Here is a 57,671-nt window from a genome sequence, read left to right as displayed (position 1 = left end):
TGACTTCAATCAGCAGTTAGAGATTCCTGTGCCCAATAAGTCGCGTCAACACCTAAGCGATTTGCTGACTCAAAACCCTTCTGGCGATGTTATCGCTATTGCTGACCATTGTTATGGTTGCACAGCAGGACAGGGGAGTAGTTGCGGTGGCGCGCTAGAAGAAGAGACAGCAGACCAGACGATAGAAAACACCTCATCGATTTAAACGGAGTCACTTATGAATATTTTTGATAACATCAGTCAGAGCACAAGCAGTTTTTCAAGCAGTCGTTTAATGATCAAAACGGCAGTGGCCACTTCTATATTATTGGCCAGTGTCGCCAGTTATGCTGATTTCAATCATAGCACTTGGGACAGCTTACTCAATAAAAACGTCACTATGACCAATGGTGGTAAAGCCTCTGTCGTTAATTATAATGGCATGAAAGCGGATAAGAGCAAGCTTGATAGCTATATGGCGGCCACTAGCAAAGTCAGCCAGTCAGAATTCAACCGCTGGAGCAAAGACGAGCAATTGGCCTTTTTGATCAATGTCTATAACGCAGGTACGGTAGAGCTAGTGTTGACCAAGTATCCTAGCATTAAGTCGATTAAAGATATCGGTGGGATATTTGGCTCGCCATGGAAACAAGATTTTGTCACGCTACTAGGCAAAAAGCGCTCACTCGATGACATCGAACACAATCTAATCCGTGGCTCCAAACGCTACAATGAACCACGTATTCACTTTGCGGTGAACTGTGCTAGCATTGGCTGTCCAGCCTTGTTAGATGATGCTTTTACAGGCAGCAAATTGGATAAGCAATTAGAGCAAGTAACCAGTAAGTTCTTAGCCGATAGCAGCCGCAATCGTCTCAAAGGAGGCACACTTGAGGTATCGCCAATTTTTAAATGGTATAAAGAAGACTTTGAGTCTAATTGGCGCGGCACCAAAGATTTAGAAGGATTTTTAGCTCGCTATAGCTCGTCTTTAAGTCTTGATAAATCGCAAACGGCTGATCTAAAAGCAGGTAAAACGAAGATTGGCTATACCGATTACAATTGGAATTTGAATAAAAAGTAAGAATACGGCCAACTATGACAGCGACGGTCTCTATCATTATTCCAGTACTCAATGAGGCAGATAATTTGCCTCATTTGTTTGCAAATATAGACAGCCTAAATCCCAAACCGAAACAAGCTATCTTGGTCGATGGTGGCTCAAGCGATGACTCTATCGGCATAATTCAAAGCTTTATTAAAGAGTCAATGCTCGATAATTACCGTAAAATTGATTGGCAAATGATTGAGTCCAGAGCAGGGCGTGCGCAGCAAATGAATGCAGGTGCAGCATTAGCAACTGGTGATGTCTTGCTGTTTTTGCATGCCGATACGCAATTGCCAACCCAAGCTATTGCAGAAGTAACGACTGCTATAAATTCCTCAGAATGGGGTCGTTTTGATGTGCAGCTTAATAGCCGTCAGCCGATGCTGCGATTGGTCAGTCAAATGATCAATTGGCGCTCACGATTGAGCGGAATCGCTACGGGCGACCAAGCTATTTTTATTAGGCAACCTTTATTCGAGAAAGTCGGTAATTATCCTAATCAGGCATTAATGGAAGATGTTGAGCTTTGCAAACAACTAAAAGGTATTGCCAAACCTGCTTGCTTGAAAAGTAAAGTCATCACCTCGGCCAGACGCTGGCAACAATATGGCACTTGGCGGACGATTGTCTTAATGTGGCATTTACGTTTTGATTGTTGGCGTGGCGTGTCGGCTGATAATATTAAAGCGCGCTATTATAAATAAAAGAATAAACGCTTACCATGAATCAAAAATCACAAACTTGCATCATTATTTTTGCCAAATTTCCCGCACAGGGTATGGCAAAGACCCGTCTGCAACCAGCGCTTGGTATTGAAGGTGCCGCGCAAATGGCACGGCAACTGCTGTTGCATAGCATAGAACAGGCCGTTGCTACTGGCTTTACGGTTGAGCTATGTGTTAGTCCTGCGCCAAGTGATCCTTGCTGGCAAGCGCTTGATTTGCCTGACTCACTGCAATGGTCAGCGCAAGTGGAGGGTGACTTGGGCTTTCGTATGCTGGGAGCCAGTCAGCGAGTATTGCAACGTTTTGAAAAGGTTTTATTAATTGGTACGGATTGTCCTAGCCTCATGGCAGCGCGTATTCAACTAGCAGCACAGCAGCTAGATCAGCATGATGCAGTCATGATTCCTGCATCAGATGGTGGTTATGTGTTGCTCGGATTTAAACAAGCGGATAAAAGTCTTTTTTCAAATATCAGCTGGAGTACGGCTAGCGTGGCTGCGGTGACTAGGCAGCGCTTTGCAACATTAGATTGGACACTCGCACTATTATCACCTTTACATGATATTGATGAGCCTGAAGATTTGCAGTATTTGCCAAATGGCTGGCTGGATTCTCACGTCAATATCAAGGTCGATGACAGCTGATAAGCGTTTTAATAAATTGGCTAAAATAGTGCGGCTATATTTATCAAAGTCATCACTAAGACTTTTAACTGGATTGTACATTCAATAAGGATATTGTTATGCAGGACGTGGTTCAGGATTATTATGGTAAACAGCTACAAAGCACTGCTGATTTAAAGACCTCGGCGTGTTGCGATATTAGTAATATGCCTGAATGGCTCAAACCGCTGCTGGCTAATATTCATGATGACGTCTTGAGTCGTTATTATGGTTGCGGATTGGTTTGTCCGGCGTTACTTGAAGGCTGCCGCATTTTAGACTTAGGAAGTGGTTCGGGCCGCGATGTCTATGCACTAGCGCAATTAGTTGGCGAGACGGGGCATGTGGTCGGTGTCGATATGACCGATGAGCAATTGGCAATCGCAAAACAGCATCAAGACTATCATGTCGACAAGTTTGGCTATGATAATGTGACTTTTATAAAAGGCTATCTTGAAAAGTTAGATGAGCTAGCGTTAGCAGATAATAGCTTTGATATTATCGTCTCAAATTGCGTCATCAATTTATCCACTGATAAAGCTGCAGTGATGGCCAGTGTGCAGCGTTTACTTAAGCCTGGTGGAGAGTTTTATTTTTCTGACGTCTATGCTGATCGCCGTATTCCGCAACATCTAATCGAAGATCCTGTCCTTTATGGAGAGTGTTTGAGTGGTGCCTTGTACTGGAAGGACTTTACCCGTTTGGCAAGAGGCGCAGGATTTTTAGACCCGCGTCTGGTCGAGGATCGCCCACTTGAGATTACTGATCCCGCACTGGCGGCTAAAATCGGTGACATTCAGTTTTTCTCTGCTACTTATCGTTTGTTTAAGATTGCCGCGCTTGAAGACGCCTGCGAAGATCATGGACAAGCAGTGATATACAAAGGATCTATTGAACAGTCACCTCATCGTTTTGATCTGGATAAGCACCATGCTATTGAGGCGGGTCGAGTGTTCCCTGTCTGTGGCAATACGTTTCGAATGCTACAAGAATCTCGCTTTGCACCGCATTTTGAATTTATCGGTGATGACAGTCGCCACTACGGTATTTTTGCAGGTTGCGGCGAACTGATGCCATTTAATCAGTCTGTAACGCTAGCACCTGAGCTGGGCGGCTGTTGTTAGTGTCAAAGCTGTGTATAGTCAGTGAAAAGTAATATCGACACATGACGTACTGCTGATATCAATTTTTCTTGCTTACTGTGCCTGCGCAGACAGAGGCTACAAAAAATTGATATCAGCAATACCGTAGCGTTTTTAGGATACTTTGACTATAGTTAGCGTACGTTGCAAATATACGAGCTAAAATCCTAAAAAAGGCCATTAATTCAAGTTAATGGCCTTTTTGTATGTGCATGTTTGTATGTGTATGGAAATTTAACACTTTGCTGTCTGTCATTATTTCAGACAAGCATCTATCGATACACTTTTAAATATTTAGTACAGTAATGCAGCAAGTCTGGTTTTGGTCTGCTCGTCCATCACGTTCACAGGCGTTACCAGTGCTTGGGCTAAGGCATTATGTGCGATTGAATCTGGCAGTTCAGCGGCAATCAGAGCGACCGCTTCCTTAATCACTTTCTGAGCATTTTCAGCATTTTTCATCAGGTTTTTTATGGCGTAATCTGCACTGACTGCTTCTTCGGTAGGATGCCAACAATCAAAATCTGTCACCAAGGCCAACGTAGCATAAGCAATGCTGGCTTCACGTGCCAGTTTGGCTTCTGGCATATTGGTCATGCCGATAATACCTGCCTGCATTTGCCGATACCACTGGGACTCTGCACGAGTTGAGAACTGTGGCCCTTCGATACAGACATAAGTTGCCTGTGAGTGACATGCTCCCTCAAAAATATCTGCTTTGTCGTAAGCTCGCTTTAGGATATCTGCTAGGGCAGGACATAGTGGATCTGCCATCGATACATGAGCGACTGCGCCTTCACCAAAAAACGTACTGACTCGCTGCTTGGTCATATCAATCATTTGATCGGGTACGACCATATCTAGCGGCTCAATATGCTCTTGCAAAGAACCGACTGCGGATACTGACAAGATATAGCGCACGCCTAATGTCTTTAGTGCATAAATATTGGCGCGATAAGGGACTTCAGACGGGATGAGTTTATGACCTTGACCATGGCGTGTCAAAAAAGCAACCGTCACACCCTCTAATTCACCAAGGACAATATCATCAGAAGGGCTACCATAAGGCGTCTGTATGGTGATATTGCGTTTATTGGCGAGTGATTGCATTTGATAGAGACCACTGCCGCCAATGATAGCAATGTCGGCAGAGTGTTTTTGCGTGTTTTCTACTGCAATTGAAGTCATATCAGGTTCCAAATGATAGCTAGTAAAAGTCGTAAAAGCTGGTGTTACTCGCTTTTTCCTCAAAATATAGGCAATAACAAAGGTCTTGGTAAATGTGTTCTGAGAAAGGGTTTTACATTCTAAATATAGCCACTAACGTTTAGGGCGTGTTGAACATTCACAAATAGGCACTGCTGATTGCGAAAACTGTTCTAGACAAGGCGTAAAACGACGGTAATGCTCATGCCTTAACTAGGTTTACAACGCAGCATAGGACAGTTTTCGCATCAGCTCTAATATCAACAGAGGGAGACAGGACTATTTTTTGCCATTTCATGGTTAAAAGTAGACGCTTAGAATGACTAAACTTACTGTTTTTAACGTCGAACTGTCTAAAAAATAGTCTCTGTCAGTGCCATGGTCGAATGTTCAACACGCCCTAGTGACTCTCTTATACATACCTTGAGCAAGCGCCTTAACTGTCATCGCCTGACTTTGTACAAAGCCATTGCACTTAGGCAGGTCATCATCCATATCTTGGACTCGGCGATTATAAAATAGATGCATGCTAGGTTCAGGTAGCGCGGCGACATTAGGGAGATTTGTCGTGGGTATTAATATGAGGTTTCCGCCCACTGCTGTTTCTATACTGGGTTTATTGCAGCGCGTACACAGCCCGCGGCTAATATTCGGCGGAAGTTTCCAACGGCGGAATTTGGTTCTAATCAGGTTTAACTTACTCACATCCGATTTGAGTAAAATCGTTACATCATTATACGCTTGGCCAGTGAATTCTTGGCAAATAGTACAGTGGCAGATAAAGCGGCCGATGGGCTTATTATTGATAGTATAGGTGTTGCTAGAACAGGAGCAAGAGCCTTCCTGTGGTATAAATTCGCTGCTCATTGGTCAATCCTTATCAACAAAGTTGTTATTATTTATCATACTCAAAACATAGCACTATCTTAGCTTACTATAGTCGGTTCAAGATGATTTAGATACAATAAAGGCGTGTGACAGTACTACAGATAGTAGACTGAGCAAGCCTGACCCCTTGTCCAATTTGTATAGGATTGACTGCTCTATAAGTATTATTGAAGGTAATCACAAATACCCTTATTTCTGTTTGGGTAATGATAAAGGTTTACACTCGGTCTAATTTTTGTTTAAATAGTTTAACTAATGAAACTTTGTTCCGCATGGCAGAACATGCTAAATGCCCATCAATTAGACAAATTACTATTTTTGACTCAAAACGCTTTATTTGTAAGGTTTTGAGAGAAGGTAGGCTACGGTTTATTTATGACAGAAATTACTATACTATTACAGGTCTGTAACGCATTAACATTTAAATGTTGATGCCGTTAGATGTATTAAACTGATTATTTCAAGGATGAATGCAATGCTCAAATTCACAAAATCTCCGTTATTTTTATCAGCGATGTTAAGTGCCACTCTAGGCCTAACCGCGTGCTCATCGCCAAGCTCAGAAAGCACTGACAGTACGGAAACAGACAGTGCTGCCACCGAGGCCACTGCTGCCGATAAGCTGGATACCAAATTTCTTACCATCGCTACAGGCGGGGCATCTGGTCCTTATAACATCATTGGGACGTCATTGTCCGAAATCTATGTCAAAACTTTTGGGGTCAACTCAAAGACACAAACCACGGGCGCATCAGTCGAAAACGTCAATCTATTGACCCAAGGTAAAGTCGATATGGTATTGGCGCTCAGTGATGTGGTCACGGACGCAGTCGAAGGTAAAAATAACTTTGATAAGCCGATCGCTAACATTCAACAGATTGCTGTCTTGTATCCTAATGTGGTGCAAATCGTCACCACCAAAAAATCCGGCATCAAAAGTATTGAAGACTTACGTGGCAAGCGCATCGCTGTAGGCGATCAAGGCTCTGGAACGGAAGTAAATGCGCGAACTTTATTAGAAGGGTTTGGCATCACGTATGATGATGTCACGGTCGATTATTTGGGCTTTTCTGAAGCGGCTGATGGTATGAAAGCAGGTAAAATTGAAGCGGCTTTCTTTAGCAGTGGTCTACCAAACTCTTCATTGATGGAGCTAGAGCAGGGCTTAGACTTGCAATTGATTACCATCAACCAAGACAAGCTAAAAGAAATCATTGCGACCAAGCCTTACTTCAAAACCTTTGAGATTCCTGCTGGCACGTATGGCAACGAAACTGCCATTCCAACCGCAGCAATCATGAATGCTTTGTTGGTTAGCTCTGATCTATCTGAAGCTGATGGTTATAAGTTAACCAAAACATTATTTGAGAACTTGGAAGGTCTAAAAACAGCGCACCAAGCGGCAAATGATATCAGCTTAGAGACTGCCCGTGAAGGCATGGTCGCCCCAATCCATCCTGGCGCTAAAAAGTACTATGACGAACAAGCAGCCAAATAATTCATTATGGCTATCAACTGGCGCAGCATTTATTGCCGCGCTGGTTTTTTTTACGCTATGGATGGGGCTTATTCTCCAGCCTGTGGTCGAAGTGAGGATCAAAGGATTAGAGGGATCTGACGATAAGGTGTGTTATTTCGTCGAGCCTGATTTTCAGCTACGCTGGATACATTCTGTAGAAAAGCAATGGTGGGAGGAGCAATACCAACGTGAGAGCGATGGCCTGCTGCTGACCACCACGTATTTTGAAGCCTTTGGCGCAGGTACACCCTCAACCGAAGCGCTTGCTCCCATACAAAAACCTGGCTATCTGGGTTATCAAATCAATGAAAAGCTCCCTAACTTAAATTGGATCGTATCCAGACTGACCAAAGGCGAGATTGATTATGGCGACCACCGTGTTTTGATTCACCAGATGGTGCCGGACTATTCTGAAGTGGTGATCATGCCTAAGACGTATGGTTTAATTGATAGATTTAAAAAGGACTTGTGTCATGAACTCCCAAGTGACGGATCACGGTAGCGTAACTACCATGCCAGACGCTGATGTTGATAAAGATGCTGAGGCAGATGCGATCAACAAAGCGGTATTGGAAAAATATGACCGAGAGTCAATCACGCGTCATATCACCCAAGGACCAGTGAAGTATCTCATCGCTGGAATTTGTATACTCTATTCCCTTTTTCACTTATATATTACTTTTAATCCGATGCCAGCATTGCTACAACGCTCTGTACACGTGGGCGTTGGTTTTGCATTAATATTCTTGATTTTCCCTGCTAGCAAAAAAAGTAGCCGAAAAAGTGTGGCATGGTATGACTGGATTTGGTTTGCACTGTCTTTATCTGGCATGGGCTATCTGATTTATGAGTATCAAGACATTGTGACCTCGCGTGGCGGTATGGCAAATCAGGTTGATGTGATATTTTCACTGATTACCGTGGTCTGTGTACTAGAAGGCAGTCGCCGAATCACTGGTTGGATTTTGCCGATATTAGCAGGGATATTCTTAGCGTATCCATTTGTCAGTCATTTGGATTTTATGCCCGATCGGCTACTGACTCGCCCTTATGATATGGGTGATATTTTTGGTCAACTATTCTTAAAAACGGAAGGCTTGTATTCGGTTGCGATTGGTGCATCAGTCACGTTCATTTTCTTGTTCATTCTCTTTGGTGCGTTCTTAGCACGCTCAGGAATGGGACAGTTATTTAATGATTTGGCACTGGCAATCGCTGGTCATAAAAAGGGTGGGCCTGCAAAAGTAGCAGTCATCTCTAGTGGTTTTATGGGCAGTATTAATGGCTCTGCGTTATCGAACGTGGTCAGTACCGGTGCCTTTACAATTCCGTTAATGAAAAAGGTCGGCTATCATAAAGATTTTGCGGGTGCCGTTGAGGCAAGTGCTTCTGTAGGCGGGCAGATATTGCCACCGATTATGGGCGCGAGTGCGTTTATTATGGCGGAGACAACAGGACTGCCGTATAGCACGATTGCGTTGGCCGCATTACTACCAGCGATTTTGTATTACTTGGGCGTCATTGCGCAGGTGCATTTTCGCGCTGGACGTCGTGATTTAAAAGGCATCGCTAAAGAGAACTTGCCAGCAGTAAAAGAGGTGCTAAAAGCGCGCGGTCATATGCTATTACCGATCGTCTTTTTGGTTTTCTTATTAATCAGAAATGTCCCTGTCGGCTATGCAGCGGCTTATACCATTGGTTTTACAGTCGTGGTTAGTATGCTGCGAAAAGAGACTAGAATGGGCTTTTCCGACATTTTGGGGGCATTAGAAGATGGCGCTCGCCAGTCGCTCGCCGTGATGGCTGCTTGTGCGGTCGTCGGTATTATCATCGGGGTCGTGAGTCTGACCAGCTTCGGGACAGTGATGACCTCCTCTATCGTAACATTAGGCGCAGGGTCGTTATTCTTTACGCTTATTTTAACGATGCTTGCCTCAATGGTCTTAGGCATGGGGCTACCGTCTATTCCTGCCTATATCATTACTGCAACGATGGCAGCGCCTGCATTAGCAGGTTTTGATATTCCGATTTTGTCAGCGCACATGTTTGTTTTCTATTTTGGTATCTTTGCCAATATCACACCGCCTGTATGTCTGGCAGCCTTTGCTGGTGCGGGTATATCCGGTGGCGATCCGATGAAAACAGGATTCTTGTCGCTGAAATTAGCTTTGGCTGGATTCATCGTACCGTTTATGTTTATCTACAATCCAACGATGCTGATGATAGATCCAACGGGTCTGGCAGTTACGGCGAAAGATTTCCCACTGCCGCCTATTATCGATATCATCACGGTGGTAGTGACTTCAGTGACGGGTGTCATCGCGTTAAGCTCGGCACTCGAAGGATACTTCAGAGGCGGTATGAATACACTGACTCGTATCATCTTGGCTATTGGTGCTTTACTATTGATTTATCCTGAGATTACCACTGGTATCGCAGGTGGGATTATTGTCCTTGGTATTGCTGTGTTGAATATAAAAACGAACGGAAAGCCAACACCAACTTTAACTGTTTGAAGCGTTGGCCTTGAAGGCTTTACAAGTTTATTAAAGTCACAAAAAAAGGGTGAATAACAAATCTGTTATTCACCCTTTTTCTATTCTTAGGAGATGTCTTAGCAATTATCTTAGCAACTATTCTCACATTACTTTATTGCTAAATTAGCAGCCAAGTTTGCCTTCAGCTTCTAATGCTTTTTTGCTGCGAATTGGTGCAGGGCAATCTTCGCCATAGTATTGACGATCTGCGAAGTAGCTTGAGCGTACCATTGGGCCTGCCCAAATGCTAAAGAAGCCAATTTTTTTGCCGTAGTCCATATAGCGTTGGAACTCATCTGGATGGACATAACGATCAACGGGCGCATGATTTTTACTAGGCTGTAGATACTGACCAACCGTAATCATGTCTACATCATGGGCTTTTAGATCATCAAGTAGTGCATAAATCTCTTCTTCGGTCTCACCAAGGCCGACCATAAAGCCACATTTGGTAGCGATATCTGGACGACGCTCTTTATACAGCTTGAGCAAATCAAGTGAGTGCTGATAATCAGAACCCGGACGGAACGCTTTATATAGGCGTGGCACGGTTTCGATATTGTGGTTAAAGACATCTGGCGGCGTTTCAGTTAGCAAGTCTAATGCTACTTCCATACGACCACGGAAATCAGGAACCAATATCTCGATCAGGCAATTTGGGCTGAGCGCTCTGGCTTCATTAAGCACTTCAACAAAATGAGCGGCACCGCCATCTTTTAAATCATCGCGATCGACTGAGGTAATAACCGCATACTTCAGTTTTAGACCTAAGATCGTCTCAGCCGTATGACGAGGTTCGTCGGCATCGAGATTGTTAGGGCGACCATGTCCGACATCACAGAATGGACAGCGACGGGTACAGATATCACCCATAATCATAAAGGTGGCCGTACCATCAGCGAAGCACTGTGGTAAGTTTGGACAAGCCGCTTCTTCACAGACGGTATAGAGCTTTTGCTCACGTAGCGTTGCTTTGATGCGAGCCACTTCAGCAGGTGATGACATTTTGACCCGAATCCAATCTGGCTTTTTCTTCGCCTCGATGGTCGGGATCACTTTAATTGGGATACGTGCAACTTTATCGTAGCCACGTAGTTTTTCTCCCTGAACTGCTTTTTTGGGTTTAGCTTTGGCAGCAGGAACGTGTGTTTGTACGGCTAATGAGCTCATAGTCTTATCCTAAACCCTGATAATCCTAAACCTTTGTAGGATAAGGGTTTTGTTTATTATTTTCTAAGAATAGGTCGTAAAATTCGTATAGGGATTATAGCAAATCTCAGTCTAAATTTCATCCAACCGTTTTATAATACTGTTATTGATTTTTCAGCATTGAAACAGGCCAAGTAACCGTATAAAAATACCTTATATTTTTTTAATAAATATTGACTATGGAGGCGGGAAAGCGCTTTGCTGGTTAACATTTTGCCCATTTTAAGCTATATTAGCGGGGATAATTATTCCATTTGGTACATAGGCGCAGGCTGTCATGCTGACTACCCACGTATTGTGCTAATCCCCAACTGACGAGGACGACTATTGTGTTAGAAGCTTATCGTAAACATGTCGAAGAACGTGCTGAGCTAGGAACGGTTCCGCTACCACTGAACGAAAAACAAGTAGCAGAGTTGGTTGAACTTTTAAAAACGCCACCTGCAGGCGAAGATGCGTTCTTGATGAACTTGCTAGAAAACCGTATTCCTGCTGGTGTTGACCAAGCTGCTTACGTTAAAGCGGCGTTTTTAGCGGCTATCCTTAAGGGTGAAACATCTTCACCACTTATCAGCAAGCAAAAAGCTGTTGAAATTCTAGGCACCATGCAAGGTGGCTACAACGTTCAGCCGTTGGTTGCTGCATTAGATGATAAAGAAGTTGCACAAGACGCAGCTGAAGCACTGAAAAAAACGTTGCTCGTATTTGATGCGTTCAATGACGTGACTGAAAAATCGGAAGCTGGCAATACCATCGCAAAAGAAGTTGTTCAATCTTGGGCTGATGCAGAATGGTTCTTGAACCGTGCTGAAGTACCACAAAAATCAACTTATACGACGTTTAAAGTCACTGGCGAAACCAACACTGATGACTTGTCACCTGCGCAAGATGCGTGGAGCCGTCCTGATATCCCATTGCACTCATTAGCCATGCACAAAAACTCTCGTGACGGTATCGTCGCTGACGAAGAGGGTGTTGTTGGTTCTATGAAGCAGATCGAAGAGCTGAAGAAAAAAGGCCATCAATTGGCTTATGTTGGTGATGTCGTCGGTACAGGTTCTAGCCGTAAGTCTGCGACCAACTCAGTACTTTGGTTAATGGGTGATGATATCCCTAACGTGCCAAACAAACGTGGCGGCGGTCTAGTACTTGGTAACAACATCGCGCCTATCTTCTTTAACACTATGGAAGATTCTGGCGCATTGCCAATCGAAAAAGTGAATGTTGATAACCTAAACATGGGTGATGTATTTGACATCTATCCGTATGAAGGCAAAATCACTAAGCATGACTCTGATGAAGTATTGTCTACGTTCAAGCTAAACTCGCCAACTTTGCTTGATGAAGTTCGCGCTGGTGGCCGTATTCCATTGATCGTTGGTCGTGGTTTGACCAACCGTGCTCGTGAATACATGGGTCTTGGTCATTCAGACATTTTCGCTAAGCCAGAAGAGCCAGTTGATACTGGTAAAGGCTTTACTCTAGCGCAAAAAATGGTTGGTAAAGCTTGTGGTCTAGAGGGCGTACGTCCTGGCATGTACTGTGAGCCTAAAATGACTACCGTAGGAAGTCAGGATACGACTGGTCCGATGACGCGTGATGAGCTAAAAGATTTGGCTTGCCTAGGTTTCCAAGCAGATCTAGTAATGCAGTCATTCTGTCACACTGCTGCTTATCCAAAGCCAGTTGACGTTGAGACTCAGCACACACTACCTGACTTCATCATGAACCGTGGCGGCGTAAGCTTACGTCCGGGCGATGGTATTATCCACTCATGGTTGAACCGTATGCTACTTCCAGATACCGTTGGTACTGGTGGTGACTCGCATACTCGTTTCCCAATGGGTATCTCGTTCCCAGCGGGTTCTGGTCTGGTTGCATTCGCAGCAGCGACTGGTGTTATGCCACTTGATATGCCTGAGTCTGTCCGTGTACGCTTCGTTGGCGAACGTCAGCCTGGTATCACGCTACGTGACTTAGTCCATGCGATTCCTTATCAAGCCATCAAAGAAGGTCTATTGACTGTCGATAAGAAAGGCAAAATCAACGAGTTCAACGGTCGTATCTTAGAGATCGAAGGTCTAGAAGACTTGACTGCTGAGCAGGCGTTTGAGCTATCTGATGCCTCAGCTGAGCGTAGTGCTGCTGGTTGTACGATTACTCTATCTGAAGCGTCAGTGACTGAGTACCTAAACTCAAACATCACGCTACTTAAGTGGATGATCTCAGAAGGCTATGGCGATGCGCGTACTATCAGCCGCCGTGTTGAGCAGATGCAAGAATGGTTGGCTAACCCAAGCCTGATGCGTGCTGATGACGATGCTGAATACACGATCGATATGACTATCGATATGAGCACGATTAAAGAGCCGATTCTTTGCTGCCCGAATGATCCAGATGATGCTAAGACACTAGCTGACGTCGCTGGTGATACCATTGATGAAGTATTCATTGGTTCATGTATGACCAACATTGGTCATTTCCGCGCCGCTGGTAAACTGCTACAAGATGTACCAGCAGGTAGCTTAAAAACTCGTCTATGGATTGCGCCACCAACTAAGATGGATGCGCGTCAATTGATGGAAGAAGGGTACTACAACATCTACGCTCAAGCCGGCGCTCGTACTGAGATGCCAGGTTGTTCACTATGTATGGGTAACCAAGCACGTATCGCACCGAAGTCTACTGCGGTATCGACCTCAACTCGTAACTTCCCGAACCGTCTAGGTCAAGGCGCTAACGTATACCTTGCTTCTGCAGAGCTTGCAGCGGTAGCAGCGGTACTTGGTAAATTGCCGACTAACGACGAATATCAGCAGTATGCTGGCATGCTTGATAGCATGGGTGAGGAAGTGTATCAGTACATGAACTTCGACCGTATGACTGATTATACTGAAGAAGCAGATAAAATTAACGTTGCTCAGTTGACCTAATTTTGGTTAAATCTTAAGTTAAACGTTTTTAAGTTTTACAATTCTTATTTAAACAGAAACCCCGTATCGTGATGATGCGGGGTTTTTTAACTATTAACTACGGTGATTTTTAAGTAACTAGAAAACAATTCCTTGTTCTTGAATTAACAAATTTAAAGCATTATCAGCTTCATTTGAAAGCTTCTTACTTTCTTGTAGCATGCTGACAAACTCCTGTTCATCTTCTAGTTTTGGGTTGCGTAACTCTAAAGACTTTTGACTAACATCTATCTTGATATCGAGTGCCTTGACTATCTTATCACGGATACTAATTAACTTGTCTGAGGTTAGTGGTAATGATTGCAATTGTGACCGCTGCGAGGTAAACATATCCATACTCATTTGCGTGACGACGTCATCATCAGCACGACTGCTGGCTTGCTGCAGCTTTTCGTTAATTTGCTGTTGTTCTTCAATATTGGTGTTAAAGGTGGTATGCAGGGCTTTTATAAATAATATTGTTTCAGACTCTAGGGTATTAGCGTTGTCTTTATTATATTGAACTGCAGTTGAAGATTTGTTATCTTTTTCTAAACTCACATCCGAATTAGATTGTTGCTCAATAGTCCTAGAATTTGGGTTTTCAGCTGCCTCGTTTGTTTGGTTAATATGACTTTGTGTTTGTAATGCTGATTTATCTTGAGCATTGTCATTACTTGGCTCACTACAAGCTGATAAGGCAAATAGCATAATAATAAAGATAAGATACGATTGATTCATAGAATTTCCTAAATAACCCCAGTTTAAAATAATATACTCTATTTTAGACTAAAAACACCGTGTAAGAACCTTAAAATTTAAAAACTTATGTTTATAAAAATCCTTTGAGTTAAAATAAAAAGTAGGTAGTTTTAAATTATGTAGGGACTTTGCTTATAGTATAGGCTTTTCAGTAGTGATATCTTCTGTATAATATAAATGCAGGCGGAAACCGTGGCTCTGCACTCAATCTATCTTTTTTTTCTCGGGACGGACCGATACTTTGATAGGCACTTTTTGTTTACGCTCAAGTGCTTTGGAGTCTTGGTTGATTACTTTATCCCCACTCAAACGTCGTATCGTCTACGTGATTGTGTTTGAGATTATCGCAATTATTTCCTCTACCTTTGTATTAATGAAGCTAAGCAATAGCGATGCAGCAGACTCTCTACCCGTCGCGATGATGGTATCTTTGGCTGCAATCATTTGGAACTTTGTATACAACACCGCTTTTGAGACTTGGGAGGAGCGCAGGCAGATAGCAGAGCGCACGCTGCTGATTCGTAGTGTCCATGCATTGATATTTGAAATCGGTTTGGTTTTGATCTGTTTGCCGTTATATATGTTTTGGTATCAGGTTGGTTTGCTCCAAGCATTTATAATGGAAGCCGCTTTACTCGTATTTTTCTTGATTTATAATTTTGTGTTTACCTTTATTTTTGACAAGGTATTTACCTTACCTTATCACTATAAGTCAGCATCTGCTTCTTAACCACAGACATAAACGAAAAAAGGGCTACCATATTGGCAGCCCTTTTTTTGATGCTATGAATAGTGAATTATCTGGTTAAGAATAGGTTCAGCCGCCAAATTGAACAGCCTATTACCCAGTTATTTTCCCTGATAAACTGGCTTGCGCTTTTCCATAAAAGCGGTAATGCCTTCTTTAAAGTCATCCGTGACTGCCATCATGTTTTGTTGTTCAACTTCCATATCAAGCGCTTCATTGAGACCAGAAAAAGCGTGAACATTAATCATATGCTTCATTGACGCCAATGCTTTACCCGGTAATTGACTCAAACGAGTGGCAAGAGCCTGCACGCTTGCGTCTAATTCACCTGCGCTGACGACACTATTTACTAAGTCTAAACGTGCCACATCGTCTGCTTTGAGCTTATCACCTAGCATCACCAGCTCAGTGGTCTTGGCAGCACCAATCAATTGATTTAGTAGATAAATACCACCAGCATCTGGAATCAAACCGATATTGACAAAGGCTTGGACGAATTTTGCATTGTCAGCGGCGATACGGAAATCGCAAGTCAGTGCCAGATTCATGCCCGCACCAGCGACCGCACCTTCCAATTTAGCAATAATTGGCTTGTGAATATTACGCAGCTTTAAACTCACTTCAGCGACTTCACGTAGCATAAAATCAAGCTTTGCGACCAATGCCTCAGACTCCATACCGTTCTCTAGCATTTCACCGATATGACCACCACTAGAAAAATTATTATTTGACCCTTGTAGCACAATCACGCGTACGTCTGCGTCTTTATCCGCTTTATCAAGCGCATCTATCATTGCGTTTTTTAATGGCGTGCTAAAGGCATTCAGGGTCTTAGGATCGTTCATGGTGATGGTAGCGATATGATTTTCGCTTTGATACTCGACTAGAGATGGTGACATCTTGGCTTTCCTTAGTTAAATTAGCTGGGTAATAGAGGGTTTAAAATAGAAGCTGAGCAGGTTTTGTAACAAATAATTCACTATTGATTACTATAGCAGCTTGCTATGATTATAAAAGCAGGTTTTGTGGGCGCTTAGGACAAATCGACAGTGTGGTTTAATTTATCTCGCTGTGCTAATTCCTTAGGAGGCCCCGATAAAAACGGCCCATTCAGAAATAAGACTATTAACTGAGTGGCTGGTGAATTATGCTAAAAGAACAGTGGAAAAAGTAAAGTGTTAGAAAGACAGGGCTAAAAAGAAAAGACAGTCATATGCTTAGGGTCTGTTGAACATTAATTTTTTAATCGATTACACAAGGAAGTTGTTATGCCAAAGATAAAAATCAATAACGCCAATATCTATTACGAAGATAGCGCCCCAAACGATACGCAAAAACCAGTCATGGTCTTTGCTCACGGGCTACTTTGGAACACTAGAATCTATGACAAACAAGTTGAGCATTTTCAGGACAGCTATCGCTGCATCGCTTTTGACTTTCGCGGACAAGGTCAGTCGCAAATTACCAAAGACGGCTACGACATGGACACCTTGGCAGATGATGCTATTGGTCTACTAGCAGCGCTCGATATAGACAGCTGTCATTATGTCGGTCTATCGATGGGCGGCTTCGTTGGACAACGCATTGCTATCAAAAAACCAGAGCTGCTAAACTCATTAACCCTAATAGATACTTCGGCTGATGCTGAAGACCCTGATAATATTCCTGGCTACAAAAAGCTCATTACGGCTATTCGTTGGTTGGGTATGAAAAGGGTGAGTAAAAAAGTCATGCCTATTATGTTTGGCAGCACTTTTTTGACAGACAAAGCCCGTAAAACCGATCAAAAAGAATGGTTGGCGATGCTCAACGGTAATCGCAAAGGTGGCGTCGTCAAAGCCACGATGGGAGTCATCGAACGTGACGCTGTCTATGATCAGCTTGATAGCATCACGACGCCTACTTTAATCATCGTTGGTGATGAGGATGTCGCTACTCCTTACGACAAAGCTGAGCGTATGCACTTCGCCATCGATGGCTCTAAGCTTGCGATAATAAAAGGCTCTGGACATACTTCAACGGTAGAAGAGCCTGAACAGGTCAATAAAGTGCTCAGTCATTTTTTGACGAGCTGTGTATGATAAATACTGCTAACTCATAATAATAAAGACGCCGTTATCATTGATTTGATAACGGTGTCTTTGGTTTTAATGCTAACTAAGCTAGAGCTCTAGGCGTGATGTGTAGCTAAAGCTACAGTCGCGATGCATAGTCACTATGACCATCATTGATGGTGCCGAATACGTCGGCACGATTGACGATTTCGGTTGCCCATGCACGATGCGTGGCAGGCTCTAGCATGGTGTTGTTGTATTTAAACACCGCTTTGGCTTCGCTATGCAATATGGCTTGTGCCTCATCTAACGTGCTCATCGGCACACAGTAGGCCTGTTGGACTAAAGCGATTTGGCTAGGATGGATGACTGTTTTACCGACTAAGCCCAAGCTGACATCTCGGGTCAGCTCTTGCATAAACAGCGTTGGCTGATCTAAATACTCAAAGACCGGCGCAGTGAGGTAAAAGCCATGCGGCACAAAGCAGCCAAGCAGCTGATAAACAAGAGTACCGATAGGGGTGTCATAGACAATACTGTTTTTCGGACGGCGCAAGCGCAGCGCGGCAAACAAGTCATTGCCGCCGATACGTAGAGCAAAGACTGGCTGGCTAAAGGCTTCTTTAAAACCAATGGCCAGTTCTTGATTGTGATGCGGGTTAAATAGCGCAGCGGTCTCAAGCGTGGGCATGAGCAACTGATCGATGCTGAGATTCTGACAGGCCATCCGCCAGTCGGATAAGCTATACATATCGACTTTGGGCATGACGAAGCCGTCGATAAGATCTATATGAGTATAGTCTGCCAGTTGTTGCAACATCATCGGATTGCGCGGACGTATAAAGACCAGTGGACGCGTCGGATGCTGGTTTTTTTGCTCTGATTGCTGATCTGACTGCTGCTCTGATTGAATGCCAGATTCTCTTGATGGATCATTGATACTATCGACGTGTATCGCCCAAGTATTGAGCAGGGTTTGCAGTCGTGTCAGTGCCAGCTCGACATCGCTGTGACTAACGGCATCTTCTAGGCAGATAATAATACTATTAATCGTTGGTAATTTATCACGCTTAATAACTTGCCAAATATCTTGGCGAGTAGCAGGCATATAAAGGCTTGCACCTAGCTGATACGGATGATGAGTACTGGGCTTGACCATCACATGCCGTTCAGTGATGAGATGCGCATAAGACTGAGTATAGTTATAAAGGTTTGATTCGTTGTTTGACATAATTGGCATCGTAAATAGTGATAAATGAGTGGTTATACATGGTCATAACAGACAGCTTATATCGTTGATTCAACTGTCTTTGCTACGCTGCTTGATAAGAGTGATGGCTTGATAGGGTAGTATTTTATCACCTAATACACTGATATTGATATTTCGCTGCGCACATAAATGTCGCAACAATACAGTATCAGGATGCTCAGCAGTGGCTAATAGGATGCGCTCAGGGTCACGGCGCAATATCGCCCGTGTTGCCTCCGCAATCGTTGGCTTAATACGGTTACGATTGGTGATAGCGTAGTCCGCTGCCAGCTTATTGATTAATTCAGCAGTTTGGTAGCGCGGCTGCTGGTAGGTTGGCAAGCACTGTGGGGGTGTGCTCAATGAACGCCGTGCCGCATCAATATGATTGATAAATGCTAAGCTATGATCTACCGCGACCAAATTATCATAAAAGACGCTGCGATGGAGACCTGATTGCGGCTCGGTATATAAGCTACGCGAAATCAAACCCGAGACGGTACTGTTTAGCAGTCCCGATGGTATCAACCAATCTTCTTCACTAGCCGACAGCCAAGCAACACCAGCGGGATCAGCGAGTGTTAAGAGGGGTATGACGGTAGTGTTATTGACAGTACCTTGATCAGAAGTGCTTTGATCAAAAGTATCTTGACCAAAAGTGCTTTGATGAAAAATATTGGCAAAATGTGCATGACTAGGGTCGCTAAAGGCTTCAAGACTCCGCGCCAATTCTTGATAAATGGCACCTTTTCCTGTCCAGCCATCGACGAATACTATCGGACTGTTTGGATAAGCATCCAGCAGCATTTGCAAAGCGACTGGATCAAGCCCGCGATCTCGAATGATGCTGATGCCATAATGCACACATGGCAATGTGTAGCTGCTATCGATATCTGTTAAAGCACGCTGCAATAATACCCCAATCGGCAAACCAGCTCGCACCAAGCTGACCAATACTAATGGGCGTTCAGCGTTAACCGCTTGCTCAAAAGTATTGTGCAATGTGTAAGCCAAGTTGGCAATATCAGTCGCAGTCCTCGTTGTGCCTTGCTTTAGCGCCTGAGAATATAGCTGCTCATGCATCGCAGTTGGCGCGACCTCTAAGGTCAGCATATCTGAATAGTGCCGTTGCCCACTTTGGATCAGCGCTTCTTTTTGGCTAACAGGTACATCAGCGACCGCGTCTTTATCGACAATATCGAGCAGCACGGTCACATCGCTGGCAAGATAGCTGCCTGAGCCGTATTTCTCTAGTTTTTGAATATAAAGGTTAGTCATAGAAGGTCTTTTACTCGTATAAGCTACTGTTGTTATAATTGTTGAGAACTAAGATGGTCATGTAGCTGACCATGGTTGGGCATACCGTACCAGTCCAATAGCTGTAGAAAAGGCAAGTCGGCTAAGCTATCACCAAAACCAAAACTGGGGCGCTGGCTGTCTAAATGATTCTCTAATAAAAACTGTACTGCATGGCGCTTGTGAACCGCATGCGGCAGTATCGCTAAGTTATTGGCATTCACATGGACATAAAAATCTTGATCAAAATTTGGTATGAGTGTGGGTAGCTGCTTGGCTAAATCGGCTAATGCTTGATGATCTTTTTGCGCGTGTTTAATCGCCAAATAAATAGTGAGTTCATTGTCAATAAAAACATCGCTATGTGAGGTAAGTTTTAAGCCATTATTAGCCCCAACGTCTTCTTGGTTATGATTACCAATCAAGTCAGTCAACTGCTTTAGTTTGCCTTGTAATGGTGCAAGCTGCTCATGCATATACTGCTGCCACGCGCTTAACAACTCACCCTCAGCCGTTAAAATAATCGCGCCATGGGTTAAGACTTGCCAACTGTAAAAAGGCAATTTAACACGTTTGATTTCATCACGGTCACGTGCCGTCACTACTATCAATTCGGTACTAGCCAATAGCCAATTAAAGAGTGAGGCTTGGCGCTGACTCATAAAGCTTAACGGTTCGCCTTGTTTATTGACCGTGGCGCAGACCAAATTTTCAGGTTCAGTAGTAGGCAAATTCCATGCGTCGATTTTACGCTGGGTTTGAAACAAGGTATCGTCCAAATCCATAAGTGTGTAAGGTTTAATAATGTCGGGGTTGGCTTGGAAAAATGGCGTAGTCATAGAAATGTCCGTAAATCATGGGTTTGAAAATCATTGAATAACTTACAGCGTAGGACTCACCACCAGTACATTATCTAAATTTTGCCACAGGTCATCAACACTATCGCTTGAGGTTTCTACACACAATACGATCAAGTCCCAATCACTAGGCTCAACATTGTAAGCAAAGTTGGTCATACCAAGCCCATAATTATCGCCAAAGCTCAGCATCATCGTAATCGCACCACCAAGCGCAATCGGTGAGCGGGTCAACGCACTAAATTTAACGATAGCATCTGTGTCTGAATCTGGCTTCTGAGCCGCTGCCTCAAGCCATTCCGCCAATAAAAACGGTAACCAAACAAACTCATTGCTGCCCAATACCAAGATTCTTTTTGGCAACTGAGTAACCTCAAAGATTTTTTGATCATTAAAGCTTTCTTGGTCATTAAAGCGTGCAAATGCAGCCTGAAAACTTGAAAGATACTTATCAAACCCCTCTGTACTGTCTAGTGTTGGAAAACGCCCCCAGTTGCCCGTATGACCAAGCGCTTGACTACCAGCTGCGGTGGTATCGACCGATGGCATCGTGATGGGTTCAGGGTTAGGTGCATCTGTCCATTGCCATGCGCCAGACAGTAAGTGATGACGATGAAACTCAATACCCGTCAAACGATCCGCCATACGCGCAGGCTTGGCACCCTCTGTCTGCTTGTTTGTGTTTTCTTGATCTAATGACCAATCCACCAAAGTGGTGAGATGTACTTGCTTTAATTGTGTCAGCCCTGCATTGCGTAGGGCAGTGACGACATTGACGCATGTATTACCCGTTGAAGCCTCATCATCAACCATAATCAGCGTTTTACTAGCAAGTAACTGCTCTTGAGCGACACTATCAGAGCTTTGATAAATTAAATGCTGGCTGGCATGACTGTGGTCTTCACAAAAAGTCGTCAGTAAAGAGTCGGCACCATTAGGATCACTATTTTCATCATGTTGCGCATGACGAGTAGAGTTCAATAAGAAGGCATCAGGATAGCGCGTTTGTAATGCTTGATGGACACCAGCAGATAGACCGACAGCGGTCTCTGCCATACCAATGACCAAAATTGGCGTTGGCAATTCATTAGGCACTAGGTTTGCCAAATCCGTAAAAGCATGTCGCATGGTACTGGGCGCAACTGGAATATGGCGACCTAGCACTTTTGAGACAAATAAAAATGCACGTTTGGGATTAATGCGCTGAGCAAAGCCAAGCAAGTCTTCTAATTGATAGCTGTCGTCTTTTTCTGAATCACGGTTACTCACGACCATATTCGTTTGATAAGTGAGATCAAGCGTACCGCGTGGTAGCGTGATGGTGGTACTTTGTTGCTTGTTTGACATTCATATTCCTTAACACACTCTGTTGAAGTGGCTATTTTTATATTAACTTGATTTTTTTAGATATTTTAACCTTGACAGCCCACCAGCCAAAGCGCCCCGCGACTTTGTTTACTGAGTTGCGGGGTAGTCAGTGGAGCAGTTGTGGCGTTAGATCCATGAGCAGCGCTATCCAAACTGATACCAGCGCTCGCGAGTAGGGCAGATAATAACTGAAATTTTACCGCATAGTTCATATTTTGTGCATGTTCATGGACGAGGCTGGCAGTTACCATGCCGATGACCTCGCCTGTTGGCAGTAATAGTGGACTGCCACTAGAGCCGGGCTGAATTGGTGCGGTAAATTGCATGTAACGAATGTCATCGCTTAAGCCTGTCAGTCCTGAAATACAGCCCTGCGTGACTTGTAGTTGACTACTAAGTCCTGATAGCGGGAAGCCCAAAGTGGTGATAGTCTCGCCCAAAATATCCGAACACTGCTGCGCCAATGGCAGGTGGCAAGGTAAAGGGTCGCTCACTCTAATAATGGCTGAATCGCTACCGATATCACTGAGTACCACTTGCGCCTCACGGTCAGGCTGACCTTGCTGGCGTACACCAATCATCGCCGCCGATTCAATGACATGATAACAAGTCAGCAGGTGATATTCATCAATCGCAAAAGCCGTACCTGTCCATGTTTCACCAGCTTGAACTTGGCGAGGCGTGCGAGTGTCACTATTGGGAGAACCACGCTGCTGCTGCTGCGCCTCTTGAATGAGCGCATGAGTATCTGGCGGACGAATATCTAGACTGACTTGTACTCGTTGCTCAAGGCTTGCCAGTCCTTGGGTCGAGCTTTCACCGAGCGCTCGACATTTAAATTGCCCATTGCGTTTGTAAATCTCGAGCACGATTGCGGCTTTGACATGGCGCTCGCTTGCTAGGAAGTCATAGTGAATAGCGCCACCGTTTAACGTCAAACTTACCTTGTGTAATTCGACAGCGGGTAAATTAAGTGTTGGCTCTTGATAAGTATAAGCGATTAGTTGTAAGAAGCTAACCCCTTGCATATCAAATAAGTCAGGTAAATCAAGCTGCCATTCGCGTGGCGTATCGCTATTGTCCAGCTTTGCCCAGTCTTTAGGCTCGTGCAAATAGGCGGGACTACAGACCGCTTTGCGCTGCTCATTTAGAGGTAGCCATAATAGTCCAAGTTGCTGCCCAAACCTAAGCGAATCTGAGGTCGTAAATTCAACAGTACAGCGTTCTTGAGTGATCACTGTGTTTGCGCCTAACACTAATGTGGTCTGTGCTGTCATCGTATGTATCCTAATTGATATTTTCGTGTAGTCGTACTTGTGCGGAGGCTTTATTCGTATGACTGCGATAGAAACCATATTTAGCTATGCTAAGAATTTAACTCAGATGTTATATCAGTGATTTTAGAAAAATGACTATATTATGTGGTAAAGAAAAATGAATATGCTATGAGGTAAATAGTAAGTGAAAAGCATAGCGTCAGTTTAAAGTAAAAAACGTGTACTCGTCACAATGTTTTACTGACAATTTTTCGCTATTAATAAGAATGATAGAAGCTAAAGAAAATCTGTTAATAACGTCACATGGTTTTAATATGATTCGATAGAAACTTTATTGAGTTAAGTAAAACCTTATCTAAATCATGGCTTTAAAGAAATGAGATATCTATAAATTAGTAAACTTATATTCTGTATTATGCCTTGAGCCATCTATCGGATAATGTCACCACCTATCGGACAATGGCTTGTGAAGTATTGCTAGACCATAAGAATATCGTGATAATGCGATAAAAATTCATTACTGTTTAGAAACTTTACTGTAGCCTGCTGCTCGTAAAGAGATTTCAAAAGTAACCCCGTATCTGAGACCACCGTTCCTGTCTTATTTTAGCGCTCACCTTTTATTTTTAAATATACAAAAAGCTAAGAATTGCATAGCTGCGAGTAATGCTGTGTTTGATAACTATGCTTATAAATCTATCAGTTATTACAAGTAAGACGGTTTAGTCACTCTATGTTTAATCGCATAGTTAGAAAAGAATTTTACATATTGCCTTCCCATCATATTTATACGACATAACAGTTAACGAGATAGAAGCTCGCTGTCTGATTTATACAAATGGTTTGGTATAAAAGCTTAGCAGTATTTTAGAAAAGGAATGACTTTTGAAATTTTCTTGTGCATTAGAGACGTCTTCTGAACGCATTCGTTTGGTTAATGTTATTTCACCACTTATCAAAGCAGGTTATCAGCTCGTCTCCCAGAGACAAGAATCATCAGGCAGTGGTGGCAACATCATTCATGTGATTGCGAGAAGTATAGGCGCTAAGACGCAAGCGGATTTGATCGACGACTTGTCCTCTATTGATGGTTGTACCTTGTTTAAACTCGAAATTGATGAAGAAGATATCTCCTCATCAGCACCTGTGCAAACAGGCGAGGATGAAAAAACGACGTTAGCCGCTATTGGTGCTCAATACCCCAAAATAACAGATATTGTCAGCCAATACGAGGCCAGCTTGCCTAGCGATCAGCGTGCTACTGCACTGCATCAGTTAGGACGAAAGGTTGGCGGTGGTATTTATCAACGTGATTATTCACTTGGTAGTCCACTAAAAATGCCAACGACAATCAGCCGAGAACTCGTACCAGCCTTGAAAGGGTTTTGTAAGGTCAAAGCGAAGAATAACGTGGTTTCTTTAATTAAATGTCCATTCTGTAAGTCATCAGACAGCAATCATTCAGGATGTCATTTTGTCATCGGTTATATCGAAGGATTTTTGGCGAGTAATCCTGCTATAGAGACAGTCCAAGTTGAGGAAACCAGCTGCGGTGCTGGTAGTACCAATATTTGTGAATTTACCATCGGGTAAACAAAATTAATCATAGACGACTAAATGTCTATATAAAACAAATAGTGAGCGCATAGCGTATAAGGGCTTATTCAAGTCTACGCTAAAAGGCTCAGTTCTTATTAAATACAAAAGGCGAAAAAATGATTGAAGTTGAATATAACCTGCTTTTGGTGTTGGTTTCATATGCCATCGCAGTGTTCGGCTCTTATGTGGGTCTAAATCTTGCCATTCGAGTGCCATCTGCTAAGCCAGGATCAGACCTATATTTTTGGGTCGCGCTATCTTCGATTGCCATTGGTGGTGCTATTTGGTCAATGCATTATATTGGTATGATGGCAGTCGATATGAAAATGCCAGTTACCTATAATCTGGGCATGACAATTGTTTCGATGCTGCTTGCGGTTGGTTTTGTGGCTATTGGTATCATGATCGTAGGGCGCGGTGCGTCTAGCATGAGTAAATTGATTGGCGGTGGTGTCTTGACTGGACTTGGCGTTGCAGCCATGCACTATACTGGTATGGCTTCAATGCAGATGGAAGCTACGATGTCATACAATATTCCACTTCTGATCACCTCAGTGGTTATTGCCATTGTAGCTGCTATCGCAGCATTATGGTTGGCGTTTAACCTACGCGGTACCTTACAGCGTTTCGGTAGTGCGTTCATTATGGGTCTTGCAGTTTGTGGTATGCACTATACTGGTATGGCGGCTATGGAGATGGATGCTACTAACCATATGATGTCTATGAGTTATACGCATGATAGTGCAATCTCTTCAGCGATCATTATTTTTATCGGCTCAGCGATCGTATTGAGCTTGTTGTGGGTTCTTGCATCTAAGAATGCCCCTAAGAAAGCAACGCTAGTATTTGGCGAGTAACTCTAAGTAGTTGTTTTTAAACGTTAATGTATGATACAAACAGTAAAAAAGGTTTTTAGATTGCTATCTAAAAACCTTTTTTGTGCTTGACGATCTTGACTATCAATTAGGATTATAGTCAATGAGGCTTATAGTCGATTCAATTTAAAAGTAGTACAAGGCAACCGAGTGTAGATGTATATGTGATACTTCAAGCGAGGTTAACGCTGTAATACTTTTATAGTGGAATGACTATATCCTCACTTAGTAAGTTACTCAGCGTCTGTCTCTTCAATTTTGACGCTCATCATCAGCGAGCGCACCTGGCAAGGCTTAATTTTTTGAGCAATGTCCTCTAACTGTGGCTTTGCCGTTAATCCTAGCCAATAAGCAAATCCGACTTGTGTGAGATCGATACCGCTATGCACTGTATAACCGATGCCGCCAGAAGGACGACTGTTAATCTCAAGGACACGGTGTTGACCGTCATCATCTGCCTTGGTCTGTACGCTGACGATACCATCGCAACCAAAGGCTTTAATTAATGGAATCACCACCTCCATAACGTCCTGCTCGTAGCCGACATGCTGGATTTTGCCTGTTTTATGACGAGTAACGGCTGCCAATACTTCACCATATTCACAGACAACATCGATAGAGTACTCTTGCCCTGATAAGTAAGGCATCAGCAGCATCGGAATAGGGCGCTCACGTATCATTTGGCTATGAGTATAGGCATTCACAAACTGCGCGGTATTGATTTTTTTCTCTTCGGTAAAGTATAAATGCTCAAAGCTATCGTAATGCTCGCCATCGTCTTTGGCCAGATCTAGCCGCCAAAAGCCTTGTGCAAAAATACCAGTGACAGGTTTGACGCATAAAGGCTGATGACCATGCTCGCTAAGTAAAGCCTCAAGCTCAGCAGTATTGTCAAAGCGCCAAGCGTCTGCCACCGGAATGTTATGGGCATGGCACTGCTGCATAAAGGCAAATTTATCATCGATACACTCTAGCGCTGCGATGCTGGTTGCTCCTGTTAATAATCGAATACCAGCGGCACTAAATGCCTCACGCTGCGCTTCATAGTCGATACCATTACGACCAGTCAGCAATACTTTTACGTTGTGTTGTTTGGCTTGCTCTAAGACAAATTGCCAGCGCGGTGTGACGGGTTCAGGTATGATTTGCTCATCACTGTCGAGTAGGGTTTTGGATGGCTCAATATATGTGCTGTCGGCAAACTCGAAAATTTCAGGTCTGTCATGGCGGTGTGACGCTATAACATTAAAGGGCGAGTGCGCTTGTGTTTTTAGGGCTTGCAGGCTGGCTAACATATCACGCTGGCTAGACTGACCTTCTGCCAACCAAGCGGCAACGGGGGTCATAGAAAGGCTATCGTTAGCAAGGTTACTCATAATTCTCTCAGCATTATTATCAATGTTATAGGTAAGTGTTATAGGTATTGGATAACTGGGTGTGATTGTCGCACGTTTCTTGTCAAGATGGTCAATACTCATCCGTTGCCAAAAAAACCACGCTGCACCGTCATTTATAGCAAAGTCTATTATATAGAAATGCTACGCTCTAGGGCGTGTCCTCATTTAAAAAATGGCAATAAAAATGAGATAGGTTGCAGTCAGGCAAGGAAAATAACGCAGATGATATCGAGATATTAGTCAGCTATAGTCAGAGCACTTTTAAACCGCTACGGTGTTATCCGTCCTAGATGTACTCAGTGTACTATCTGCGGTCGGTCGCCTTGTAGCGATTCTAAAATTGTTTGACATTGTTTGGCATTGTTTGGCAAGATTTAGCCATTTTTAGCCCATTTCGATGACCATCGATTGAATTGAGAGCACGCCTTAGTGTGCTGATTAAAAATCTGACATTATCCATGCTACTATACGACGATAGTGAACATAAAAAACATTAGGGCGTGTTGAACATTCACAAATAGGCACTGCTGATCGCTAAAACTGCTCCAAACAAGGCGTAAAACGACGGTAATGCTAGTGCCTTAACTAGGTTTACAACGCAGTATGGGGAAGTTTTAGCATCAGCTCTAATATCAACAGAGGGAGACAGGACTCTTTTTTGCCACTTCATTGTTAAAAAAAGACGCTTAGAATAACTAAACTTACTGTTTTTAACGTCGAACTGTCTAAAAAATAGTCTCTGTCAGTGCCATGGTTGAATGTTCAACACGCCCTAATATAATAAATAACTCAAAGGACATATGATGAGCCAGAACCAACCTCAAAAACTGATTGCTGGTGCCAATGCGCCACTACCGACGGACAATATTAGTATTCGCATTTTAAGTCAAAATGCCATCGATTGTGCTGCTTATCGTTTGACCACTGACGGTAAAGTGCGCGGTGATGGCGATATGATATTTTATGGGCAGACGCGTAGTGATGACGGCAATGTCAGCTTCCGAGGTCACGATAGTGACGGATTTTTTGATATTAATTTAGCAGCGCAACCGACGAATATTGATAAAATTGCCTTGGCATTTTCTAGCGCGCAAGCCTTGGCGCAAATCGGTGATGTTGATATCCAAGTATTGCAAGGCAGTCAAGTACTGATGACTTGTCAGCTTAGTAGTGCTGGGCGTAATGAAAAAGCCATTATCCTTGCAGAATGCTATCGTCGGCAGGGCAGCTGGAAGTTTAGATTTATTGCCCAAGGTTTTGAAGGTGGTCTGAAGCCGTTGTCTGAGCATTTCGGTGTTGAAATCGCCGACGAAGCACCAGCTCAGCCCCCATCTCAAAACAACAATCAGGCTCAAAATCAAAACCAGTTACAGGGTCAGTCTCAACCTATCAATACGCAAAGACCTATCAATACGCAAAGACCTATTAATACGCAAAAGGCGGGCAGTGACTCTCAAGCAAGTACGCCGCCACCAATTCCAGCCAGTCCTTCGATCAATTTAAGCAAAATCACCTTAACCAAAAACCAATCCAGTATCAATCTTAAGAAGCGCGATGACTTTGGCAAAATCTCGGTCAACCTAAACTGGAACCAACGTCCAGATATGGATAAGCAAGCACCGAAAAAAGGCTTGTTGGGTGATCTGTTCAAGCAGCATAAAGCGGGCGGTATTGACCTTGACGTAGGGGCTATGATTCATCTAAAAAATGGCGAAAAAACCCTGATTCAGGCCTTAGGCAATCGCTTTGGTAGTTTGCAATCAGCACCTTACGTCTGTCTGCGTGCTGATGATAGGACAGGACAAGTGAGTGGCGGTGAGTGGCTCGATATCAATGGTCAGCAGTGGTCGCAAATTGAGGAAGTATTTATCTTTGCCTTCATCTATGAAGGCGCGCCGAACTGGGCAAAAACGGATGGGGTAGTGACCATTCATGTGCCCGATCAGTCGCCGATTGAGACGCGCTTAACAGAAGGCACAGGCAACTTGCCAATGTGTGCCATTGCGCGTTTGGTCAACCAACAAGGCAGTATCAATGTTGAACGTATTAACCAATACTTTAAAGGCCATCAAGAAATGGATAAAGCCTTTAATTGGGGCTTTAGCTGGAAACGTGGTAGTAAGTAAGTGCTTGAATAGCACCCCTTAATACAAAAAATCAGCCCGTCTATTATAAATAGACGGGCTGATTGCTTTTGAGCGTTAACGTTTTAAAATGCTGATTTTCAAGCGTTACGAGCAAAAACTATTTAGACTTTATAAGTTATTAAGCATGTGGCGTAATAGCAGGCATCAAATCATGGAAAGTACGACCTGAGGCAGTTTCGCCAATGGCATGCATTTTCCATTCGTTATTATGACGATAGACTTTTGCCATTACCATCGCTGTATGACTGCCTTGCGCTGATAGGTTATAGCGCGCGACTTCTTGGTTATTATTGGCGTTCACGATACGGCAAAAGGCGTTTTCTACCGTTTCAAACGTCTGTCCGGTAAAGCTATTGACGGTAAATACCAGCGAGACGACATTAGCAGGGATTCTTGAAAGATCGACGTTGATAACTTCGTCATCGCCATCGCCGTCGCCAGTACGGTTGTCGCCTGTGTGTACGATACTGCCATCTTTTGATTTAAGCTGGCTGAACCAAATGGCATCGACTGCCTGCTTGTTGCTATCGAACATGATGCACGAAGCATCCAAATCGATAGAATCGCCGCCGCTACCGCCGCCAAATAATTTGCCTAAGAAGCCACCTTTTTTCTCTTGCGGTCCTTGTGCTACGTCCCAACCTAGACCCAATTTTACTTGAGTCAGATCGCCGCCGGCTTCTTTGCTTAGGGATATTTTTTGTCCCTTTTGTAAACTAACTGCCATGATAAAATCCTTATATCAATTTCAAAAGTACGATTAGCTGTGTCGAACTCGCTTAGTCTACAAGGCGTAGTACTTGCACTTGTTTTCCTTACTAATCAAATTTTTGTACATGATATTATAATAATTGTGGGTGATAAATTGTGAGTAAAATTGTCTTGAAAAATTAAGTTATAAAATATTATCTAAAAAACCACCACTGCCACCACGACCTCCGGAGCTACTGCCCAAGATGCTTTGTAGCCAGCCTTGATAGCTGTCACGATTGCGTGAGCAGATAATGACTTTACCATTGCCTGAGAAGTTCAACACCATGCCTTCGCCACTAGTGACTGAATTTATGATGCTGCTCATGATACCTTTTTTCTTGCTGGTTGAGACCGACAGCTTGTACTCAAGATTCGAGTCCCAACAGACCACATGACCATTATCGATGATAACGTCTTTTTCTGGGGTGACATCAATCTCAAACAACGAGCCAAAGCCAGATACCACGACCTGACCTTGACCTTGCGTCTGCATAACCATAAAGCCACCAGTATCACCAAACACTGCGCCGCCAAGGTTACGTTGAATATTGGCTCTGATATCGACACCCGTTTGTGCAGCGACGAAAGCGCCATCGCTCAAGGTATATTGCTGATTACCGACATCAATGATTTGCATATCACCATCCAAGGTTGGCGCAAGCAAACAATCGCCTTCACCATTCACCGCTTCAATTTGCTGCTGAAACAATGATTCATCGTTCGCAAAACGGCGCATCAATGATTGCATGAGGCCACCTTGCAGCTTACCTTTAAGCTCAAGATTGGATTCCATCATGACCATCGCATTGGCTTCACAATAGATCGAGTCGCCTTTTTTGAGATTGCAATGTAAAAAAGGCTCAATGGTACCGATTAAGCTAAACGTTGCGGCCATGGGGTGCAAATCCTTATTCTAATACAGTTGAAATATGCTTTTTTAATATGATATCTGTGATTCTAAATCATTAACTTGATTGATTTTAGAGACGCTATTAAATTTAAAGCCATCAAATGCTTTAAAAGGGCACACTTGATGGCTTATGTAGATAGCCGACAATCAGGTGTCTGACTGCCGCTATTAACTGTTTGAGTGATTAACGTTGCTATTAATAAACGTCTAAACGTTGACGCCATAAGAGCCGGCTAATGGTCCAAGACCACCGCTGAAGCCTTGACCAACGGCGCGGAATTTCCAATCACCGCTGTGACGATACAACTCGCCAAAGATCATCGCAGTTTCAGTGCTACCGTCTTCTGATAGGTCATAACGAGCGATTTCAGTATCGCCATTGTCGTTTACGACACGGATATAGGCTTCGCCTACTTGACCGAAGTTTTGGTTACGGCTTTGACCTTCATAAATGATGGCACAAATAGCAACTTTGCTGACATCAGCAGGGATACTAGCAAGGTTGATTTTGATTTTTTCATCATCGCCATCGCCTTCACCAGTGCGGTTATCACCAGTATGCTCAACCGCGCCGTTGTCTGATTTTAAGTTATTGAAAAAGATAAAATCTTGGTCGTTACGAACCTTACCTGCTTCATTGACCAAGAAGCCAATCGCATCCAAGTCAAATTCTTGACCGTCAGTGGCGCGTGGATCCCAGCCAAGACCGACCGTGATATTGGTCAAACCTGGTGCTTCTTTTGATAAGTTTACGTTGCCGCCTTTTGTTAAGCTAATAGCCATATAGATATCCTTTAGATTAATAATTAAGTGGATTGGGTTGTGAAATAAATGAACTAAAATTATGCAGTGACTGATATATGTGGGTAAATCATAAAAAAACTACCTGTATGCCATACCCTGCATATCATTACGTTTTACTATACTAAGCGTTTGCTCACTAAGCAAGGCGTATTTTGTGCGCTTACCAGATGGTTACTAAGGGACATATCAGTGCTGCAACTCTGATACTTTTTAACAAACCTAGTAACAGTGGTTAAGATATTGTTATCGCAAAGTATTTTATGAGTCTTCAGAAGTTGGCTAAAGGCTCAGATAATAAGCAGCTGAAAAACTTTGTAAAAGTTGCATGCCGTAAATAAAAAATGCTCATAAACGAAAACAGGTTATACCAACATCTTGGTATAACCTGTCATTAAAACGTATTATGCTAAACAAAACGTATTATGTTTGATGCTTACTACGCTTCAAACTCACTATTTATCAGTTAAGAGATTTTGCTTCTTGTTTGCGATAATTGAGTGAGGCCACAAACGCCCAACCAATAAAGGCAATACCGATAAGACCAGTGATAATTTCTGGTACATGAAACTTCACCGATAACAGCATGATAATGGCTAAAGCACCGATGGCGTAATGCGCACCATGCTCAAGATAGACAAACTCATCAAGCGTGCCTTTATCGACTAAGAAAATCGTCATCGAACGCACGAACATTGCACCGATTGCAAGACCGAGCATAATAACAATAACGTCATTGGTAATTGCAAATGCGCCAATCACGCCATCGAAACTGAAAGAAGCATCAAGAACTTCTAAGTACAAGAAGCCAATAATACCGCCTTTCATAATCGCGCTGGTCGCCGCAGCGCCCGAGCCATTTTCTCCGTTTTCTAGATCTTCTTCCAGATCACCTTCAAGCATACCAGAGACTACCTGTACACCTAGATAAACTAAGATACCCCAAACACCCGCAATCAAAACGGCAGAAGCTTGTTCAGCGGTGGCCCAAGATACTGAAATCATCAAGACAATAAGCGCAACGAAGACGCTCATGGCATCCACTTTGCCTAGTTTCGCAAGACGGCTCTCAAGCCAGTCAAACCAATGCACTTCTTTTTCATCGAATATAAAGTTTAAGAAGACCAGTAGTAAGAAAATACCACCAAATGCTGAAATTTCAGCATGATGTGCCATTAGTCTTGCTGAGTATTCTTTAGGATCGTTCAATGCCAAATCTATAACTTGCATCATACCAAGGTCAGCGGTAACCGCGACGATGACAATGGGGAACACCAAGCGCATACCAAATACGGCGATTAAAATACCAACCGTTAAAAATATCTTTTTCCAAAATTCGTCCCAGCCCTTTAGGACTGAGGCATTGACCACTGCGTTATCAAAAGACAACGAGATTTCCATAACGGCCAAAATAGCAGTAATCGAGAGAGTGGAAATCATACCACCCATACCGCCATGTGAATATCCCCACCATGCCGCGACCGCTAAGGCAATGGCCGTGAAGATAAAGTCTAAATAAAAATGTCTCATGACACATCCTGTCTAGTTGCGTAAAGCTAAGGTTGTCTATTATAGACACAGCACAAAAAAGCGGTTATCGCTAACCACTTTTTTATGCATAATTCTAAACGAAACATAAAGCATTATTGGTCGTTTAGCTATCAATAATTGTGGCTATTTTGCAACTAAAAGTACGTTATTCATTAGCTTATTCAGAACTCTACAAAGCTACTTAGCATAGCTAACTAATAAAGGTGCTTTGAACGCTAGTTTTAGCAGTGCTTATCACCCCAATTGTGATAATGATATCATCTAAACACGGGTTTAGATATCAACGCCGTATTGCTGGCACATGGCTTGCAAGCCGCCAGAATAGCCCTGACCAACGGCGCGGAATTTCCATTCGCCGTTATGACGATAGACTTCACCAAATACCATTGCGGTCTCAACAGAGTAGTCTTCTGCCAAATCAAAACGTACTACTTCGGTGCCAGTATCTTCATTGACGACACGGATGAAAGCATTGGCTACTTGCCCAAAGTTTTGGCTGCGAGCTGCTGCATCGTGAATGGTGACAGTGACGACGATTTTATCGACATCGGCAGGTACTTGGGTTAGGTTTACTTTGACGACTTCATCATCACCGTCACCTTCGCCAGTACGGTTGTCACCAGTATGCTCAACCGCGCCATTGTCAGATTTGAGTTGGTTGTAAAAGATAAAGTCATGATCGCCGCGTACTTTGCCAGCGGTGTTTAATAAAAATACGCTGGCATCAAGGTCGAACTCGGCACCAGAAGTAGCACGCTCATCCCAGCCAAGACCGATAAGTAGCTTGGTTAAATTTGGGTCAGTTTTGGTTAGCGATAAATTACCGCCTTTATTAAGTGATAATGCCATGAGATTGTCCCTGTTGTTAGCGTAAAAATTTTTGGTATGAAGTAATGAAAATAAAAGCGATGTTGAACCAAAATTGGTGCAAGACCATCGCTTGATAACGCTCTATCATAACAACAAAAAATGACCCAATCAAAGTAGATTGGGTCATTATTGTGTTTCATCGTCATTGGGCAAAAAACCCAAATTTTGAGGAGCTAGACTGCTGAGATGAATTTCTCTATTTGTCTAGCACTTTTGTATCGATAAGCGCTTGATTACAGGCTTTGACGGTGACGAATCTCAAAACTTTGATGGATTGGTTTTTTGATATTAAAATCGAAGCCAATGGTTTTTTGGGTGATATCAACGATGTCATAGCGCTCGATTAACTGCTCATCGAGCTCAAAACGGGTAAAGTTGTTTGAGAAGTATAAGACGCCATCAGCGGTCAAGCGGTTCATCGCGCGGTTAATAATAGCGGCATGATCTCGCTGCACATCAAAAGTACCTTGGAACTTTTTCGAGTTTGAAAAGGTCGGTGGATCAATGAAGATGATATCGAATTGCTCGGTATTTTCCTTAATCCACTCAAAAATATCGGCAGCAACGAATTGATATTTATTGCGGCTGACATCCAAACCATTTAGGACAAAGTTTTGCTTGCCCCAATCGAGATAGTTCTGCGACAAGTCAACGCTGGTGACTTTTTTCGCGCCAGCCAATGCCGCATGTACACTTGCCGTACAGGTATAAGCAAATAAATTCAATACTGATTTATTACGACTGTTGTCTTTAATCCGAGCGCGCATATTACGATGGTCAATAAATAAACCGGTATCGAGATAGTCGGTAAAGTTGACGTAGAAATACGCGCCATCTTCGCGAGCAACATGAAACTTGCCACGCTTTTCTGTGGTGTTCTGCTTACTATACTGATCATTACCAGACTGGCGTGCCCGAGTTTTGATAAAGATTTGTTCGCGATTAATATCAAACACTTCACGAATACCCATCAAAGCTAGATTAAAGCGTTTTTTGGCGGTCTCGGGTGGAATGGTTTTTGGTGGTGCATATTCTTGCACGTGCGCATAGTCACCGTATAAGTCGATAGCCACTTTAAAATCAGGCAAATCGGCATCGTAGACACGCACATTACTCACATTGTCTTTTTTGGCCAGTTTCTTGAGTTTGGCAAGATTTTTTTGCAGGCGATTGATAAAGTCTTGACCGTCTTCTACTTCAATCTCACGCTTTTCAAAACGGCTCACAAGATTACCTGTTTGCCCTGCAATCAACTTGCCATAGCGGAAATAAACGGTAATGGCACCATTATGACAGCGTAAGGTTTTTGGTTCTTTAATTGGTAAGATATCGACTTGCTCGACATGAGAGGCCAATATACCAAGCATCGGATCGACACCACTACCAGCAAAGCTGTCTTGCAATATAAGCCCAATCGCTTGATACAAGGGCTTAATCATCTCTTCATCACCCAAACGCTCGCCGTAAGGTGGGTTGGTGATAATTAGAGGATTGCTCAATCGACCATCATCGACCAACGGCTTTAGCACACTGCTTAGCTGGTCAAGGGCGCGGGTTTCAATGTCGAGTAACGGTAGCAAGTCCTGTAAACCAGCGGCAATAAGGTTTTTTTCTGTGGCGATAATCGCGCCACTATCGGCATCAAAACCCAAAATGAGCGGTAGGGTATCTGGCTGCTCGTTAGCGATTGCTAAGCCTTCACGGAAACGTGTCTGGGCATCATCAATCATCTGCTGCCATAGCGTCTCGTCATGATGCTGCCATTGGTAAAAACCAAATTGATTGGCGGCTTTGTCGATACCCACCGCATAATCACAATGCATGAGTAGCGCTTCAATGATAAAGGTGCCAGAGCCACACATTGGATCGACTAAGGCATTATAAAAAGGCGCGTCGCCAGCATCATTTTTCTTATGCCAGCCTGCGCTATAAAGCAAAGCTGCTGCTAAGTTTTCTTTTAATGGTGCTTCGGTCATCGCCACGCGATAGCCACGGCGGTGTAAACTGGTGCCTGACAAATCTAAATACAGTTCAGCTTGCTTGTCATTAACCGTCGCAAAAATAGCAAAATCCGGATGTTTGCTATCGACGTTAGGGCGACTGTCATAAACTTCATTAAAGGTATCAGCAATGGCATCTTTGATACGTAGCATCGCAAACTGTTGACTGACAGCGACGCGTTTGTCGACGGATAGACGGATGGCAAAGGTTTGCTCTAAGTTGAATTGCTCCGTCCAATTGACCGATTTTGCCAAACCATAAAGCTGCTCGGCCACATCATACTCAGCATTGATGTTTCTGCGTTTGATTAACATCAATACCCGTGACGCTACCCGCGACCATAGGCAAATAGTATATAAGTCACGCAACGTACCCGTAACGGTCAGACGCCCCGTACTTTTGATATCGCTTGCAATACCAAAACTCGTCAGCTCAGTCTGTAGTGGTGCCTCAAGCCCATCGGCACAAGTGATAATCAGCTCAAGTGACAACTCTGCTGAGATCGCTGGTGAAAGTGCTTCTGACAACGCTGGTGAAGATGCGGCGGCAAGGGCTGGCGCGGTTGTTTCGGTCATACGGATACCTGTGGGCTAAATTGATAAGTAATGATAAATAAGGCACATCATAAGATAAGATGTTTAACCGTCAATTTTACCATAATTACGCTATGGATGGTTTAAGTGGCTTTGATTAAAAGACGGCGTTTAAAATTTTGGCGTTAAGGTGTTATTAAAACTACTGCTATCTATAGTGAGTGAAAACTATAGTGAGTGAAAAGTAGTACAGATACACCACGCAATGCTGATATCCATTTTTCTTGCTTGCTGTGCCTGCACAGACAGAGGCTACAAAAAATTGATATCAGCAATACCGTCGCATTTTTAGGATATTTTGGCTATAGCGTCAGATTAAAAAAATGGCTCATTATTGGTTTTTAATCTAAGGCGTGTCCTCATTTTAAAATGGTAATACAAATGAGATAAATTACAGTCAAACAAGGAAAATAACAAAGCTCAGAGATAGAGGTTCTTGTAAAAAACATAAAAAAACTGCGTAGCCCTTATGTTCAAGGACTATGCAGTTTGGCAGTTTGGCAGTATTTGAGCCTCAGTACTTAAGCATCTATCGACGCCTGATAATACCAGTCAAGAGCCAATGTACTTAAGCATTGTGATTAAGCCTTACTTTTCAAATAATCTAACATAGTGTCTGCATCTGATACTTCAAATGGGTCTATTGGACAGTTGTCGCCAAAATCAGGTTCCTTAAACACTTTTTTGATGGCTTTGTTGTCGACAAGCATCGAATAACGCCATGAGCGCATACCAAAGCCAAGATTACTCTTATCAACCAGCATGCCCATTTTACGAGTGAACTCACCATTGCCATCAGGCAGCAAAAAAACGTTTTCGCGGTTTTGCTTTAGGCCCCACTGATACATGACGAAGGCATCATTGACAGAAATACAAACGATTTCATCTACGCCTAACGCCTTAAACTCATTGTAAAGCTCTTCATAACGAGGTAGGTGGCTGGTTGAACAAGTTGGCGTAAAGGCACCTGGTAGTGAGAACACAACCACTTTTTTATTGGCAAATAACTCATCTGTGGTGAGGTCATACCATGTGAATGGGTTATCTCCTCCAATAGATTCATCACGAACACGAGTTTTGAAAGTCACATCAGGTACATGGGTAATCATTATTTACTCCGATTTGGGTTATTGTCTTTTTGTTTTCAAAATGCTGCATTTATATGATAATAGTTATAGTAATCCATAAGCAAATCTTTAGGCTTATATTCACTATATAGTTAATACTAAATAAAATGGATAAGTTATTTAATAACGCGAAACTGTTATAAATTTTTCTGGCTTGCTGTGCCTATGCCGACAGAGGCTGCAAAAAATTCATCCCAGTCCCGCTGTATCTTTTTCATATCGGACTGACTATATAAGCTATCAAAATATATGAGCTTTTTTTAGACCTTACAAGCTACGCTAGCTGCTTTGGCCATATCATAGAGAGCTATGTTTGAAGTAGTCTCTGTCGCTTAAGATTTTTGAATTTACTTTTCCAGATTAGGGGCATTCCTTAATAAACGTTATTTATTATCCTTGGTTAGCGGCCGTTTTTCTGATACGACCTGCGTTGTGGTCGCAAAGGGTTTGGTAGCGATAGGATAATCGACGTCTTTTGGCATCAGTAAGCGCATATGCGGGTAAGGGGTGGAGATATTGGCGGCATCAAAGGCACGCTTGATATCCTCTTTTAGACCTTCCTTGATTTTGGGCATGCGCGCGACAGCGGCAGGCTTGACCCAAAAACGCACGATAAAAAACACTCCGTACTCACCAATTTCATCCACGGTAGCTGAGCATTCAGGACGATTGAGCACCACTTCAGTATCAGCAAGGACTTGCAAAATTTCCTTGCGAGCAGTGTCGACATCATCTTCAAAAGCGATACGCACACGAATATCGAAGCGAATAAAGTTCTTGGAGGTTAAATTGGTAACTTCAGAAGAGGCAACGTTAGAGTTGGGAATAATGACGGTGATGTTGTCTCGAGTCAAAATATGGGTGGTGCGTAATGCAATGAGTACGACACGACCTTCATTGTCATTGATATGAATCCAGTCGCCAACCTGAAAAGATTGTTCGAGCAAAATGGTGATACCCGCAATGAAATTAGCAAGGGTTGATTGGGCAGCAAAACCGACTGCCAAGCCCACAATCCCTAAACCTGCGACCAATGAGACAATATCAAAACCAAATTGCGCCATGACGCTGGCAAGTCCGAGTACCAATAGCAGCACTGACAAGATGTTTTGAAGCAGCTGCTCTATAGAAGCGTTGAGACCATAATGCTGTAGCACTCTGTGAATAATCTGTCCAGATGACGTCCAAAGTACGTAATAAATACCCGCCCATGTACTGGCTTTTGCAGTGGCCTTGATAGTCTCTGGCTCAAAGTAAATTTGGCTCATAATGGCAATCAAGCTGGTAACTATCCAGATATAACGCAAAACGGAACGGACGATTTTGGCACGGCGCTCATTCAGTCGAATGCGAGATTTGCTTTTTTTGACAATATAAATAGCCAACCAATAACAAAACCCCAATACCGCAAGCAGTATTAGGATTTTGATACCAGTGCTAACCAACTCTACTGCTTGCGATGTCCAATCGAATGACTCTTCGTCTATAGAGCCGCCCAAAGCGAGGTAAAGGCTGGTGTGCAGGTCACGAATAATCTCTTTAAAAAAGTCGGTAACACTGGCGATTGGCATTTTTTCGTCCATGCAGGGTGTGTTTGTACAAAGTTTTGTACACGAGATGCTTGGCTATAAACTACCTCAAGTTATCAAAGCAATCAAACATAACATGAGTGGTGATTGAGACTAAGCCCTCACTTCTTGGAAAGTGTGACTGAGGTATCCATTAAGAGTTATCTTTTTGTGTGTCTTGAGATTGGAAAGGTATCTCCATCTTATACTGGACATCACGTAGCGCGGTACGCAAACCTTCTAGTATCGTTGGATGATAGAAAGGAGTATCGAGCATGGCTTTGATACTCAAGTCATTGGTAATTGCCATAGCGAGTATATGACCGATATACTCGGCATCAGGACCTACCATGCTAGCGCCTAAGATTCTATCGGTTTTTTTGCATCCATAGATATGCAACAGACCACAGTTGACACCCATCACACGACTGCGACCTTGGTTATCAAAACTGACGCGACCAATGACATACTCCAATTCTGGATCTTGTTGTATTTCTGGTAGAGACATACCGACATTAACGATTTGGGGCGAACAAAACACGATAGAAAAGGGCACTGCTGGTGGACGGATATAGGCAGCGTCTTTATTGTCACAGACCATATTACCTGCACTAAAACCTTCATCACTGGCCACATGTAACAGTGGAATATTGGCATTGGCATCGCCAACAATAAAGACATTCAAATCACCAATTTGACCGGTTTTCTTGCTCAGATCTTTTGGGCGGTTTTTTTCATCGAGTACAACGCCTAGGTTTTCAACGCCTAGCTCGTCAATATTGTTACGGCGACCTGTCGCGACCAGTACGTATTCCCCTTGCCACTGCTGTGTCTCACCTGCGCTGTCTTCATAGTCAATAAAAGCGAGTGAACCTTTATTGCCTTCAGCCGTTTGTACACCGACATCGTTAATTTTACTACCTAAGTGCATCATCAGCTCGCGGCTTAAGCAGTCGATGGCCTTATTGCTAATGTCTGGATCTTTCAGTCCAGCCACCTTTTTGACGCGATTAAATAATGTCACATCCACACCCAAGCGATTAAATGCTTGGGCGAGCTCCAAGCCAATGGCACCTGCACCAACGACCGCCATAGATTTTGGTAAGTCTGGCAGCTCAAAAACGGTATCAGAGGTGAGCAAGGTATCACCAAGCTTGTCCGCCCAACCTTCTGGAATAAAAGGGGAGCTACCTGTGGCCACGATGATTTTTTCTGCTTCAATCACCTCGTCATTGACCTCAATCATACCTTGTTTATTGATATGAGCGTGACCCGCTATTTTTTTGTGATCAGGCCAGCTATCTACTTGCTCTTCGAGATAGCTTTCGAAATGACTGCGTTCGTCGCGTACGCGCCCCATCACTTGTTTGCCATCTATTTGCACAGTTGTGTGAATACCGAATTCAGCAGAATGGTTGGCATCATGTGCACGGTCAGCCGCTGCGATCAATAGTTTGCTAGGCATACAGCCTACAGTGACACAAGTCGTCGTCCAAAAGCCTTCGTTAATAATGACAACATCGTCTTTGATTTTACTGGCTTGGCGAAAGGCGTTTTGTCCTGCTGTACCTGCACCAATGATGGCAACAGAGACTTTACGGGTGACTTGATGGTTTGTGCTATCGACAGCGGTGTCGGACTGGTTTTTCATATTGTTCTCAAGTAGTTATATTTTATAGGATGTGAGTGACTGATAAGACGTTGGCTTTTAATCGTTTGTGCTCAGCGACTCAATAAACGCTATTTTATGACCAATAATTAGTGCCACTAATTATAATAAAAGTTATGGTGCCAATATCGTCAGTAAACGCTCAGTATAATCTTTGGCGCGTAGATTGCGCTGCGCATGCGTGAGATTGCCGTCTTTATCGAATACGAAAGCTGAGCGTACCAGACCTAGCGTTATCTTACCGTACATGTTTTTTTCTTTTATGACCTCAAAGTACTGGCATAGTTTTTCGTCGCTATCACTGATCAGTGGAATCTGTAGATCATATTTCGCGATAAACCTTTCATGAGATTCGACACTATCACGGGAGACCCCGACAATATCATAGCCCAAATCATCAAACTCACTAAGACGCGCCGTGAATTCTGTCGCTTGTGTGGTGCAGCCTGGAGTGCTGTCTTTTGGATAAAAATAAAGGATCAGTCCTTTGTCGGTATGCGCAACCAAGTCTTTTAGGTCAATGTCATCATGAATAAAGTGACCATCGAGCTCACGCACCATCGTCACTGGAAAGTCGGGCAGGGCGATAGTTTCTGTGGTTGGTTTAGCCATGGTAAAGTCCTTAGTCATTTTAATGTTTGTTTGAGTTATGATTGTCTTATTATAGGCAGATTAGCAGAAATAAATACTCAGTTTTACACTTCACTTATTCATTGGCAACAAAAAAGACTGGTAATGACCAGTCTTTTTTGTGTTGAACCTTTTATCAATTATGCCGGTTTTTGTGGTTTCTTTAGATCTAAGCCGACGGTGCATTGCTGCAAGTCTTTTTGCATTTCCTTCACGTAAGATAGGCCTGACGGGTCTTTCTTGTCTTGGGCGTAGCTTTCAATTTCCCACATTTGACCGATCGTCATGTTGCTACGAACGCCAATGGTGCAATTGCACAGTTTGGTCGCGTTATTTTTATCAGCAACTTTATATTTGACGGCCCCGCTCACACAGGTATTAATATTGTCTTGCTCGATATCGGTAGCATTGGCCTGTGGTATGGCAAAAAGAGCCGCTAAGGCTAGGGGTAATACTGGCAAAAACTTCATAAACATCCTCTCAAGGGTAGCGTCAATTTTGTAGATTTTTACTCAAAAATTAAATTACTGAGGTAAATAAGGGTATTTCTCTATCAGTTGTCTATCTGATGACAGAGAGAATCGTCCATACCATAGCAAGTATCGTAATTAAAATACAACGGCGGCGTGCTGTGTTAATGCAAGCGAATGTTTCGCTAATGTTTAGTTATACTGTCTGTCGCTATGAGTACTTAAACTGTTAAGGTTGATAATGAGTAGGATCAGCGATACCTGCTTGGGCGAATCCTTGGCGACGCAAGGTACAGCTATCGCAAACACCGCAGGCAAGACCATTTGCATCGGCTTGATAGCAAGAAATCGTCTGACCATAATCGACACCCAATGACAGCCCAAGCTCGATGGTTTTTGCTTTTGACAGCTGCTGTAATGGTGTCTGAATGGATAAATGATGGCCAGTAACGCCCGCTTTTGTCGCCAAGTTTGCCATGTGCTCAAAAGCGGCAATGTATTCAGGACGACAATCTGGATAACCTGAATAATCGACTGAGCTGACGCCAATAACGATATGGTTGGCGTCGGTCACTTCAGCGACGGCTAAGGCATAAGATAAAAATATGGTATTACGAGCCGGTACATAGGTGTTTGGGATGGCATCGTTATCAATCTCATCACGGTTTTTATTAGGGAACTTCTCCGCATCCCCATCAGGAACCATCATACTGTGATCCGTCAATGATGAGCCACCAAGCTGAGCGATATCAATATCGATAATGCGATGGTTGACCGCTGCCGTTTCGGCGATATTTTTTGCGGCGACAAGCTCACTATTATGGCGTTGACCATAGTTGAAGCTGACCGCAGTCACCGATGCATAACGTGCCTTGGCCCAATACAAACAAGTCACCGAATCAAGCCCGCCCGACAGTAGCACAACGGCATTTTGGCTTTTATGCAGAGCATTTAAGTCAGTATCGGAGGCTTGATTATTGGAGGTGCTTTGCGAAGTAACGTTAGTCATAGTGTTATCTATTATTGGTTTACGAAAAACGGTTATTTTAGCAAAAATCCAACCATTACAGAACCATGCAGCCATTATTTAATGTCCTCTTTTCAAACTGTTAGCAAATTTTGTTATAATCCCTGCTTTTAAAGCATCAGTGTTAACGCTTGCCCATCATGTATGACAGCACTGTAATAGCAGTTTGCTGTATAGCAAAATCACCCTTGTAAAGATATTGAGTAACTTATGACCGCAGCGACCTTGTTTACACCAAAAATTACGCCAGAGTTTGATGAGATGTCTGCTGATGCAGGTATGGCTGACTATACTTTAGAGATTGATAGTATGGAAGATGATGATGCCGCTGAGGATGATTTGATGGCTGAGCAGTTATCACCTACTCAATCAGCACAGTTTCGCAAGCTACAGAAGAAACTGCGTAGACAAGTATCTTGGGCGATTCGTGATTTTAATATGATCGAAGAGGGTGATGTGGTGATGGTCTGTGTTTCAGGAGGCAAAGACAGCTATACCTTATTGGATATTCTATTGCTGCTAAAACGTATTGCACCGATTAATTTTGATATCGTCGCGGTTAATTTGGATCAAAAACAACCCGGCTATCCAGAAGACATTTTGCCAGCGTATCTAAACGAGCAGGGCATTGCCCACTATATTTTAGAAAAAGACACTTATAGTATCGTCAAAAGCGTGGTGCCGGAAGGTAAGACATATTGTTCGGCATGTTCGCGTTTGCGTCGTGGCTCATTATATGGTTTTGCCAAACAAATTGGCGCGACTAAAATTGCTCTTGGTCATCACCGTGATGACATGCTCGCGACTTTCTTTTTAAACTTGTTCCATGGTGGCACGCTAAAATCCATGCCACCGAAACTGCTCAGCGATGACAAGCAAAACATGCTCATTCGTCCATTGGCATACGTTGAAGAAAAAGACATCATTGAATATGCACACCTAAAAGATTTTCCGATTATCCCGTGCAATTTATGTGGTAGCCAGACCAATCTACAGCGCGCTATTATTAATGACATGCTACGCGAATGGGACGATGCTCATCCACAGCGTTTGGCTTCTATCTTTAAGGCGATGCAAAACGTGGCACCGTCGCAACTAGCAGACCGTGAATTGTTTGATTTTGAGCGATTAAGTCTCGATCGTGATGATAATAAGCGTTTGTTTGAAGGGGATAATATTCAGGCAGGGCAGACCGATAGCTTGGCTGAAATTGGCTTACCAATAGCGCCACAAACGCAAACTTTTAATCCAAAGTTTGCCAGTAAGCAACAGTCAGATAAAACGATAGAAAGCAGTCGACCCACACAGAAGATTCCAACAATTAATCCTGTTATCTAGGGCGTGTCTCCAACTCAATCGATGAATATATAAATGGGCTAAAAATGGCTAAATTTTGCTGATATTAATTTTTTGTCGCCTCTGTCTGTGCAGGCACAGCAAGCAAGAAAAATGGATATCAGCAGTGCGTGATGGTTCGATATCACTTTTTACTCACTATAGCCAAATAATAGCCAAAAAAAACCAGCTTATTAATGGCTGGTTTTTTTATGTCTTAATGAATTGATTATTCGCTGAATCTACGAAGTCTATATTTGTATAAGTTAACTCTCAGCAAATACTGGTAGCGGGTCAAAACTAACCTTTGAACGTGGCAATTTTGCCACATCTTGCATACGCCAATCATCTTTGCCTTCATTGCTCACTTGCAAATAGTACTTGGCTTTTACGGGGTCAATATCTACCTTAGCGCTATATTTATTACCTTCTTGGTGCTGTAACACCACATCACGATCTTTTTTAATGTCGGTCGCATGGGAGATTGATAAATCTAATTTATCAGGATAAGTAAGCGGGGTGCCATTAAGTAATTTGCCCGATTGTAAGCTTTGCTCAGGATAATTCAAATAAAACACAATATTACCGTCATCGGCAAACTGCATCTCGCCATGCAGGTCTAAGTCATAAGTCAGCTTGTCACGGGACACATCATGATAAAGCGTCTTGCCATCCATATACCAATCGTCACGAACCACACTGTCACGGATCTGATAGGAGTAATAAACAAACCAGAGGCAAGCAATCACCACAAAGGCTGGCATGCCAATCACAAAGATAACCACCATATAGTTTTTATACCATGGCTGGCTATCTTGGTGCTTAAAATTTGGTGCTGGAGTAGACATAAAATACCTGTTAATCAAATAGCTGTTTATAGATATCCAGTTATCGGATATCTATACAGTGGTATCGACGGATAAATTGACGGCTAACGGCTGTCAGTTTAATGATAATCTATAACCCGCTCGTCGATGACTAACGGGTGAAATATATGAGTCTACACTTGCCACACGCAAGCGTTTACTGACCTTGGGTGGTAAAGACGTTTTGTTTGCTGACCATGTACTGACCATCATTGCTGTTCACATTTAGGGTAACAAGTGTTTGACCAGATTCAATGACATCAGGATCACCATAAATACTGACGGGCATATCAAAGCTTTCACCCGCTTCTAATGGTACATCATTAAAACGCAATTCCAAACTCAGACCTTCTTGCGGGGCAAGGGTTATCTTGTAGGTATGCGGCTCTTGGGTTTTATTGGTCAGCTTGACGATATAGCTGTTTTCAATCATGCCTTGAGTATTGATCGATGACAACTGATTACGGTCACGGCGAATGTCAATCTCTAAGGGGACACGATCGGTCAAGGCATAAACGACACCACCGCAAAGCACGGTCAGTAGCGCTAAATAGGCAAAAAACCGTGGGCGAAATACTCGGCTTTTCTCTTTTTCTGCCAGTTGCCGTTCTGTCGTATAGCGAATCAAACCACGGGGATAACCCACTTTATCCATGACTTCATTACAGGCATCGACGCACGCGGCACATTGAATACAGGCCACTTGTAAGCCATCACGAATGTCGATACCAGTAGGGCATACTTGCACACACATCTGACATTCGATACAGTCGCCTAAATGCTCCGGATTGGTCCCTTTTTTGCGCGCGCCTCGTGGCTCACCGCGCTCATAATCATAGGAGACAATCAGTGTATCTTTATCAAACATAACGCTTTGGAAACGCCCATAAGGACAGATCTGAACACACATCTGCTCACGCATGTAGCCGGCATTCACATAGGTAGAAAAAGCAAAGATAAAGACAGATACCCAAATCCACGTAGGCCAATCGGGGAAGGGAATAACGCCTATCATCTGCCAACTATGATATAAGCTATCAGTGCCGGAGACGTAGCTTACGAATGTAGTCGCCGTAATCATTGAAAAAACAAACCAAATAAAATATACCAAACCACGTTTAAAGGCTTTTTTTGCACTCATCGGTTCTTTATCGAACTTCATGCGCTTATTACGGTCACCAATCACCCATTTTTCAACATACTGATATAGATGCGTCCAGATCGTTTGGGGACACGCATAGCCGCACCATACCCGACCAGCGTATACCGTTACCATAAATAAGGTAAAAGCGGCAATCAACGCAAAGGCGGCAATGAAATAAAAATCTTGAGTCAAAAAAGTCATGCCAAAAATATAGTAATGCTGCGAGGGCACATCAAACCATATTGCCTGCCTATCATTATAACGCAGCCATGGCAGTAACAAAAACAGCGCCAAAAACGCATACATACTAACGACACGGATATTTTGATAAAAACCCGTGATAAATCGAGGATGAATACGATGCTTGGTGGCATCAAGATCAATCTGCTGTACAGGGATTTTATTGGGTTGTGGTGCTGACATAAACGTGCCTCTTTAAAAAAAGAATCAGTCTGCTGGCATGATGAACAAACACCTATAATAAAAAGATGTCGGGATGTGCGATGTTATCAATGTCAGTAAGTAGCTGAGTGGGATAATCACTGTAAAAAACAGCGAACCCTGCTACCAAGTGAGCGATTGTAAATAGCCAATTACGATTGAACCATTCATACTAAAAATGGCGATCGATTCGTGGTTTTCAAATCGTGCTATTTTAGCATTATCCCTACTATAAATGGGGTAATAATGCTCAAAAACAATCATTGTATCCAAATTATATTGACCGACTGGTTACCGTCGAGTCGCCTGCACAGCTGGCTTTGCAGAGTAAATAAGTATCATGACAAAGACATGAAAGCGCTTAAACTAAAATTTTCAGCCAAATTGCCAAACAAAAGGGAGAACTGCAATAACAGTTCTCCCTTTTTTCGATCTTATCCATTTATCCTATAACGACTGACTAAAGTAGTCTTAGTTAACGGTAGCTGCTGCCGGTGCTGCTGCTTTTGGCGCAGTAGCAGTAATAGGTAGGGCTTGAGTGGCTTTAGCTGGCTTGTCTGACAAAGAGTAAATATAAGCAGCAAGTAGCATAATACGCTCATTACCTAGCTTCGTTTCCCACTGCGGCATCACACCTGCGCGTCCGTAACGTAAAGTATTACGTACCGTTTCGCGCTCGCCGCCATATAACCAAATGGTATCAGTTAAGTTTGGCGCACCCGCTGAAATCATACCTTTGCCGTCTTTATCATGGCATAACGCACAATTTTGTTGGAAGATAGCTGAACCTTGAGCAACCAATGTCTGATCAAGTTTGCCGTTGCTTTTGCTACCGTTATTCGACGATAACGATAATACATATTCTGATGCTGCACGCACACCGTCTTCACCGATCTGATCGCGCCATGCTGGCATACCACCAACGCGGCCATTGTGTAGCGTGGTCAAAATATTTTGTGCTTCGCCGCCATATAACCAATCATTATCAGTTAGGTTAGGGTAGCCTGTTGCACCTTTCGCATTAGAGCCATGACATACCGAACAGTTCTGTAAGAACAAACGGCTACCGACTTTTAGGGCGTTCGGATTTTCAGACAGCTTTTCAATATAAGGGGCAAGCTCAGCAATTTTTCCGTCAATTTGTGTTTGCAAATCTGCAGGTGGTGTCTCACTACGACGCATGGTTGCTTGCAACTCATTAAGTGTACCCAATGTCGCAGTCGCGCCCGCTGCATCTGCTTTTACCAAGATGCTTTGCTCAAAATTATCGGTAAAGATTTTATTATTGCTTTCAAGCTCACTGAATAGCTCGTTCTTAGAGGTCCATGGTACGGTTTCGCCATCGACTTCTACGGTGGCGATGCCTTCCCAGTGTGCTGGGAACATTGCTGGGAAAAATACCCAGTAAGCGACACCCCAAACGATTGAGCCAAAAAATATCACCAACCACCATTTAGGGAGTGGTTTGTCGTATTCTCGGATACCATCATATTCATGACCAGTGGTACCGTCTTCCTCGACGTCTGGCTTGTATTTTAATACAAACAGTAGAACGCCAAGAATGAAAAGCCAGCAGCCGAAACTGAATAGCGTGATCCAAGAACTCCAAAAAAATGTCATCGTTTATCCTTATTGCGCTGCTCTTCAGACAGAGACTTTATATCCTCGTCATCAAGCGCAAGTTGTGCATCTTCTTCGAAGCGTTTTTTGTTTTTTGGCGAATACGCCCACCATGCAACGCCTACGAAGGCAACAAAGGCAGAGACGGTCGCAATTGTTTGTAATTCACCAATACCCATTAGCGCTGTCCTTCCATTGCGGTGCCTAACTGCTGAAGGTAGGCGACTAAAGCATCAAGCTCAGTGGCACCAAGCACAGCATCAGGAGCACCTTCAATATCTTCTTCAGTGTAAGGTACGCCAAAACGATCGCGGAATAGACGCATCTTCGCTTGTACGTTCGTACCGTTGACTTCGTTGGTCGCAAGCCAAGGGAAACCTGGCATCACTGACTCAGGTACTAGTGACCGTGGCGCAATGAGATGTTGCTTTTGCCAGTCTTCCGAATAGCGTCCACCAACACGTGCTAGGTCAGGCCCTGTACGTTTTGAACCCCATAAGAATGGATGATCCCATGTTGATTCAGCGGCACGTGAATACGGCCCATAACGTTCAACTTCAGCACGCAGTGGGCGAACCATCTGCGTGTGACAGACGTGACAACCTTCACGAATATAAATATCACGACCTTCAAATTCAAGCGCAGTCCATGGCTCCATAGAAGGTAGTGGGGCGTTCACGCCACCTTCTTCTGGACCCTTGTTATCATAAATCAGCGGTACGATTTCAACTAACGTTGCAAAACTAATCGCAATAACGATACCGATGACCAACAAGCCTGTATTTTTTTCAATAATTTCATGCGGTGTACCAGCCATGATCGCTCCTTATACTTTAGCTGTCGAGGTATTGACACTAGATTCGTGATCCGTAGGATCAGCAACATCTACAGGCTTACCTTCAGGCATCTTAAGTGTTTTATAAACGTTATATGCCATCACAAACATACCCGACACATATAAGAAGCCACCAAAAGCACGACCAATATATGGGAAATGTGAGAACTCAACCGTATCAACGAAGCTATATACCAAAGTACCATCTGGGTTAGTAGCCAGCCACATCATGCCTTGGCCAATACCTGAGATCCACATTGATACGATGTAAAAGATAGTCCCTGCCGTCGCTAGCCAGAAATGCGTGGTGATTAAGCTGATAGAGTACATTTTTGGCTTATTATAAATACGAGGCAACAGTACATATAACGAACCAATAGTAATCATGCCCACCCAACCAAGCGCACCTGAGTGTACGTGACCAATTGTCCAATCCGTATTATGCGATAGCGCATTAACGGTTTTGATAGACATCATTGGGCCTTCGAATGTCGACATGGCATAGAATGACAGTGCCACAATCATAAAGCGAATGATCGGATCGGTACGTAACTTATCCCAACTACCAGATAGCGTCAAGACACCATTAATCATACCACCCCAAGACGGCGCGAATAAGATGATGGAGAATACCATTGCCAATGACTGCGTCCAATCAGGAAGCGCCGAATAATGCAAATGGTGACCGCCAGCCCACATATAAGACGCAATCAATGCCCAAAAGTGAACAATAGACAAACGATACGAATAAATAGGACGACCAATCTGTACTGGGACAAAGTAATACATCATCCCAAGGAAAGCTGCCGTCAAGTAAAAACCGACCGCGTTATGTCCATACCACCATTGCACCATGGCATCGGTTGCACCGCCAAATAACGAGTAAGATTTAAACGCACTAACCGGAATCGCCATGCTATTTACAATGTGTAGTAACGCAATCGTAATAATAAAAGCGGCAAAGAACCAGTTAGCCACATAGATATGTGAGGTTTTGCGTTTGATGAGTGTTCCGAAGAAAACAATGGCATAAGATATCCACACCAACGCAATCAATATGTCGATTGGCCACTCAAGCTCAGCGTATTCTTTACTCGAGGTCAAACCTAGCGGTAATGTAATGACAGCAGAAACGATAACAGCCTGCCAACCCCAAAAGGTAAACCAAGCCAAATACGGTGCGAACAAGCGTGTCTTACAGGTACGCTGGACGATGTAGTAAGACGTTGCGAACAGGGCAGAGCCACCGAACGCAAAAATAACCGCATTGGTATGTAGCGGTCTTAGACGGCTAAAGGTCAGCCATGGGATGTCAAAGTTAAGTGCTGGCCATGCTAACTGTGAAGCAATGAACACGCCAAGACTCATGCCGACGATGCCCCATACAACGGCCATTATCGTAAAAAATCTTACGACAGTAATTTCATACTCACGGTCAACTGGGGCGACTGCTGTGTTTTGTAAACTCATTGGATGATTCCTTTACAGCCCGAATTATCAACAGAATTAACTAACTCTCCGCGCTATCTGTATCAAATAAATTGATGCGAGCAAATAGTGACTGCGGTACATGCTGTTTTTTGACTCATTTATCATCTTAAGGTTATTAACTATCAAGCTAAGCTTCCACTCGGTATCTACTGATGCAAAGAGGAAGGGGGAAGCGCTAGAAAAATATCTCGCTTACAACCAGTTGATAGTAGGATTGTTAATAACTCGTTAAGGGGAATAAGGAGTGGCGCCGTATAATTAAGCATCAAACATCTAGCGATGTTAAGGATTTATCTTAATTACTACTGAAAATAACAGCACTAACGAAGATAGATACTGGTATCCATCTGGTAATAAAATATTATTGACCATTGATGTATGCTAGCGGCGGCTGACAAAAAAACAGATTAACGTAATGTTTAGTTAAAACTCCCGACTCTGTTTAAGGGTATTGTAACGCAATCCTAATCAAATATCATCAGAACTATGCGGCAAAATACAAACTCTTTGGTAAAAATATAGGCAGGCAACTCTTTGTAGTTATGCTAGGAGCCTATTTTATACCCAATTTTAAGACTATTCTAGAGGGTTAAATGATACGAATTGCAGGGTACAAGGACAAACTCTAGAGAAATTTTTGTAACAATGGCAACATTAGCTTTATAAATAGGTTTTACTTATCATCAAATCGCCCTTTATAATGAGGCTGAAGAATATCGATAGTAGATTTCCTATCCATTGTTATGACAACAATGACAAAATAACGAGTTTAATCATTTGGACACAATTGGGCGGCGGTAATCCATAAGGTGAACCCAGTACCCCATTCATTAAGGATAATAAGATGGCAGTTTTTTTGACAGATGCATGGTTCGATGACGTTGAGAAGTTAGGTAGTGAAGCCGGTGAGCTAAATTTGCCGCCAGCGCTGGCTAATATGATTATTAACCTAAAAGTGTCCGACACGGACAAAGACATCGAAGCCAACTTTGCTGATGGCTTGTTGCATCGCGGCTTGAATGATAATGCGACCACCACACTCTTGCTTGACCGTAGTATCTTGCAATCTATCATCACTGATTTCGACACTAATGAAATTATGGGTGCGTTTATGGGTGGCAAAATTCGTGTCGAAGGTGACATGTCACAACTGATGGCGGTACAGACTGCGCGTCCAAGTGCTGAGCAAAAAGAATTATACAAGCGTATCAAATCAATGACGACGATGGCTTAACGGCTTAAGCCTGTATTCTCTAGATTCTCCCAATCGGTTAGTTTTGATCAATCTCATTCACACTGACCATAAAAAAATCCCCTAATTCTATGTTAGGGGATTTTTTTATGATCGATGACTGTCACAATGACGTATAGTTAAGGATAGTTGTTAAATTCTCTAGCTGGCTTTTGATTGCGCCGTCGCGTCTTGTGACTTTTGATTTTCTTTGTAAATGGCGGCTTGTAGCCAAACATTTGCCTGAATATAATCATGTACTTTGATAGAAGCAGTCTCTACTGTATTGAGCGCGCCAATACGTACCACGAATGGGTCAGCATCTTGCTCACGTAGTATTACCACATCAAACAAGATGATTGATTTGCCGTTAAAGACGGTTTCTTGCTTGCCAAGTACTTGACCTTGGCACCATGCCTCGTCTTCTTGTCCCAAAGTATCACCGAACAGATACGCACACATGTGACCCAAGTTAATCTCTACAGGAGCCATTTGTTCTTTGGTTTCAGGCTTCCATTCTTTGATTTGCTCTTGTAGATCGTCTGGTATTTGGCCGTCATTGGCAGCGACGATGTCGTTAAACGCGCGGTGGTAGCGGATGGCTTCTTGATCTTCGACCATAATGACTTCTTGCTGTTCGCTCAGCTTAATTTCATGCGCCCAAGCACTGAAATTCGCAAAATACGAACTGTCGCGCTGATATAAGTGGCGATTGGCTGTATAAAGCTGGTCAAAGGCATAAATAATACTGCCATCAGCCGTACGTAAGCGCAGTACTGCGTCGTGCGAGTTGTCATTGGCGATGATACGCTCTATTTTGCAATGCAGCCCATAAGGACTGTCAACACAAGGGTAGGCGTTGATAAAACGTTCTGGTTTGCCGTCTTTCATTGCCAGCACTTGGTTGATGTGACAAGGCTGATCTTCAGACAACAACAAGCAACTGTCTTTGGCGCTGACGTTGGGGTTGAGACCTTTGGGCATGGCTGCTTTTTCGATCATTTTTTGTAGCCACTCTGGCACATCCTGACTCATGTCATCGGTTAAAATACGCCAATGATCGGCATGACCCGCAGCTTGCTCGTCGGATAATGTGATTTTGGTAGGGGATTGGATGTTTTTATATTGATAATTAATGGTCATGAAAATACTCAAACTTAAGTCAGCGATGAAGTTTGGACCTAACGCTGTGATTGCTTATCTAGCATCCAATATTTACAATCATTGGTCTATGATAGCCAGCAATGTCAGCAGCACAGGGTCAGCAAACAACAATGAGGGGTTAGTGACAATTGTCCTTAGCATACAATATATAGGTATAGACGCAAGTAATAGCAAGCCCCTCATAAAAAATAATAACAAAACCCTATTTTTATTAAAAAATACGCGCAGTTTTTGCTAATGACTGGCACATATCTGCCAAATTGTGTCAAACTAGCTCCCTTTTGATGGCCAAATCTGGCCTATTTTAAACCCTATTTTTGTGTTCGATTTATATGTTGGTATGGCAGACGCCATATATAAGGCGTTTGTCGCTGCTCGTTTTGGCGCATATAAAGGTCGCACGTAGATAAGATAAAGAGTTTGAATATGTTTCGTCCTTTAGCGTTATTTATCGGCTTACGATACACCCGAGCAGAGCGTAGTAATGGTTTTATTTCCTTTATATCACTGATCTCGATGATAGGTTTGACCCTTGGGGTTGCCGTATTGATTACGGTACTGTCGGTCATGAATGGTTTTGACCGTGAGCTAAAAACCCGTATTTTGGGCATGGTGCCGCAAGCAACGGTCATCTCAAGTGAGGTGATTGGCGATTGGGAACAATTGGCAGATCGTATCAAAGAAGATCCAGAAGTGGCTGCTGTGGCACCCTTCATTCAATTACAAGGCATGCTGACGTCGAATGGCCAAGTGGCAGGCATTATGGTCACTGGCGTCGATCCTCAGTACGAAAAAAATGTCTCGATCATCAACGATCATATGACTGAAGGTAGTATCGACACGCTGCAAGCTGGTGATTTTAGTATTGTACTGGGTGAAGAGATGGTGCAATCACTGGGCTTAAGTATCGGTGATAAGGTGACTTTGGTGTTGCCAGAAGCATCGCCATCACCTGCTGGTGTGATACCGCGCTTTAAGCGTTTTACCCTCACGGGTATTTTTAGTATCAGTCCAGAAGTGGACAGCCTCATGGCCTTTATCCCGATGAGTGATGCCGGCAAATTGTTACGTCTGCCAGCTGGTGCTCAAGGTATCCGTATGAAGCTAAATGATATCTTTACCGCGCCCATCGCTGCTCAAAAAGCGGCTGCCATTGCCCCTGATCGACTCTATCCGAATGACTGGACGCAAACGCATGGCAATCTATTTGGGGCGATCCAAATGGAAAAAGCCATGGTAGGATTGCTACTGTTCTTAATCATCCTAGTGGCAGCATTTAATATTGTTTCAAGCTTGGTGATGCTGGTCACGGATAAAAAAGCGGATATTGCGATTCTCAAAACCTTTGGCGCGTCACCTCGTCTGATTACCCAAGTATTTATGGTACAAGGCGTGGTCATCGGCGTCATCGGTACGATTGCGGGTACGATACTGGGCGTTATATTTGCGCTCACGGTTAGCGACATTCTAGGCTTTATTAATCAAGCCTTCGGTCTCAATCTTTTTGATGCTTACTTTGTCAATTACCTACCATCACAGCTGCGTTTGACGGATGTGATATTGATTACTGGTGCGTCGTTCATATTGAGCTTTTTGGCCACGATTTATCCAGCACGCCGAGCGGCTAAAATTCAGCCTGCACAAACACTGCGCTATGAATAATTAAAGCCATAAGCGAGGGATTGAGCCGCGGATTTACTCGCGCGCTCAAGGCTAGAATGTTTAGTCAGGTTTAAAAAAATCATGAATATCGGTATAAATAAAATAAAGGAAGCGCTATGTCTGCCATTCTAAAAGCGACCAATATTAATAAGATATATGATGAAGGTGCAGTTAGCACCCAAGTATTGACAGGCTTGGATTTGACCGTCCACGCGGGTGAACGCATCGCTATCGTTGGTACCAGCGGCTCGGGCAAAAGCACTTTGCTACATTTGCTGGGTGGATTGGATACGCCAACCAGCGGTGAAGTTTGGTTGCATGGTCAGTTGTTAAACAGTATGAATGAGACCGAACGCGGTGCGATGCGTAATAAGCATTTGGGATTTATTTATCAGTTTCATCATCTATTGGCTGAGTTTACTGCCATTGAAAACGTCGCGATGCCATTGCTGCTACGCCCAAAAGTATCAACGACTGAGGCGAGAGATCAAGCAATAGCGATATTAGAGAGCGTTGGTCTAGAGCATCGTTTGGCGCATAGACCTGGCGAGCTATCAGGCGGTGAGCGTCAACGCGTGGCCATTGCTCGTGCACTCGTCACCAAACCTTCGCTCATATTGGCAGATGAGCCAACGGGCAACTTGGATTATGACAATGCGCAAAGCGTTTTTGGCCTACTATCAGAGCTGCAAAGTACCATGCAAACGGCACTACTGATGGTGACGCATGACCGTAACTTGGCGGCATTGGCGGATCGTCAGCTGTTACTGCGTAATGGTCATTGGGAACAATACTAAATGGCTTAAGTGTGAGGTATCCTAAGTATTTAAGGTATGTCCTCAATTCAATCAACAGTCATATAGATAAGCTAACAATGGCTAAGTTTTGCCAAAAAGCGAAGATAATATCCAGTTAATACCTCGATATTATCTTCGCTTTTTTTCTTGTTTGGCTACAATGGGGCTCATTTTTATTACTTTACTTAAAATGATGACACGCTTTAGAAGAAATATCATAAAGTAGAGTATAAAAAATAGGTTGCCAACTATAGTTTGCTGAGTATAATTGGATGCAGTAAAGAGTAGTGCAGGTGCAGACAGAGTGATCCTAACAATGTACCTGATGTATTTTTTATATAGAATCGGCTGTAGTAGCCTTATTTAATAGAACAAGGATAATGACAATGAATGAAGATGAAGATCCAATCGCTGCTTTTGGTAGTGCCGAAGAAGGCAATGAGCCATTGAAACCGTATATTGATCCAACGTTGTTTGACACCGTCGACAAAGATGCACAGATTGAACTACTTACTTCAGTTTTTGATTCTATTACGCTGGCAGGTGTTGATTACGATTTAAAAGCGCAGGACAGCGCCACTGGTAAACGCTATACCCTGCTCAAAGACGAAAAAGTGGTCGATATCTTTGTGATGGATAGCAGCTTTACAGACAATGTCCTAGCAGCGATAGAAAAAGACAAAGAAGACGAGTAATTGGATTCAATGAGCCGTATGTGTTGAGGTTGCAGATTATCGTTTAGGCGGTTTCTCTTGAGCGGTGTGCTGACGTTTTTGCCAGCTTGACACGGTTTTATAACGCCAAATAGCCTTAAATGCCAATCCGCAAATGATGCTGGTAATAATGGCGAGTATGGCGCTTCCCACACAAAACGCGGTTAATGAAACAGTACCGTGATAAGTGATAAAGGGGTTGGCGCCATCAGATAGTACCCACAAGCTAAAATCAGCAATCATCCTGCCGATAAGTCGTAAACTGATCATCGGCACATCAATAATCTTAGCGCCGATGTAGTAACCAGCATAAAAGATAGGTAGGCTAGTGACGGGGTTGGTGATCCACGTCAAACCAAGCGCCATAGGGACATTGGCACGAAAAATTAGCGAGCCAATTAATGCCAATAGCATCTGTCCGGGTAGCGGAAAAAATGCACTGAGTACACCGATATAGACCGCTTTATTTAAGCTGTGCCGGTTAAAATGCCATAAACGCGGATCAGCCAAATGCGGTGCAAATAATTTTAAAATGCGGCTTTCTAGAATTTTCTCTGGTGTGGGCAGCAAGTCTTTAAGACGTTTTTGGGGCACAGTATCGCCTTTAATCGTTATCAACCGCTGGCTCAATCATATTGATGGGCTGATATAAAGAGATATTAGGAATAAAATACGGGTGGGAATAGTATCAGAAAAAAAGGGTAATAGTGTCGAATAATTATTATTGTAATACCTCTCATCAGTATAGGGCAATACTAAAATAAATGCTATCGCTTGACCAACGAGACAGTCGTCATTGCTAGGGCCTGTCTTCAATTCAATCGATAGTCATCTAAATGGGCTAAAA

General features: G+C 43.2%; 50 protein-coding genes (1 of these 50 only partly in view). 19 read left to right on the top strand and 31 right to left on the bottom strand.

All coding sequences use genetic code 11. From position 1 onward, the window contains the following. The 5 genes from arsS to IOD06_RS06670 all read left to right on the top strand — a co-directional run. Positions 1-205, top strand: partial view of an arsenosugar biosynthesis radical SAM (seleno)protein ArsS gene (gene arsS / locus IOD06_RS06690; protein ID WP_194620107.1) — the end only. The gene continues 794 nt to the left of window position 1, outside the view; 205 of the gene's 999 nt are visible here — the last part of the coding sequence; its start codon lies beyond the left edge, outside the window; its stop codon occupies positions 203-205. A 12-nt stretch (positions 206-217) separates the two neighbouring features. Beyond that, the gene (locus IOD06_RS06685) at positions 218-1,063 is read left to right on the top strand and encodes a DUF547 domain-containing protein (protein WP_194620105.1); all 846 of its coding nucleotides are present in this window, start codon (positions 218-220) and stop codon (positions 1,061-1,063) included. 14 nt (positions 1,064-1,077) lie between these two features. Next, positions 1,078-1,791 (top strand): TIGR04283 family arsenosugar biosynthesis glycosyltransferase, encoded by a 714-nt coding sequence (locus IOD06_RS06680; protein ID WP_194620103.1) that lies wholly within the window; start codon positions 1,078-1,080, stop codon positions 1,789-1,791. 17 nt (positions 1,792-1,808) lie between these two features. After that, the gene (locus tag IOD06_RS06675; RefSeq protein WP_194620102.1) at positions 1,809-2,456 is read left to right on the top strand and encodes a TIGR04282 family arsenosugar biosynthesis glycosyltransferase; all 648 of its coding nucleotides are present in this window, start codon (positions 1,809-1,811) and stop codon (positions 2,454-2,456) included. Positions 2,457-2,554: 98 nt separating this feature from the next. Continuing rightward, a complete protein-coding gene (locus IOD06_RS06670) occupies positions 2,555-3,598 on the top strand; it encodes a methyltransferase domain-containing protein (protein WP_194620101.1) in 1,044 nt (347 codons plus the stop codon). Between the two features lie 312 nt (positions 3,599-3,910). On the opposite strand, the gene mtnP is transcribed toward IOD06_RS06670, so the two are convergent. Together mtnP and IOD06_RS06660 are read right to left on the bottom strand one after the other, a co-directional pair. Beyond that, positions 3,911-4,804, bottom strand: a complete 894-nt coding sequence (gene mtnP, locus IOD06_RS06665; protein WP_194620100.1) for an S-methyl-5'-thioadenosine phosphorylase — start codon at positions 4,802-4,804, stop codon at positions 3,911-3,913. 408 nt (positions 4,805-5,212) lie between these two features. Next, positions 5,213-5,689 carry a GFA family protein gene (locus IOD06_RS06660; protein WP_189584441.1) on the bottom strand — a complete coding sequence of 159 codons (477 nt, stop codon included), beginning with the start codon at positions 5,687-5,689 and terminating at the stop codon, positions 5,213-5,215. A gap of 496 nt (positions 5,690-6,185) precedes the next feature. On the opposite strand from IOD06_RS06660, the gene IOD06_RS06655 reads away from it, so the two are divergent. The 3 genes from IOD06_RS06655 to IOD06_RS06645 are packed head-to-tail and all read left to right on the top strand — an operon-like array spanning position 6,186 to position 9,745. Beyond that, the gene (locus IOD06_RS06655; RefSeq protein ID WP_189584442.1) at positions 6,186-7,208 is read left to right on the top strand and encodes a TAXI family TRAP transporter solute-binding subunit; all 1,023 of its coding nucleotides are present in this window, start codon (positions 6,186-6,188) and stop codon (positions 7,206-7,208) included. Then, positions 7,186-7,731, top strand: a complete 546-nt coding sequence (locus tag IOD06_RS06650) for a DUF1850 domain-containing protein (protein ID WP_194620099.1) — start codon at positions 7,186-7,188, stop codon at positions 7,729-7,731. The genes IOD06_RS06655 and IOD06_RS06650 overlap by 23 nt, the downstream gene beginning before the upstream one ends. Continuing rightward, positions 7,703-9,745, top strand: coding sequence for a TRAP transporter permease (locus IOD06_RS06645; RefSeq protein WP_265087663.1), 2,043 nt, complete (start codon positions 7,703-7,705; stop codon positions 9,743-9,745). The genes IOD06_RS06650 and IOD06_RS06645 overlap by 29 nt, the downstream gene beginning before the upstream one ends. Positions 9,746-9,889: 144 nt before the next feature. On the opposite strand, the gene lipA is transcribed toward IOD06_RS06645, so the two are convergent. Further along, the gene (lipA, locus tag IOD06_RS06640) at positions 9,890-10,936 is read right to left on the bottom strand and encodes a lipoyl synthase (RefSeq protein ID WP_189584448.1); all 1,047 of its coding nucleotides are present in this window, start codon (positions 10,934-10,936) and stop codon (positions 9,890-9,892) included. Between the two features lie 368 nt (positions 10,937-11,304). On the opposite strand from lipA, the gene acnB reads away from it, so the two are divergent. Next, positions 11,305-13,908, top strand: a complete 2,604-nt coding sequence (gene acnB / locus IOD06_RS06635) for a bifunctional aconitate hydratase 2/2-methylisocitrate dehydratase (protein ID WP_194620098.1) — start codon at positions 11,305-11,307, stop codon at positions 13,906-13,908. 117 nt (positions 13,909-14,025) lie between these two features. Here the strand turns inward: acnB and IOD06_RS06630 are convergent, their stop codons facing one another. Continuing rightward, positions 14,026-14,667 carry a hypothetical protein gene (locus IOD06_RS06630; RefSeq protein ID WP_194620097.1) on the bottom strand — a complete coding sequence of 214 codons (642 nt, stop codon included), beginning with the start codon at positions 14,665-14,667 and terminating at the stop codon, positions 14,026-14,028. Positions 14,668-14,974: 307 nt separating this feature from the next. Here IOD06_RS06630 and IOD06_RS06625 point away from each other — a divergent pair, with 307 nt between their 5' ends. Beyond that, the gene (locus IOD06_RS06625) at positions 14,975-15,418 is read left to right on the top strand and encodes a PACE efflux transporter (protein ID WP_194620095.1); all 444 of its coding nucleotides are present in this window, start codon (positions 14,975-14,977) and stop codon (positions 15,416-15,418) included. 119 nt (positions 15,419-15,537) lie between these two features. Here the strand turns inward: IOD06_RS06625 and IOD06_RS06620 are convergent, their stop codons facing one another. Next, the gene (locus tag IOD06_RS06620; RefSeq protein ID WP_194620093.1) at positions 15,538-16,335 is read right to left on the bottom strand and encodes an enoyl-CoA hydratase/isomerase family protein; all 798 of its coding nucleotides are present in this window, start codon (positions 16,333-16,335) and stop codon (positions 15,538-15,540) included. Between the two features lie 369 nt (positions 16,336-16,704). Between IOD06_RS06620 and IOD06_RS06615 the strand changes: the two genes are divergently transcribed. Beyond that, complete coding sequence (locus IOD06_RS06615; RefSeq protein WP_194620091.1) at positions 16,705-17,517, top strand: alpha/beta fold hydrolase; 813 nt, start codon at positions 16,705-16,707, stop codon at positions 17,515-17,517. Between the two features lie 112 nt (positions 17,518-17,629). Here IOD06_RS06615 and IOD06_RS06610 read toward each other — a convergent pair whose 3' ends face one another. The 5 genes from IOD06_RS06610 to IOD06_RS06590 form a co-directional block, all read right to left on the bottom strand. Further along, positions 17,630-18,721 carry an HpcH/HpaI aldolase/citrate lyase family protein gene (locus IOD06_RS06610; RefSeq protein WP_194620089.1) on the bottom strand — a complete coding sequence of 364 codons (1,092 nt, stop codon included), beginning with the start codon at positions 18,719-18,721 and terminating at the stop codon, positions 17,630-17,632. A 69-nt stretch (positions 18,722-18,790) separates the two neighbouring features. Continuing rightward, positions 18,791-20,017, bottom strand: coding sequence for a cysteine protease StiP domain-containing protein (locus IOD06_RS06605; protein ID WP_194620087.1), 1,227 nt, complete (start codon positions 20,015-20,017; stop codon positions 18,791-18,793). 32 nt (positions 20,018-20,049) lie between these two features. Further along, entirely contained in the window at positions 20,050-20,874 is an 825-nt protein-coding gene (locus IOD06_RS06600) for an HAD hydrolase family protein (protein WP_194620085.1), read from the bottom strand. A gap of 42 nt (positions 20,875-20,916) precedes the next feature. Beyond that, positions 20,917-22,239 carry a phosphoribosyltransferase domain-containing protein gene (locus IOD06_RS06595; RefSeq protein WP_194620083.1) on the bottom strand — a complete coding sequence of 441 codons (1,323 nt, stop codon included), beginning with the start codon at positions 22,237-22,239 and terminating at the stop codon, positions 20,917-20,919. Positions 22,240-22,304: 65 nt separating this feature from the next. Continuing rightward, entirely contained in the window at positions 22,305-23,537 is a 1,233-nt protein-coding gene (locus IOD06_RS06590; RefSeq protein ID WP_194620081.1) for a serine protease, read from the bottom strand. Between the two features lie 885 nt (positions 23,538-24,422). Between IOD06_RS06590 and IOD06_RS06585 the strand changes: the two genes are divergently transcribed. Beyond that, positions 24,423-25,130: a hypothetical protein gene (locus IOD06_RS06585; RefSeq protein ID WP_189584478.1), complete on the top strand. Its 708-nt coding sequence runs from the start codon at positions 24,423-24,425 to the stop codon at positions 25,128-25,130. A gap of 122 nt (positions 25,131-25,252) precedes the next feature. Further along, positions 25,253-25,993 (top strand): MHYT domain-containing protein, encoded by a 741-nt coding sequence (locus IOD06_RS06580; RefSeq protein WP_189584481.1) that lies wholly within the window; start codon positions 25,253-25,255, stop codon positions 25,991-25,993. A 251-nt stretch (positions 25,994-26,244) separates the two neighbouring features. Here IOD06_RS06580 and IOD06_RS06575 read toward each other — a convergent pair whose 3' ends face one another. Then, positions 26,245-27,387: an ATP-grasp domain-containing protein gene (locus IOD06_RS06575; protein WP_194620079.1), complete on the bottom strand. Its 1,143-nt coding sequence runs from the start codon at positions 27,385-27,387 to the stop codon at positions 26,245-26,247. A gap of 824 nt (positions 27,388-28,211) precedes the next feature. Here IOD06_RS06575 and IOD06_RS06570 point away from each other — a divergent pair. Continuing rightward, positions 28,212-29,534 carry a TerD family protein gene (locus tag IOD06_RS06570; RefSeq protein ID WP_194620077.1) on the top strand — a complete coding sequence of 441 codons (1,323 nt, stop codon included), beginning with the start codon at positions 28,212-28,214 and terminating at the stop codon, positions 29,532-29,534. A 139-nt stretch (positions 29,535-29,673) separates the two neighbouring features. Here the strand turns inward: IOD06_RS06570 and IOD06_RS06565 are convergent, their stop codons facing one another. The 12 genes from IOD06_RS06565 to queC all read right to left on the bottom strand — a co-directional run bounded on the left by IOD06_RS06565 (position 29,674) and on the right by queC (position 43,444). After that, positions 29,674-30,282, bottom strand: a complete 609-nt coding sequence (locus IOD06_RS06565) for a TerD family protein (protein ID WP_010199561.1) — start codon at positions 30,280-30,282, stop codon at positions 29,674-29,676. Positions 30,283-30,450: 168 nt separating this feature from the next. Then, complete coding sequence (locus IOD06_RS06560; protein WP_194620075.1) at positions 30,451-31,203, bottom strand: TIGR00266 family protein; 753 nt, start codon at positions 31,201-31,203, stop codon at positions 30,451-30,453. A gap of 222 nt (positions 31,204-31,425) precedes the next feature. Beyond that, a complete protein-coding gene (locus tag IOD06_RS06555; RefSeq protein ID WP_189584493.1) occupies positions 31,426-32,001 on the bottom strand; it encodes a TerD family protein in 576 nt (191 codons plus the stop codon). Positions 32,002-32,481: 480 nt separating this feature from the next. Then, a complete protein-coding gene (locus IOD06_RS06550) occupies positions 32,482-33,549 on the bottom strand; it encodes a DUF475 domain-containing protein (protein ID WP_189584496.1) in 1,068 nt (355 codons plus the stop codon). Between the two features lie 294 nt (positions 33,550-33,843). Next, positions 33,844-34,419 (bottom strand): TerD family protein, encoded by a 576-nt coding sequence (locus IOD06_RS06545; RefSeq protein ID WP_189584499.1) that lies wholly within the window; start codon positions 34,417-34,419, stop codon positions 33,844-33,846. Between the two features lie 254 nt (positions 34,420-34,673). Continuing rightward, entirely contained in the window at positions 34,674-37,016 is a 2,343-nt protein-coding gene (gene rlmKL, locus IOD06_RS06540; protein WP_194620073.1) for a bifunctional 23S rRNA (guanine(2069)-N(7))-methyltransferase RlmK/23S rRNA (guanine(2445)-N(2))-methyltransferase RlmL, read from the bottom strand. Positions 37,017-37,615: 599 nt separating this feature from the next. After that, positions 37,616-38,143, bottom strand: a complete 528-nt coding sequence (locus IOD06_RS06535; protein ID WP_194620071.1) for a peroxiredoxin — start codon at positions 38,141-38,143, stop codon at positions 37,616-37,618. A gap of 401 nt (positions 38,144-38,544) precedes the next feature. Continuing rightward, entirely contained in the window at positions 38,545-39,732 is a 1,188-nt protein-coding gene (locus tag IOD06_RS06530) for a mechanosensitive ion channel family protein (RefSeq protein ID WP_227669940.1), read from the bottom strand. Positions 39,733-39,883: 151 nt separating this feature from the next. Further along, positions 39,884-41,380 (bottom strand): dihydrolipoyl dehydrogenase, encoded by a 1,497-nt coding sequence (locus IOD06_RS06525; protein ID WP_194620066.1) that lies wholly within the window; start codon positions 41,378-41,380, stop codon positions 39,884-39,886. Positions 41,381-41,512: 132 nt separating this feature from the next. Continuing rightward, positions 41,513-42,010 (bottom strand): peroxiredoxin, encoded by a 498-nt coding sequence (locus tag IOD06_RS06520; protein WP_194620064.1) that lies wholly within the window; start codon positions 42,008-42,010, stop codon positions 41,513-41,515. 158 nt (positions 42,011-42,168) lie between these two features. Continuing rightward, positions 42,169-42,498, bottom strand: a complete 330-nt coding sequence (locus IOD06_RS06515) for a hypothetical protein (protein ID WP_189584517.1) — start codon at positions 42,496-42,498, stop codon at positions 42,169-42,171. 229 nt (positions 42,499-42,727) lie between these two features. Next, positions 42,728-43,444: a 7-cyano-7-deazaguanine synthase QueC gene (gene queC / locus IOD06_RS06510; protein WP_265087668.1), complete on the bottom strand. Its 717-nt coding sequence runs from the start codon at positions 43,442-43,444 to the stop codon at positions 42,728-42,730. A 291-nt stretch (positions 43,445-43,735) separates the two neighbouring features. On the opposite strand from queC, the gene ttcA reads away from it, so the two are divergent. Continuing rightward, positions 43,736-44,863: a tRNA 2-thiocytidine(32) synthetase TtcA gene (gene ttcA, locus IOD06_RS06505; RefSeq protein WP_194620051.1), complete on the top strand. Its 1,128-nt coding sequence runs from the start codon at positions 43,736-43,738 to the stop codon at positions 44,861-44,863. Positions 44,864-45,126: 263 nt separating this feature from the next. On the opposite strand, the gene IOD06_RS06500 is transcribed toward ttcA, so the two are convergent. The 6 genes from IOD06_RS06500 to ccoN all read right to left on the bottom strand — a co-directional run bounded on the left by IOD06_RS06500 (position 45,127) and on the right by ccoN (position 51,236). Next, a complete protein-coding gene (locus IOD06_RS06500; RefSeq protein ID WP_010199599.1) occupies positions 45,127-45,708 on the bottom strand; it encodes a FixH family protein in 582 nt (193 codons plus the stop codon). A 175-nt stretch (positions 45,709-45,883) separates the two neighbouring features. After that, positions 45,884-47,293 (bottom strand): cytochrome c oxidase accessory protein CcoG, encoded by a 1,410-nt coding sequence (gene ccoG, locus IOD06_RS06495; protein ID WP_194620049.1) that lies wholly within the window; start codon positions 47,291-47,293, stop codon positions 45,884-45,886. A gap of 489 nt (positions 47,294-47,782) precedes the next feature. Next, positions 47,783-48,931 carry a cytochrome-c oxidase, cbb3-type subunit III gene (gene ccoP / locus IOD06_RS06490; RefSeq protein ID WP_194620047.1) on the bottom strand — a complete coding sequence of 383 codons (1,149 nt, stop codon included), beginning with the start codon at positions 48,929-48,931 and terminating at the stop codon, positions 47,783-47,785. Beyond that, the gene (locus IOD06_RS06485; protein WP_010199605.1) at positions 48,928-49,110 is read right to left on the bottom strand and encodes a CcoQ/FixQ family Cbb3-type cytochrome c oxidase assembly chaperone; all 183 of its coding nucleotides are present in this window, start codon (positions 49,108-49,110) and stop codon (positions 48,928-48,930) included. The genes ccoP and IOD06_RS06485 overlap by 4 nt, the downstream gene beginning before the upstream one ends. Next, positions 49,110-49,748 (bottom strand): cytochrome-c oxidase, cbb3-type subunit II, encoded by a 639-nt coding sequence (ccoO, locus tag IOD06_RS06480; protein ID WP_010199607.1) that lies wholly within the window; start codon positions 49,746-49,748, stop codon positions 49,110-49,112. Before ccoO ends, IOD06_RS06485 begins: the two co-directional genes overlap by 1 nt. A gap of 9 nt (positions 49,749-49,757) precedes the next feature. Beyond that, positions 49,758-51,236, bottom strand: coding sequence for a cytochrome-c oxidase, cbb3-type subunit I (gene ccoN / locus IOD06_RS06475; protein ID WP_010199609.1), 1,479 nt, complete (start codon positions 51,234-51,236; stop codon positions 49,758-49,760). Between the two features lie 865 nt (positions 51,237-52,101). Between ccoN and IOD06_RS06470 the strand changes: the two genes are divergently transcribed. After that, complete coding sequence (locus IOD06_RS06470) at positions 52,102-52,491, top strand: hypothetical protein (protein ID WP_010199611.1); 390 nt, start codon at positions 52,102-52,104, stop codon at positions 52,489-52,491. 159 nt (positions 52,492-52,650) lie between these two features. Here the strand turns inward: IOD06_RS06470 and IOD06_RS06465 are convergent, their stop codons facing one another. Next, complete coding sequence (locus IOD06_RS06465; protein ID WP_194620045.1) at positions 52,651-53,631, bottom strand: hypothetical protein; 981 nt, start codon at positions 53,629-53,631, stop codon at positions 52,651-52,653. Positions 53,632-54,078: 447 nt separating this feature from the next. Here IOD06_RS06465 and IOD06_RS06460 point away from each other — a divergent pair, with 447 nt between their 5' ends. The 3 genes from IOD06_RS06460 (at position 54,079) to IOD06_RS06450 (ending at position 56,806) form a co-directional block, all read left to right on the top strand. Then, a complete protein-coding gene (locus IOD06_RS06460) occupies positions 54,079-55,314 on the top strand; it encodes a lipoprotein-releasing ABC transporter permease subunit (protein ID WP_189584548.1) in 1,236 nt (411 codons plus the stop codon). A gap of 116 nt (positions 55,315-55,430) precedes the next feature. Beyond that, the gene (gene lolD, locus IOD06_RS06455; protein WP_010199619.1) at positions 55,431-56,111 is read left to right on the top strand and encodes a lipoprotein-releasing ABC transporter ATP-binding protein LolD; all 681 of its coding nucleotides are present in this window, start codon (positions 55,431-55,433) and stop codon (positions 56,109-56,111) included. 386 nt (positions 56,112-56,497) lie between these two features. After that, complete coding sequence (locus IOD06_RS06450; protein ID WP_010199620.1) at positions 56,498-56,806, top strand: hypothetical protein; 309 nt, start codon at positions 56,498-56,500, stop codon at positions 56,804-56,806. 36 nt (positions 56,807-56,842) lie between these two features. Here IOD06_RS06450 and IOD06_RS06445 read toward each other — a convergent pair whose 3' ends face one another. Next, on the bottom strand, positions 56,843-57,418 hold the full coding sequence (locus IOD06_RS06445; RefSeq protein WP_227679593.1) for a DUF2062 domain-containing protein: 576 nt from the start codon (positions 57,416-57,418) through the stop codon (positions 56,843-56,845). Positions 57,419-57,671 lie beyond the last annotated feature (253 nt).

This window comes from Psychrobacter sp. N25K4-3-2 (assembly GCF_015351755.1).
GTDB classification, from domain to species: domain Bacteria; phylum Pseudomonadota; class Gammaproteobacteria; order Pseudomonadales; family Moraxellaceae; genus Psychrobacter; species Psychrobacter glaciei.
The sequence above is the reverse complement of the archived record's forward strand: the minus strand, read 5'-3'. Positions and strand labels throughout refer to the sequence as shown.

Coding starts and splice junctions, on each gene's coding strand:
- IOD06_RS06685 (WP_194620105.1), top strand. CDS start 218: ATGAATATTTTTGATAACATCAGTCAGAGCACAAGCAGTTTTTCAAGC.
- IOD06_RS06680 (WP_194620103.1), top strand. CDS start 1,078: ATGACAGCGACGGTCTCTATCATTATTCCAGTACTCAATGAGGCAGAT.
- IOD06_RS06675 (WP_194620102.1), top strand. CDS start 1,809: ATGAATCAAAAATCACAAACTTGCATCATTATTTTTGCCAAATTTCCC.
- IOD06_RS06670 (WP_194620101.1), top strand. CDS start 2,555: ATGCAGGACGTGGTTCAGGATTATTATGGTAAACAGCTACAAAGCACT.
- mtnP (WP_194620100.1), bottom strand. CDS start 4,804: ATGACTTCAATTGCAGTAGAAAACACGCAAAAACACTCTGCCGACATT.
- IOD06_RS06660 (WP_189584441.1), bottom strand. CDS start 5,689: ATGAGCAGCGAATTTATACCACAGGAAGGCTCTTGCTCCTGTTCTAGC.
- IOD06_RS06655 (WP_189584442.1), top strand. CDS start 6,186: ATGCTCAAATTCACAAAATCTCCGTTATTTTTATCAGCGATGTTAAGT.
- IOD06_RS06650 (WP_194620099.1), top strand. CDS start 7,186: ATGACGAACAAGCAGCCAAATAATTCATTATGGCTATCAACTGGCGCA.
- IOD06_RS06645 (WP_265087663.1), top strand. CDS start 7,703: ATGAACTCCCAAGTGACGGATCACGGTAGCGTAACTACCATGCCAGAC.
- lipA (WP_189584448.1), bottom strand. CDS start 10,936: ATGAGCTCATTAGCCGTACAAACACACGTTCCTGCTGCCAAAGCTAAA.
- IOD06_RS06630 (WP_194620097.1), bottom strand. CDS start 14,667: ATGAATCAATCGTATCTTATCTTTATTATTATGCTATTTGCCTTATCA.
- IOD06_RS06620 (WP_194620093.1), bottom strand. CDS start 16,335: ATGTCACCATCTCTAGTCGAGTATCAAAGCGAAAATCATATCGCTACC.
- IOD06_RS06615 (WP_194620091.1), top strand. CDS start 16,705: ATGCCAAAGATAAAAATCAATAACGCCAATATCTATTACGAAGATAGC.
- IOD06_RS06610 (WP_194620089.1), bottom strand. CDS start 18,721: ATGTCAAACAACGAATCAAACCTTTATAACTATACTCAGTCTTATGCG.
- IOD06_RS06605 (WP_194620087.1), bottom strand. CDS start 20,017: ATGACTAACCTTTATATTCAAAAACTAGAGAAATACGGCTCAGGCAGC.
- IOD06_RS06600 (WP_194620085.1), bottom strand. CDS start 20,874: ATGACTACGCCATTTTTCCAAGCCAACCCCGACATTATTAAACCTTAC.
- IOD06_RS06595 (WP_194620083.1), bottom strand. CDS start 22,239: ATGTCAAACAAGCAACAAAGTACCACCATCACGCTACCACGCGGTACG.
- IOD06_RS06590 (WP_194620081.1), bottom strand. CDS start 23,537: ATGACAGCACAGACCACATTAGTGTTAGGCGCAAACACAGTGATCACT.
- IOD06_RS06580 (WP_189584481.1), top strand. CDS start 25,253: ATGATTGAAGTTGAATATAACCTGCTTTTGGTGTTGGTTTCATATGCC.
- IOD06_RS06575 (WP_194620079.1), bottom strand. CDS start 27,387: ATGAGTAACCTTGCTAACGATAGCCTTTCTATGACCCCCGTTGCCGCT.
- IOD06_RS06570 (WP_194620077.1), top strand. CDS start 28,212: ATGAGCCAGAACCAACCTCAAAAACTGATTGCTGGTGCCAATGCGCCA.
- IOD06_RS06565 (WP_010199561.1), bottom strand. CDS start 30,282: ATGGCAGTTAGTTTACAAAAGGGACAAAAAATATCCCTAAGCAAAGAA.
- IOD06_RS06560 (WP_194620075.1), bottom strand. CDS start 31,203: ATGGCCGCAACGTTTAGCTTAATCGGTACCATTGAGCCTTTTTTACAT.
- IOD06_RS06555 (WP_189584493.1), bottom strand. CDS start 32,001: ATGGCTATTAGCTTAACAAAAGGCGGCAACGTAAACTTATCAAAAGAA.
- IOD06_RS06550 (WP_189584496.1), bottom strand. CDS start 33,549: ATGAGACATTTTTATTTAGACTTTATCTTCACGGCCATTGCCTTAGCG.
- IOD06_RS06545 (WP_189584499.1), bottom strand. CDS start 34,419: ATGGCATTATCACTTAATAAAGGCGGTAATTTATCGCTAACCAAAACT.
- rlmKL (WP_194620073.1), bottom strand. CDS start 37,016: ATGACCGAAACAACCGCGCCAGCCCTTGCCGCCGCATCTTCACCAGCG.
- IOD06_RS06535 (WP_194620071.1), bottom strand. CDS start 38,143: ATGATTACCCATGTACCTGATGTGACTTTCAAAACTCGTGTTCGTGAT.
- IOD06_RS06530 (WP_227669940.1), bottom strand. CDS start 39,732: ATGCCAATCGCCAGTGTTACCGACTTTTTTAAAGAGATTATTCGTGAC.
- IOD06_RS06525 (WP_194620066.1), bottom strand. CDS start 41,380: ATGAAAAACCAGTCCGACACCGCTGTCGATAGCACAAACCATCAAGTC.
- IOD06_RS06520 (WP_194620064.1), bottom strand. CDS start 42,010: ATGGCTAAACCAACCACAGAAACTATCGCCCTGCCCGACTTTCCAGTG.
- IOD06_RS06515 (WP_189584517.1), bottom strand. CDS start 42,498: ATGAAGTTTTTGCCAGTATTACCCCTAGCCTTAGCGGCTCTTTTTGCC.
- ttcA (WP_194620051.1), top strand. CDS start 43,736: ATGACCGCAGCGACCTTGTTTACACCAAAAATTACGCCAGAGTTTGAT.
- IOD06_RS06500 (WP_010199599.1), bottom strand. CDS start 45,708: ATGTCTACTCCAGCACCAAATTTTAAGCACCAAGATAGCCAGCCATGG.
- ccoG (WP_194620049.1), bottom strand. CDS start 47,293: ATGTCAGCACCACAACCCAATAAAATCCCTGTACAGCAGATTGATCTT.
- ccoP (WP_194620047.1), bottom strand. CDS start 48,931: ATGACATTTTTTTGGAGTTCTTGGATCACGCTATTCAGTTTCGGCTGC.
- IOD06_RS06485 (WP_010199605.1), bottom strand. CDS start 49,110: ATGGGTATTGGTGAATTACAAACAATTGCGACCGTCTCTGCCTTTGTT.
- ccoO (WP_010199607.1), bottom strand. CDS start 49,748: ATGGCTGGTACACCGCATGAAATTATTGAAAAAAATACAGGCTTGTTG.
- ccoN (WP_010199609.1), bottom strand. CDS start 51,236: ATGAGTTTACAAAACACAGCAGTCGCCCCAGTTGACCGTGAGTATGAA.
- IOD06_RS06470 (WP_010199611.1), top strand. CDS start 52,102: ATGGCAGTTTTTTTGACAGATGCATGGTTCGATGACGTTGAGAAGTTA.
- IOD06_RS06465 (WP_194620045.1), bottom strand. CDS start 53,631: ATGACCATTAATTATCAATATAAAAACATCCAATCCCCTACCAAAATC.
- IOD06_RS06460 (WP_189584548.1), top strand. CDS start 54,079: ATGTTTCGTCCTTTAGCGTTATTTATCGGCTTACGATACACCCGAGCA.
- lolD (WP_010199619.1), top strand. CDS start 55,431: ATGTCTGCCATTCTAAAAGCGACCAATATTAATAAGATATATGATGAA.
- IOD06_RS06450 (WP_010199620.1), top strand. CDS start 56,498: ATGAATGAAGATGAAGATCCAATCGCTGCTTTTGGTAGTGCCGAAGAA.